The sequence below is a fragment of the Sphingobacterium sp. 40-24 genome (assembly GCF_001899705.1).
Classification (GTDB): Bacteria; Bacteroidota; Bacteroidia; order Sphingobacteriales; family Sphingobacteriaceae; genus Sphingobacterium; species Sphingobacterium multivorum.
The window spans coordinates 230,686-288,356 of the sequence record NZ_MKWH01000009.1 but is presented as its reverse complement, the minus strand read 5'-3'; the positions used below and the strand labels follow the sequence as shown (position 1 = coordinate 288,356).

The following is a 57,671-nucleotide window of genomic DNA, read 5'->3' as shown; positions in this document are numbered from 1 at the left end:
GCTTGCCCTTATCGACATCATTTTTCTTTTTATCCTTAGCGCCAGCTTCCTTCTTAGCTGTACCAGTTTTATTTACTGTTGTATCTTTCTTTTCGGGTGTTACAAATAATTCATCAAACTTTGCACTACGGTAAGGTTGGTCAAAGTTGGTCAATGCCATTCGGAAAATGCTGGAGTTTTGCATACCGGTAGGATAAGAAGGCTTAGTCCTATTACTCGCAAAATAAATATATTTACCATCAGGAGACCAATATGGTGCTGCTTCTGTAACTCCTGTATTTGTCAAATTAGTCGTTTGCTCATTTTTCAGGTTATACACAAAGATATCCTGTTCAAAATTGCGCATAGCTGTGAATAAAAGATAGTTTCCATCAGGGGAGAATGAGGGCGAAGAATTTTGAAATGCCCAGATTTCATCTTTAACCACTGTTTGGCTCTTCAAACTTGTCAAATCCAATATACGTACTTCATCACGACCACTGAGGTACACAGCTTTTGTCCTATCTGCATTGCATGTAATATCACGGTTGTTACGCAGATCTTGTGTCAATTGCTTTACCTCACCTTTACCGTCTGCTGTGCGTGAAAACCAGTTCTGGTAGCCTTGATACGTTTGGCTATAGAGTAATGTTTTACTGTCTTTAAGCCATTTAACCTCCATGACACGTTCTCCCTGACCGGGCATCTGACGAACAAACTTTCCTTCAATATCCGAAACGAACAATTCGCCACGTGATACAAATGCCATTTTCTTTCCGTCCGGAGAAACGTCGAAATTACTGATGTTACCTGAAATGTTAAACTCTTTCAGCTTTCCTAGCACCTGATTGCGGTTAAGTGCGATGTTGGGCTGTACGGTTTTCTTTCCATTGACATCATAAATATAAAGCTGATAGCCCTTTTCAAATGCCACTTTAGTACCGTCTGCCGCGACAAACGGACGTTTGATTGATTCTTGGAAAGAAGTCAATTGAGTTTTCGACTTTCCCGTTAGTTGATAAAGGTTGTACTCACCATTGCTTTCATCGGACACATAGAATATGTTTCCTTTTTGGTCCACAGTGGGCCAAAAATCCTTACCGATATAATCTGTATACTGTTGAAATGCCTTTGTTTTGGGATTATAAGACTTGATATCTGGATTGAAAGCACCTTTATATCGCTTGCGGTTCGCCGAGCTATAGCCTTCCCAGCTGTCATTGAATAACAATTCTCCCGAAGGAGTTGGCACCACGTTACTGATATAATTAAAGACATGTGGAAATAACCTTGTCGCCGTACCTCCATCCAAAGCAACTTGATAAGCGCTCATTCTATTGTAACGCGATGATGTGAAATAAAGCGATTTGCTATCCCAGCTCCAGCTGTCCACTTCGTCCGAAGCATCATGCGATGTCAGCTGCCTTATATCTCCACCCGCCAAGGGCATTACATAGACATCCATATTACCGTTTTGATTGGCGGAAAAAGCCAACCATTTTCCATCTGGGGAAATTCTTGGATTGATCTCATTTCCTTCCATTCCTGTTAACCGTACCGCAACACCACCTTGACTTCCAACTTTCCAAAGGTCACCTTCGTAGCTGAAAACCATTTCCTTTCCATCGGGACTTAAAGTCGGATGGGATAAAAACGTGGGTTGTTGGGCAATAACACAGGTTGTTCCAGCATAGGCTAGAACTGTACTTAAAATTAGTTTCTTTATCATGTTATCTAGGAGGCTAATAATTGTTTGCCAATACAAAGGTAGAATAGGTATTGAACAAACCACCATGAAATAGCGAAGAATTTTATATTTTTATTCCTTCACTACATCAGCATTTAATTGTTGACTTTCTCCCGTTATTTCACTGCTATTATTTTCTAATGATATGGAAGCCCAAACCTCTTCTATTTTGACTACCACATCGAATATCTTCTTAAATTAAAGTATGCATACAAATTAACTGAAACAAATGTGTCTATTTTCGGTTCCTATACAAGGAATGATTACGTATAATATATGATATTGAATAAATAGGTTTAACCGAATTCAAAAAGCACATCGTATTATTTTCTTACCGGAAGATTGAGGCAGAAGATAATTGTCAAAACTAGCGCATATAATTATCGTCGCGTCGATATGCTATTTAAATATAGGCATATTTCGTATCCTTATTGCAACCTAAACATTCAAATATTTTTTGAATCATTATATTTTTTAATGGGATACTTATCCTTAACTTTGCACCCTCAAATCAGAAACTATGGACGCAACGTTAACTCACTCAGAAGAAGATCTTTATAAGAACCGAAATCGCATAAGAATTGCGGTATCGCTTTTCTTTTTTTGCCAAGGTATCGCGTTTGCATCTTGGGCAAGCCGCATCCCCGTTATCAAAGCTCATCTCAACTTAAGTGAGGGTCAATTGGGGACAATTTTATTAATGCTTCCAGTCGGACAACTTGCAACGATGGCTCTTTCAGGAAAATTGGTTACAAAATATGGAAGTGCTAGCGTTTTGCGTATCGTACCCATCGCTTACACCTTGGTCTTGTGCTCCATCCCCTTTGCGCAGAATGCCTGGCAGTTAGGAGGCATACTATTTCTATTTGGTGTAACCGGTAATATGTGTAATATATCTGTTAATACACAGGGTGTCGCAACGGAGCAGGTTTTCAAAAAATCAATAATGACTTCCTTTCATGGAGCCTGGAGTATCGCTGGTTTCACAGGAGCACTAGTAGGCTTGTTAACGATGAATTTTGGACTGAACACCTTTTACCATTTTTTAATCATATTAGTCATTGTCACAGCGAATACACTAATCAACCAAAAGTATTTGGTTCCTGGCAAATCTCCTCAAAAGGAAAAGCGCAGTTTTTTCTCTAAACCAGAAGGTGGCTTACTTCAGCTCGGCATCATCGGCTTTTTCAGCATGGCAACTGAGGGGGCAATGTTCGACTGGAGTGGGGTGTATTTCAAGGAGATCGTTCAGGCGCCAGAGAAATTTGTTGTCGTTGGCTACGCTTCATTTATGATCATGATGGCTACTGGGCGCTTTGTTGGTGATGCTGTCATTCGGAAATTGGGCCGAAAAAGGACCCTGCAGTACAGTGGCCTACTGATGTTCATCGGGATGATGACATCGGTTATTTTTCCCGAATTTATCATCTGTACCCTAGCTTTTATGTTGGTCGGTATCGGTGTAGCTTGCAATGTCCCCTCCATCTACAGTATTGCCGGACAGAACAAAAATGTGCCCTCTGGAGTGGCTTTGGCCATGGTTTCAAGCATTAGTTACTTGGGCTTTTTAATGGGACCACCTTTAATTGGGTATATTGCTGAAGCCTTTAGCCTACGCTATTCCTATGGTGTTTTTGCCTGTTTCGGACTGTTGATGTTTATAATGGTTGGACGATTATCTTTATTCAAAGACACAAGCCAAACCTAATCGAACGATGGAAGTATCTTCTTACTGAATTTAAAGTTTGACCTGAAGAAATCTCGTGCTAAATGACATGCGTTTATTTTTCAAGACATAAGACATGGCAAGTAAATAAAAACAAGCCGTACCGCTTCCTAAAATTGATCCAAACCAAACATCTTCTACGAAATGCTGCCCCAAATACACCCGAGAGTAAGCTGTTAATGCAGCGAGAATAAATACAGTTATACCAAAAGCTTTATTTTTTGAGAGAATAGCTAACGTAGCCGCCAGCGCAAAGGCCGAAGTTGTATGTCCGGAAGGAAAGGAGTTAAAGTGCGCTACACTCAACCAAGAAACAACATGGAATGTAGGATCTCCATGAAATACGGTTGCCGGTCTATCGGCATCGAAAAGGTTTTTCAGTATACAGCAGATCAGCCCCGAGAAAATATATGTCCCCAGGATAGCTCGGGCAAAATTCCATTGCTGCGTACAGCAATAGGCAATAAAAACACCTATAACAAAAAGACCGTCTCCAAAATAAGTCTGTATTGTAAAAAGAATATCAGCCCAAAATGAATGTCGAGTATTCACAAAATGGAATGCATCTTCCTTCGGAATAAATATAACAACAGCTGTCATTAAGACTATCCAAATGCTAAAGCAAGCAAAAAAAGCAGGGTTAGCTGCATATACCTTTCTAAATTGGTATAATAAAAATTTTCCCATTCAATTTATATTATCGGATTACAGGCCAAAAGTAAAATTGCTGTAAATAATTATCCGAAAATAATCATTCCATTAAAAATTTACAATTCTATTACCTATTTATTTTGATAAGAAAAAGAAAAGTTTTATTGAATAAACAAAAAAAGCGATGGAAATCCATCGCCTTTCTCAGTAGCCCCGAGCAGAATCGAACTGCTATCAAATGTTTAGGAAACATCTATTCTATCCGTTGAACTACGGGGCCCTTTCAGAAGCCAAACTTAGGCTTATTTTATATATAAGTCAATAGCTAGTCTAAAATCCTGTTATATTTTTTTAAAAAAGAGAGGTAGCAACTATATAGACTCATTATACCAAAGCGATTAACATTGACCATAGCCAAAATATATATCAAAATCGTTTCACGTACGATGGAATAGTCACGATCAACCGCAAATTTAGAACCTGTAAAATAGACTGGATTTAGAAAAGAAAAAATGGTGGAGGGAGAAGGATTCGAACCTTCGAAGCCGAAGCAACGGATTTACAGTCCGTCCCATTTGACCGCTCTGGAACCCCTCCAGCATTGTGCTGTTCTAGAATTGAACGTCGCAAAAGTAGCTTTTGATTTGCAAAACTGCAATAATTTTTGGGTATAAATCTGTAACTAGCGCAGTATGAATTCATTTATTTTCAAGCAACATATAAATGGTCTGTTAATCATCAGATCAACCTATCATTATTATAATAAAAACTTATTGTTATAATCTAGTCATAATAGATTTTGACGATAGTGTATTGGTAAAATCAATTCGCTTTTTGGATCGAGTTGCTGTATCTTTGTGTCAACAAAAAAAGAAAGATATATTATGAGTTTCACAGGTAAAAGTTTTCCAAGCATTACAGTAGATGCAATTGATTATTTAGGCGACAATTTACAGATCAACATTTTTGAAAAAGCAGTTAAAGAAGGTAAAAAAGTGCTTTTATTTTGGTATCCAAAAGATTTCACTTTCGTATGTCCTACTGAATTACACGCTTTTCAAGAAGCAGCTGCTGACTTTGAAAAACGCAATACAGTCTTAATCGGCGCTTCTTGCGATACAAATGAAGTACACTTTGCTTGGTTAAACACAGCAAAAGATAACGGTGGAATTGAAGGTGTTGAATATCCTCTATTGGCAGACACCAACCGCAACTTATCAAGTATATTGGGAATCTTAGATGTTCAAGAAGTTGAACACCCTGAATACGGAACATTAGCACAAGGTTCTGCAGTTACTTATAGAGCAACATATTTGATCGACGAAACTGGCCGTGTATTCCATGAATCAGTAAACGACATGCCTTTGGGCCGTAACGTTAAAGAATACTTACGTTTGATCGATGCTTACGCTCACGTACAGAAATTTGGCGAAGTGTGTCCTGCAAACTGGGAAGAAGGTAAAGATGCAATGAACGCAGATAGAAAAGGTGTAGCTGATTATTTAGCTAAACACTAACAATACAAGACCACAGTGTCTTTTCGACAGGAGCTTTTCCCGGCTCCTGTTGATTTCTCCAACAATCACCTTAAAAATAAAATCATGTTACAAGAATTAGAAAACGATAATTTACAAGAAATTGTAAACAATAACGATATTGTAATGGTTCAGTACTCCGCAACTTGGTGTGGTAACTGTAAAATCATGAAACCGAAATTCAAAAAATTGGCTGGCGAAAATGATAGCGTACCTTTTGTTATTGCTGATGCAGAAAAATTTCCTGAATCCCGCAAACTAGCAAATGTCAATAATCTACCCACTTTCGCTGCTTTTAAAAACGGTAAATTAGTCAATCAGGTACAAACAAATAAGTTAGACGCATTAGTAGAATTATTCAATGAAACTACCAGTAATTAAGCATTTGACAGAGTTCATCGAGCAGAATGATGTAGATTATGTCTTGGAAACAATCGAGACACTGGAAGCTTTAACCGAAGCTCCTTTGAAAGATGAAGAACTTGACGTTCTTGGTGAATTGATTTCAAACCTATACGGAGCTGTAGAGGTAGATAAATTAATTAAAGAAGGTAACTCCAAAAAAGACGCGTTAAATATGTTTATGAAGCGTGTTTTAGGCGCCATTGATAAATAGTGTTTGGTCCCAAAAACATTCGTGTGAAACTTTCTTTAAAGGTCGCTCCTGTCGTTTTTGAGCATTTGAAACATAGAAACTAAAATCGATTGAAATTTGTCAAACAAATATACAATTGGCTTTAGACCAATACAGATTTTTTTGAAGGTAGCGGAAAACCTATCTTACCTTAAATATCGCTGTATTGCAGCATCTTAAACGCATGACGCCGCTATATTATATGTTTTCCAAAAGCTAAAATGTTGACAAAATTTAGCAATGTGGAAAACTAATTAAGGTAATCTGACAGAACTAAATATTTTCTACATATATTTACTTATGTTAAAGGTTGCCACTTGGAGCGAAGCGACAAAATAACTATTCTCTAAAAATTCGTTTCAGGAAAAAATATTTTAATTGTTAAACGGAAATTCCAGCTTGATTGGGATTTCCGTTTTTTATTTATGCCTATATTTTACCATTTAGTGATCTATCCCTCTACCTCGTCACTCAAACTAGCTTCCTTTTATGGCCCTAAGTTTAATTCACCTAATATCCATAAGTCAAAGCAATATACCAACGTCACAAGTGGGCTAATTAAAGACTGTCAATTAAAAAGACACGCAATAAAATTACAATCTCCAACAATCCGTTGTTCATCAAAATTTTTATCTTTAAACATGCGAAGACCTTTTCTCTCTGTTATCATTATTTTGGCTGGCATCTTGTCAACTTTAATCGTTAAAGCACAGAATCCACAGTGGAACGCTGCTGAAATTAAACTTCATCTAGAAAAACTGAACGTGCTGGGGTCGGTACTCTATTTTGCAGCACATCCCGATGATGAAAATACCCGGCTAATAGCTTGGCTAGCGCAGGAAAAAAAATATAAAACAGGCTATTTATCCCTAACTCGAGGTGATGGGGGACAAAACCTTATCGGAACAGAACAAGGTATTGAACTTGGATTGATTCGAACGCAGGAATTACTGGCTGCTCGAAAAATCGATAAGGGTGAGCAATTCTTTTCCTCAGCATATGATTTTGGATTCTCAAAGACTCCAGAAGAAACTTTCGAATTCTGGGATAAACAGCGTGTTCTCCGCGAAGCCGTATGGATTATCCGCAAATTTAGGCCCGATGTCATCATCACGCGTTTTCCTCCCGATTCAAGGGGTGGCCATGGTCATCATCAAGCCTCGGCCATTCTAGCACATGAAGCCTTTAAAGCTGCTGCTGATCCGAATATATTCCCAGAGCAACTTCAATTTGTACGCCCCTGGAAAGCTAAACGCTTGCTTTGGAATACAGCTAACTTCGGAGGTCAAAACAATACACGTGAAGATCAGTTAAAAATAGATATCGGGGATTACAATTCTCTTCTAGGAGCCTCTTATGGAGAAATTGCCGCACACAGCCGTTCATCACACAAAAGCCAAGGCTTTGGTTCGGCAAGCCAACGTGGCTCATCAATCGAATACTTTGAGTATGTAGACGGTGCACCTGCAAAAAATACACTCTTGGATGGAGTTGACACCTCATGGAAAAGAATTCAAAACGGCAGTAAAGTTGAGTCCTTAATTGACCACATCAATCAAACATATCAAATTGATAAACCCGAATTGATCATTGCTGAATTGATCCAACTGTACAAAGCACTGGATCAAATTGATGATGAATACTGGAAAACTGAAAAGAAAAAAGAGGTTGAAAAACTAATTCTTGCCTGTGGTGGAATTTGGTTCGAAAGTATCGCTAAAAATCCATCCTATGCCTTGGAAGATCAGATCAAAGTAGAACATTCCATTATTGTTCGGCGTCCAAATGTAACCGTTGAGCTGACCCAAATAAATGGAAATAGCATTCATGAAACACTAAAAATAAACAAGCTACAAAGAGACTCGGTTCTTATACATGCCGACAGGACGACACAACCATACTGGTTGATTGATCCACATGGAAAAGGCAAATTTAATGTCAGTGATTTTAACCTGACCGGCTATCCAGAAAACCCCTATGCTCCAGAGGTATCATTTCAACTCCGGATCAATGGTGAAAATATCACACTCAGTCAGCCCATAAAATATAAATATACCGATCCTGTTAGTGGCGAAATCTACGACCCCATTGTGATCGTCCCACAGTTGACGGCAAAAAGTTCCAGCCCTTTGGCACTTACACAAAATGCCCACACTGTCAAAGTGAATCTGACTTTTCAGAAAAACGGACAAGCAAACACAACCACGTTTAACGTCAGACCGAATGTACCTAAAGGCTGGGAAATTTCACCGGCATCTTTTGACCTATCTTTTGACAAAGGCGAACGTACAATTTCCAAAGAGATCAGCATAAAACCATCAGATGCTTCTAAATCTTCCATTGATACCCTAGGGTTCCTCTTAGCAAACAAAGAACGTTTGAAAGAGATAAAATCCATTGATTACAATCATGTACCTAATATTGTTTATTTCCCAGATGTCGCTATAAAAATAAGCAATGTCAACCTGATCAACGATGTAAAGAAAGTGGCATACATCCATGGGGCAGGGGATCTAATTCCGGAGTCGCTGGCGGCCATTGGTATTAAAGTCGATGTTTTAAGTAACGAACAGGCATTAAAAGCAGATCTCTCTAGCTACGATGCTGTAATCTTGGGTGTACGAATATTCAACGTCAACAAGCAAATTGCACAGCTCCAAAACAGACTACTTGCGTATGTGAAAATGGGTGGAACGGTCCTGGAACAGTACAATGTAAACAATGGACTGTTCTCAAAAAACTTTGGTCCTTTTCCTTTTAGCGTCGGCAGAAGCCGTGTAACAGACGAACTTGCAACGGTACATTTCGATAAAAATGACCCGATTTTCAATTACCCGAACAAGATCAGCGAAGCTGACTTCGAACACTGGGTGCAGGAGCGGGGACTCTACTTTGCGGAAGATATCGATAAAAAGTACCGCACCCCGATCACCATGCAAGATCCCGGCGAACCGTTACATAATGGCTCATTACTCATTGCTCAATATGGAAAAGGTAAATTTGTTTATACATCTTTGTCTTTTTTCAGACAATTGCCTGCCGGGATTCCCGGAGCTTACAGATTATTCGTAAATTTGCTATCAAAATCAAAATAATATAATAATGGAAAATCAGATTGACAACAGCTGCACGACAATTGATGCTGGCAAAGCAAAAGGAATCATTCTTTTAGTTGCTGTAGTATTTGGTGCATTAATTGGATTCACTGCAAACGAGACATTTTTAAGCATCTTTGGAGGTGCTATTGTCGGATTGATTATCGCTGCTATTTTTAATAGCGTTATTTATCCTCAAAAGCCTTCAGATAGATAAGAAAGATGAATAGCTGGAAGCGTTTCTACTGGTTGGTCGTTATCTGGCTATTCGTATTCATCCTTTTTCTGTACATTTTCACGAACCACTATTCATGAGTACAGCAGATTGGATCGTTTTATTTCTGACACTCTTATTTATTGTCGTATATGGCGTTTATAAGAGTAGGGGTATAAAAAATATTGACGGATATCTTCTAGGTAATCGTTCTTTACCCTGGTATCACGTCGGATTATCGGTAATGGCGACACAAGCGAGCGCCATTACTTTCTTATCTGCCCCTGGGCTGGCCTATTCTTCTGGAATGAGTTTTGTCCAATTCTACTTTGGTCTTCCGTTGGCCATGATTGTGCTCTGCATTACATTTGTCCCTATTTTTCATAAGCTAAAAGTATTTACAGCCTACGAATTTTTAGAAAAACGTTTTGACGTCAAAACCAGAGGGCTCACTGCCATTCTTTTTTTGATACAGCGAGGGATATCAACGGGTATAACCATCTTTGCACCGGCTTTAATTATATCGACCATCCTTCATATTGATCTTACATGGACCACATTGGCCATAGGAAGTTTTGTTGTTATCTATACGACCTATGGAGGAACCAAAGCCGTATCTCATACACAGTTGCTTCAAATGAGCATTATCTTTGGATCATTACTCGTAGCAGGGATATTAGTTATCCATCTGTTGCCAGAGTCTATTGGATTATCAAAAGCACTTCATATTGCAGGAAAATCAGGAAAAACCAATGCATTGGATTTTACTTTTGATCTCAATAATAACTATACGCTTTGGACAGGACTAATCGGTGGTTTTTTCCTACAGCTTTCCTACTTCGGGACCGACCAAAGTCAAGTAGGTCGTTATTTGACAGGGGCTTCGATCAAAGAAAGTCGCATGGGATTAATTATGAATGGTCTATTGAAAATCCCTATGCAATTTGCTATCCTGTTGATTGGAGTTCTGGTATTTGCCTATTATCAATTCCATCAGCCGCCCATTTTTTTTAATCAAGTCGAGATCAAGAAGCTCAAAGAAAGCAAATATGCTCCTGACTACCAGCTTCTCGAACAAAAGCATAGCGAGCTATTTAAAACACGTGAATCTGTTGTTCAGCAGCTTAATACAGCATTGGATCACGACGATGAAAAAAGAATTGCTAATTATCGATCCTCACTGGGTCAACTTAATGGAAAAATGCAAGCGGTAAAAGAAGAGACCTTGGACTTAATCAAAAAGAACAACCCCACAGCAGAAACGAACGACAATAATTATGTCTTTCTTTCTTTTGTGACAAGCGTCTTCCCAAAGGGTCTAATTGGGCTACTCATAGCGGTCATTTTCCTCGCATCGATGGGGTCTACGGCAAGTGCTATAAACTCATTGGCCTCAACAACGACCATTGATATCTACAAAAGATTTATTAACCGCAATTCATCTGAAAAACAAGACCTTTTATGGTCGCGTTTATTTACATTAATCTGGGGTATATTTACTGTTATTGTTGCTTTGTATGCTAACCGATTGGGCAACCTCCTCGAAGCGGTCAATATCTTGGGCTCACTATTCTATGGTACTATCCTAGGGATTTTTATCGTCGCCTTCTACATGAAGAAAATTCAAGGCAAAGCTGTTTTTCTTGCAGCCATTCTTTCCGAAATTATCGTGATAGCAGTATGGACGATGAATAAGATTCCTTTTCTTTGGCTAAATCTTATTGGCTGCCTAGCTGTCATGTTAATCGCCTATATCGTACAACTGGGGGTGAAAGCACCTCGTCCTATAGAGGACAAAAGGGATCTTGAATAAAAAAAAGCCTGATTGCTCAGGCTCAGTATTTTTTATAGATATTGTACAATACACTCTTATCATATATGGTCAATTCGGGGGTTGTATCCCGAACGACAAATTTTCGTTTAAAGGCAACGATAGCGGCTTTTAGATTGGACGTATCATAACCAATAATTTTAAGCGCGTCTATCGCATTAAAGCTATCAGGAGGGGCCACAAGCTGTCCTTCATCATACCATATTCCAAAACCCCGTTCTGCAAGCTTTTTCCACGGGAAAAAAACGCTTGGATCATTCTTGCGTGATGGAGCGATATCAGCATGGCCAATAAAATTATTTGCTGGAATTAAATAACGCGATTTCAAGGTATCAAGCACAGTCATCAATGAATTAATTTGTGCCTCAGGAAAAGGCTCCCTACCATTATTATCCAATTCTATACCAATAGAACAGGAGTTCATGTCGACAATAGAACCCCATTTTGCCACCCCTGCATGCCAAGACCGAACATAATCGTTCAACATTTGTATAATCTCCCCATTCCGGCCAATGACATAATGTGAACTCACTTTAGTTCTTGGAATCTGAAAGGTTTTGATTGTCTGCCCAATACTATCTTGTGCTGTATGATGAATAATGACATAGTTAGGTTTACGAACATCATAATGTATGGCCTCCTCTTGGCGCCAATAAGGATGGTTTCCAGACTTCTGTAAAAACACAACCTTTCTTTCCTCTGGTGTCAATAAATTGGTATCTGGCTTAGCTTCGACCTTTTCTTCCACAACTAATGCAGAGGCAAAAGACGCCACTAGCGGTTTTGCAACCACCGGCTGTATCTTCGACTTGCAGCTTGCCAAAGACAGCAATGAACAAAGCAATATCCCTATTGACACAGGCCTAAACATTATTTTGGTAAACTATAGACTATACCCATCGCCAAAGACTGGCTTAATTGTACTCTTGAAATTACATCCGGATCATAGATCATAATACCATTTAAGTTCACATTGATAACTCTAGTGACTTTTGCCGTCACAGTTACATCTAAACGGTGCGTAGGATTGGAAAGTTTCTCGTAGTCAGCAAAAAGGTTATAACGAGCCTTGACATTCAGTTTATCTGTAAAGTTTTTGTCTAAGTTACCCGTTAGCTGAAATGCCAGTGCATTGGCAAAAGAACGGTCTTCCTTTACACCAAATCGTTCACCAGTACCCGCACTTGGATTGTTAGGATCTCTATAATATCCATATTTCTCGAAAAAACCTTCTCCAGAACGAGGCTTAACACGTTCATCCAAGATAAAAGTTTGACGGGCGGTACCCGTACCAAAACGCAAGGAAAATTCGTTACTAGGCTTATACTCAAGACCGAAAGATTCTGTCAGATAAGCTGGTGCCATAAAAGCATTCTCAATATAATCAATTGTATCTCTGCCGTTAACCGTTTTATACTTATAACCCGCATCAAATTGCGACTCAAATGTAACAGACGTAAACAATGCCCAATTGGCAGACAATTTGTAAGAAAGCTTATTATCCCAAAATATACGATCATTATTCTTCTTCGCAATATTATTGGTATTCTTTATCTTTCCATAACGCAAATCAACTTCCGTCACAAAATTGAAATTATCCTTCGTATAATCCGATTTATGATTCGCATTCAATCCTACAGCAATAGAACCAACACCACCACCTTTCCAATTATCATTAAATGACGCCTGGTTTAAATTGATCCCGAATTTTGTCCAATGTTTCCAATAGTCTACTTCTAAGTTTAGTTTTGGAACTATAGGACGAATCGTTTTAATATTTAATGGTTGCTCTTTCTGTACAGAAATTACGGTATCTGGTTTCGCTCGAAGATCTTTCAGATCCTGTGCCTTTAAGCTGGTAATAGAAAGGCAAAGCATAGCGATGCCGACAAAATTGAATAACTTCATTCTGAAAACGTCTATTTTTTGTTTACGGTACTAATTTATAATTAATTGTTGGAAAAGGCTCAATAAAATATTGCGAAGGGTTCAATTGATACCGTGAATAGCAATCCTTGATATAATTCGTCAGTTCATAATCACTCGCTGAGAGAATAAAGAAATAGGAGGGTCTAAATATCCTTCGAAATCGTTCAGCTTCTTCGCTATTTAAGCCTGTAATCTTGCTAATAAGCTCTTTGGTGAATTTATAATCGATCACATTTTCCTTGTAATCATTCTCAATGGTTTTCGTTAGTCGACGTGCTCTTTTAGCCTCCTTGCTAAATAAACTATAAATTGAATTGATGCTTAATCCAGCCCCATTTGGGCCAACAGAAAATACGTCTCCATAACCCGCAAGACGATACGCTTTCTCATAATCCTCTTTTGCTTTTTTCAGAATTTCCTCTGGTGTCTTGCGTGCAAAAACCTGAACTTCATCAATATAAAACGATTCACGTACCAAATGAAACAGTAACAATCCGCGGTTATCCACCTGAAGAGTATCTGAAAAATAGCCTTTACATAGCGCAACAATATGATCTCCTAGTTGTGCATTAAAGGCAAATTCTCCTTTAATAGTATTATAATTGACCTCGCCAGTACGTAAGTTGGCCAGCCTTACATTTCCAATACGTTGTTTGGTATTTTTATCAAAAACGATACCCTCGACTTTTTTATCTTGGCAAAAAAGTGGAGAGGTAAAGCCCACAAGGGCAATAAGTAGAAAAATATATCGCAATAGTATCACTTTCGTAAAACTACTATATCGCTGTACAAAAGCGAAATATTTAACATCTTTTAAAACGTAACTATTTAGATATAACCAATAGTTGGCCTAAAGACAGTGCATCATCGGCAAGACCGTTTAGGGATTTGATCTGATCAACGGATACATTGTACAGCTTACTAAGCGAATATAACGTATCTTGCGCTTTAACCTCATGAATACGCATCGCCACAGGGCTCTTGATTTCTTCTGTTTTTACAACGGCAGGAGGTGTTTCTTTTACATTCTGTACGATCTCGACCTGTACAGTCTCTTCTCGTACAACTTTTTCACGCGGCGATTCACCACGGTCATATTGATCAAGATGGTATCTTTCGATCATTTCGATCAACAATTCCGGATAACGCGGATTGGTGGCGTATCCAGCCGCTTTCAAGCCTTTGGCCCAGCCTTTATAGTCGTTCTTATCCAACTTAAAGAGTGCCGCATATCGCGGTCGTAATAGAAACTCTGAGTGATCCCGAAAAGATTGTTCGGGATTTTCATAAACACGAAAGCAGTCATTTATATTATCATCGGGACGAGTCACGGATTTTCCTTTCCAAACGCCACCGCATTTAATACCGAAATGATTATTGGCCTCACGCGCTAAATAGCTATTTCCATTACCTGATTCCAGTAAAGCCTGAGCAAGTTTAATGCTCGCAGGAATACCATATTTATTCATTTCTGCAACGGCCACGTCTTTGTAATGAGCAATATAGTCGTTACCTGCCATGGTCGGCCTTCCCACAGAAGAAGATGAAGAAGTTTTTGAATTGGAGCCAGGTTTAGAGGAGGATATTGTACCTCTTCGGCTCGAACATGATGTAATCAACATCATGAATACAAACATGCCATAAAAAAACTTCTTCATGCAATACTATCGCGCTTATTTTTTTGTTGACGAGAATCTATTTTGCTTAGCATCATTATCAAACATATCCAAGTGATATTGTCTAATAGTAGCGAGTACTTTTGCCGTCCAACCTTTACTCGTGGAGTAACCTGAACGTGCGATCGCTTTTACCCAAGCCTCGTATTTTTCACCAGGATGTTTTTCAAAAAGACTCTGAGTAGTCTTTTTTCTTTTTACTATTCCTACAAAATCATCGTACGAGTCCATTACAGACCGATAACCTTTGTAAGCTGACCGAATAACGGTACTGTTGTTTTTTCCTTTGACACCAAAATGGTTATTCAAATTTTTTGCTACCCTGCTACCACCATTTCCGCTTTCATGCATAGCGATGGCTAAGATAACCGATGCTGGAACACCGTGTTCCTCCATCATTTCTTTTGCTATTGGACTGTACTTATCGACATATGCCGCATTACTTTGAGCTGAAACTTTTGTCAATCCAAAAGTTCCCAAAGCTAGTAACAGTACAAAGCTTTTTAATTGTTTTAAATTCATGAAGAATGTTTTAGTTCACAAATTACTTCTTGCGTAAGGCAAAAAGTCCGTCTCGAATCGGTAATATTACCTTTTCTACGCGCTTGTCCTGAGCTAAACGTGCATTCAAATCAATGATCTGCTTTGTTTGGTTGTCTGGTTTTGAATCTAACACCTTACCTTTCCATAAGACATTGTCAATCAAAATAAGTCCCCCAGACGGAACTTGATTTATTATCGTTTCGAAATAATATAAATTTCTCTTTTTGTCCGCGTCGATAAATACCAAATCAAATGTTTCATTTAATGTAGGTAATATTACCGCTGCATCTCCAATATGATAGCTGATTTTATCTGCAAATGCCGATTCATCAAAATACCCTTGTACACGTTCTTGTTGTTCTGCATTGATATCAATGGTGTATAATATCCCATCTTCTTGCAGCCCTTCTGCGAGACATAATGTAGCATATCCCGTAAACGTTCCTATCTCCAAGATACGTTTCGGAGCAACCAATTTACTCAATAAAGAAAGAACTCTTCCCTGGTAGTGACCAGATAACATATGGGGCATTGTTTCCTTCAAATAAGTCTCCCGATTTACCCTTTTCAGTAACGAATTTTCTTCGTCTGTAGTATGTTCCAAATAGGACTCTAAATCGTCGGCAACAATTTCCATAACCACAAAGGTACCAAAAAACTTTTTTATGATAAAAACTTTTTTTTACAAAAAACTGATTATCAGTCAAATACAATTACAACTTTGTAAAGAACATTTTTCGCTAATCGCGTCAGATGCGTAAAAAAGCGCTATTGCCATTTTTTGATTTTCCATTTTGCTTCCAAATTTTATCAAAAAAATAACCCACTAAAAGGTGATATTTTAGCGGGCTATTTTTTATTATTAAACAACAAATATATTAAGCAAGATCAGCAGTGATCAAGCGTAAAAATTCGGATCTTGTCACATCATTTTGGAATGCTCCAGTAAATGCAGAGGTAGTGGTTACGGAATTCTGTTTCTGAACTCCACGCATCGCCATACACATGTGCTTGCATTCCATAACCACAGCTACTCCACGAGCGCCTAAAGTTTCTTGAATACAATCTCTGATCTCATTGGTGAGACGTTCCTGAACCTGCAGACGACGCGCAAAAATATCAACGACACGTGGTATCTTGCTTAAACCTACAATATGGCCATTTGGAATATATGCAATATGGGCTTTACCAAAGAAAGGCAACATATGGTGCTCACAAAGAGAATATACTTCAATATCCTTAACGACGACCATTTGACTATAGTCTTCCTCAAACATAGCACCACGTAATACCTCCGCAGCATCGATATCATAGCCATGTGTCAGAAATTGCAGTGCCTTTGCAACACGTTCTGGTGTTTTCACTAAACCTTCGCGTTTTGGATCTTCCCCCAGACATTCCAATATATCTGTATAATGAGCAGCGATGCGATCTACCTTTTCAGTATTGTATTTGTCGATCTTAATATATCCATCCAACTCTTCGTTGTCAAATGAGTGTTGACTCATAGTTTCTACTATTTAAATGTATTAAAGATTAATCGCCAAAATATTCGACGTAATTATTTTCTGTTTCATGCAAACGGACACTATGCAAGATCACACCCTGTTCATCAAATAACGGTTTTAAGATCTTAAATATTTCGATTGCGATATTTTCCGTAGAAGCCATGACTCCTTTCATAAAATCAACATCTAAATTGAAATTACGGTGATCGACTTTGTCTATGATACTACGATTGATTATTTCTTTCATGATCTTTAAATCGATCAAAAAACCAGTCTCCGGGTTGACTTTTCCTTTAACTGTTACATAAAGATCATAATTATGTCCATGCCAATTTGGATTGGAGCAAAGACCAAATACCTGTTCATTCTGCTCCTTACTCCAGTCTTCACGATAGAGCTTGTGCGCAGCACAGAAACGTTCACGACGAGTTATAAATACCATAATGATACAAAGATAAGGCTTTAAGTGCAATTAAAACATCTCAATTTAAGGAATGCCGTCAGAATATAGTAATATAATGAAGTGCTTTCTCTTTTGTTGAACAAACAGGCAAAAATCTAAGCACTTTATCCTTACCCATAACCCGCTTTCAAGAATAATCTGATATCAAATTTTGTAGCGGAGTGTAAATACTCCCAGCTTAAAAAGAACAACAATGAATGCTAATTTTTAAGGCCATTTTCTTTTACCTTTAGTTAGGGTTTACTTAGGGTTTAGTTAGGGTTAGTTTAGGTTTTATATAGCTTTTACCTAAAGTAACCCTAACTAAAATCTAAACTAAGGCTATATAAAATCTAAACTAATTCAAGCGATTATATCCATCGATTAGCATTGTTTCCAATAGCATCGGGACAAAAACTAAACAGTTCGTACAGCATTATAAAAGAGGAGATCATAGCAAAAAGCAGTTAGCCCTATTAACATCAAGCTCGGGTTTCTAAGCAGGACGCATTGCAAGCATGATATTTTTATGCTAAAAAGAGATGCGCTTGCAAGATAATTTGTAATTTTCAATCCAAAACGAGCTCGTCATGCAAATATTAATTATTGCGGCTACTTCATTTGAATTGCAGCCTTTTCTGGAAGTGGTATCAAATTACGATCAATGCGATACCCTAGTAACTGGTGTAGGCATGGTCGCCACAGGCTTTGAGCTGGGAAGAATGCTACACGAAAAAAAATATGATCTCCTTATTAATGTCGGGATAGGAGGATGTTTGGATCGTACTATTGAAATAGGCTCGGTTATTCAGGTCGTTTCAGAGTCATTTGTTGAACTAGGTGCGGAAGACGGTCATAATTTTATTCCAATAGATCAATTGGGCTATGGAAGGTCTACATTTACCTCGTCTTTACTGAATGACAAGGAGCTTAGGCTTCCTTTTCTAAAACATGGGGAAGGAATTACCGTAAACAAAGTCCATGGTAGCACAGAAAGTATCGAAAAAATTAAAAAACTGCATCCTAATAGCCTTGTTGAAAGTATGGAAGGAGCTGCGGTTTTCTATGCAGCCGATAAAATGACAATTCCCGTGATTGAGATTCGCGGTATTTCAAATTACGTGGAAAGAAGGAACCGTGCCACGTGGAACATTCCGTTAGCGATAATGAATAGTAATAAGGCACTTATAAAAACATTAGAATATCTGAACAACTTATATTCAAAAATTTAATACAAAAGTCATTTACTTATTAAAAAATGACATAAAACTATAGAATTAGCGGGTTCAAATCTTCAAAATATCAATTTTAAATAGTAGATTTGTAATCTAAAAATTGACACTATTTTACAACTGATGAGAGAAATACAATTCAGAGAAGCACTTCGTGAAGCAATGAACGAAGAAATGCGTAAAGACGACAAAATATTTTTATTAGGAGAAGAAGTTGCTGAGTATAACGGAGCTTACAAAGTAAGTCAGGGTATGCTTGATGAATTCGGTGCAAAGCGTATCATTGATACACCTATTGCGGAACTTGGTTTTGCTGGTATTGCTGTTGGTGCTGCAATGAATGGTTTGAAGCCAATTGTTGAATTCATGACATTCAACTTCTCACTTGTTGCAATTGACCAAGTAATCAATGCGGCAGCTAAAATTCACTCGATGAGTGGTGGACAGTTCTCTATTCCGATGGTCTTCCGTGGTCCTACAGGAAATGCGGGTCAGCTTGCAGCACAACACTCTCAAAACTTTGAGAACTGGTTTGCAAATACACCAGGTTTAAAAGTTGTGGTTCCTTCGAACCCATATGAAGCTAAAGGTTTATTGAAATCAGCTATTATCGATCCAGATCCTGTTATCTTCATGGAATCTGAGGTAATGTATGGTGATAAAGGACAAGTTCCTGAAGAAGAATATTACTTAGAAATCGGAAAAGCTAATATTATCCAAGAAGGTACAGATGTAACTGTTGTGTCTTTTGGTAAAATGCTTCCTCGCGTTGTCATTCCTGCAGTTGAAGAATTGAAAAAAGAAGGTATCAGCGTTGAATTGATTGACTTGCGTTCGGTACGTCCTATCGATTACCCTACAATCATCGCGTCTGTTAAGAAAACAAACCGTTTGGTAATCGTGGAAGAAGCATGGCCACTAGCGTCTATTTCTACCGACTTAGCATTCAATGTACAACGTAATGCATTTGATTACTTAGATGCCCCAGTTATCCGCGTAAATTGTGCAGATGTACCTCTTCCTTATGCTCCAACATTGATCGAAGCTGCTTTACCTAGCGTTGAGAAAGTTGTTAAAGCTGTGAAAGAAGTATCTTATATCAAGAAGTAATACGAATTACATCCTTAAAAAAATTAAAATCCCTTTTACTGTGTGAAAGGGATTTTTTTTATATTTAAACTGGCCAATTGTTGCTTACTAAAAAAATTAAAATTCCATATATGAAAAAATTAAGAATTGCCTCTTTAATGGCTGTATTTGCATTTCTCGTGATATCTGCTTCCGCACAAAAGAAATACACATTACGCGTAAATCCCGATTCAGGGAAAAAAATATCACAAAATCTTGTGATGACCATGGATATTGACGCTGCTGGCCAAAAAATGGTGACAGACCTTAATATGGGCTTTGATATCACCAATACGACGAAAAAAGACAACATATTTGCGTTCGATCTTAAATATACCGGAATCAACATGAAAATGAATATGGCAGGAATGGATATGACTTACGACTCTAAAAACCCCGAGGCCAATGAATTTTCTAAACAGATGCATGCGACCTTAGGCAAGTTGCTCGAAAATAGCATTAGCTTTAATGTTGATCAACTTGGCAAATCTTCCGATATCAAGTTGCCTGAGGGCATTAACATGCCGTTTGATAAAAGTATGTTCGAAAATATAACTACAGTATTGCCTGAGCAGCCGATTAAAATAGGTGATTCTTGGACATCCAAAACTGAATCAGATGATTCAGGCATTTCAGTAGAAAACAAAATGACTTTAATAGAAGCAAATGAGCTAGGCTATAAAGTAAATGTTGAAGGAAAAATGTTCGGTCCGGATGCAAATCAGGTAGGCAACGTGCAGGGCTTCTATGTCTTGGATAAAAAGACCTGTCTTACCACGAGTACAGAAATGACAAGTGCCGTGGATATGCCTGAAGCAAAAATAAAGACCACCTTAAAAACCCAATAAACGACGAAAAATAAAATAGGGGCCAAAAGGCCCCTATTTTATTTTTTTATATATCAAATTTATGCGTTGATCTCTTCTTTGTACTGATCAGCAGATAACAAAGCGTCAACATCAGCAGCGTTGTTCAACTTAATACGAACAATCCAGCCTTCACCATAAGGATCAGAATTGACCAATTCAGGAGATGCATCAATAGCTTCATTCACCGATAAAATCGTAGCTGCTACAGGTAAAAACAAATCAGAAACTGTTTTTACGGCTTCAATTGTACCGAAAACTTCATTAGCGGCTACTTCTTCACCTACAGTGTTTATGTCAACAAAAACGATGTCACCCAATTCACGTTGAGCGAAATCGGTAATCCCTACAACTGCTTCATCACCTTCAACACGAATCCATTCGTGATCTTTGGTGTATTTCAATTCTGCTGGAAAATTCATTGTATTTAATTTTTTGATTTTTAATGCCGTGAAGTTACAAAATATCTTTAATTGTCAAAAATGATATTCATCATAACATTTTTGTGTTTATTTTTAAGCTATGAATCCTCAAATCGAAAGACTTTACCAAATTTCACAAAAGAAAGAACGTCGTATTATTGGCCTGATGTCCGGAACATCCCTGGATGGTCTTGATATCGCCGTGTGCCGCATAGAAAATGCAGGTAAAACAACGAAAATACAGCTCGAGAATTTTACTACAATGGATTATGAGGATGATTTTAGAGAGCGGGTGCGTGAAGTTTTTGCAAAACGAAATATCGACCAGCAATTATTTTCGGGACTCCATGCTTATATTGGAGTCACGCATGCCAAATTAATCAACACAGCATTGCAACAATGGAATCTATCAAGCAGTGAGATTGATTGTATAGCCAGCCATGGGCAAACCGTATACCATGCTCCTCAATCGTTGACCAAAGACCGCAACTGGCCCAACAGCACTTTACAGATTGGAGATGGAGATCATATCGCGGTAGATACAGGTATCATAACCCTATCTGACTTTAGGCAAAAACATATTGCTGCAGGAGGAGAAGGGGCACCTTTGGCAGCCTATGGCGACTACCTTCTTTTCTCGCATGCAACAGAAAATCGATTCTTATTGAATATTGGCGGTATTTCTAATTTCACATTTATCCCAAGCCATCAAACAAAGTCGAAAGCTTATGCGACAGATCTCGGTCCAGGCAATACAATGATGAACCAATACATGAAGGTAAATTTTGATCAGGAAATGGATAAAGATGCCTATATGGCTAAAAAGGGCGAAGTAAATGATGCGCTATTGAATCAATTATTAACGGAGGAGTTTCTAACGCTGCCCTTTCCAAAAACCACTGGGCCGGAACTATTTAATCTCGCTTATCTCGCAAGGGCACAGGATTGTTCGAAAACAAGCCATATTCCACATGTGGATGTTATGGCGACCCTCAATCGCTTTGCTGCTCATGCGATGGTCAATGGCATTCGCAAGCAGTCAGAAGAGCTATCCGATGTAGCGGTGTACATTAGTGGTGGTGGACTACACAATCCATTGCTGTTCGATTACATCAAAAGGAGCCTACCTACTTGTAACGTTGAAAGTTTTGCAACATTGGGTATCAACCCAGATGCAAAAGAGGCCGTTCTCTTTGCGCTATTAGCAAATGAGACTTTGGTAGGCAACAAATCCAATGTAGCGCAAATTAAAGACTCTCCCGCTGTCTGTATGGGCAAAATCAGCTTGCCTGAATAATTATTCTGTATCGATGGCTTCTTGTAAAAACTCTTTAAAAGGAAGCATACTTTTATAGGAAGCCACGATATTATCCAGTGCATTTTTTGCAGATAACTCCTTTGTAGTTAAAGATCTATCCAACACAAAACTCTTCAATTTGATAAAGTCAATAAACGGATTATCTTCACTATAGCCGGCCGGCGCACGTTTCAGTAAATCTTCTTTGAAAAGCGCAATATTACTGCCAGTCAATGCTGTTTTTAAAATTTCATCCAATTTATCACCACTGTAATCAATTTCTTGTCTTATTGCCTCTAAATGTTGCTTTTCAGGACGCCAATACCCACAGGCGATAAATGAATTTTCCGCTCCAATATGAATATAGTACTCTGGTCCCTGCAACTTTCTTCCATCAACAGAAATTCCTGCCCCAAACCAACTTTTATAAGGAGTTTTATCATTTGAAAAGCGTGTATCCCGGTAAATGCGAAACAAACATTTACTTGCTTGAATGGAAGTATTAATTTTAGGGTCAAACTCGCTCAATGCAGCAATTAAATCTGTCAAAAAATTTCTCACATCAGCCAATGCAGCTTCATATTTAGCTCTGTTATCGGCAAACCACTCCCGAGAATTATTGGCTTTCAATTCCGTTAAAAAATCAAATGTAGATTTTTGAATGTGACTCATAATACAATCAATTGATTAAAATTAAGAAAACATAGACCATAGGTGCCGCTAATAACAACCCATCAAATCTATCTAAAAAACCACCATGTCCAGGCAATATATTTCCGGAATCTTTTACGTGCAAACTACGCTTTAACATAGACTCTACTAAATCCCCCAATGTTCCAACAATACTGATAATTGCCGCAATACTTACCCATTGCCAAAGTGGAAGATAACCAAAATATTTTTCCAGATTTACAGCAGCAACAATAGCCAAAATCAAGCCCCCAAAGAAACCTTCCCATGTTTTCTTTGGTGAGATCCGTTCGAATAATTTACGTTTTCCAAAGCTTCGTCCAGCGAGATATGCCCCGGTATCGTTTGTCCACAATAAGATCAAAAAACCTAAGGGCAGTACATAGTTAAAAGTACCTTGCAGAAACCCTAATTTGGAAAATAGGAAGAAAGGCAATGTAACATAAGCTATACCCAAAAAAGTATAGGCAATATCATTGAAAGGAAAAGTTCTCTTCTGAAAAAGTGAAATAATATAAGTCGCACTTACAAATGGGATAATCAGTGCTAAAAATTTTACCGCAAGCAGGTCCATCGAAACTAATGAGCCCAAAACAAATAAGAGTAAGGCCAGTGTTATGCCTATCCACTTATTTGGGGCGCGTTCTTCGGATGAAACTATTCCATAGAATTCATAAAGACACCATGTACTGAGCAGTGTAAAAAAAATGGAATAGACATAAGCGCCCAAAAGAGTGGCAGCTATCATGACAGCCACAAAGATTACTCCCGTTATTGTTCTTGTTTTCATCTCTTAAAGCCCTCTTTCTGCTTCCTCAATTAATGTTTCGGCCAGATCAATAGATCCTTCACTGACATAGAGTTCAATTTTCCCAAATAAATAAGAAGAATCTTGTTTATTCATTGCGACAGTAGGAATACCATTTTCTTCCAGCATTTGCTTGACTATCTCGGCTTGAATCGCATTTGTATATGTTTTAATTTTTTTCCAATCGTTCTCCATTATTTTCTTTTTGCGTTGATCTATAAAATAAGAATACAAAAATAAGAGTAAAAATGAAGCCTACAAGATATATCCACCAAGATTGCAATTCAAATGCATTGAATTCATCATAACTCTTACCCTCTCTTACGTAATAAAATGCCCCGATTGTGGCTCCGGCATTGTTGACAAAGTGTCCAAAAATGGGCAGTACGATGTTCTTGCTCCATACATAAAGATAGCCAAAAAAAGCGCCCAATAACATGCGGGGAACAAAACCAAAAAATTGCAGATGTATCGCACTGAAAATAATGGCAACAAGCCATATAACCACATGCTGATTGCTCAACCATCTTCCCATTATTTTTTGCAAAACACCACGGAACAACAATTCTTCACCTATGGCCGGAATCAAAGCCAGTATAACAATATTATACAAAAAGCCGGATACACTCGACTCCATAATAATAACCTTGATTAATTCGGCCGATTCCTTTTCACTATGCTCCATCCAACGCTGCAAAGATTGCATATTATCGGGCAATTGTAAGGATTCATTCCAATGACCGATCAGACTCATCAAAGGCATAAAAGAAAGCATTGCTAAAAATATATAGCCAAATTGCATTCCGCTAGGCCAATTTTTCAATTTAAAATAGGCTTTACCATATCCTTCGCGTGTATTCATCAGATAAGCTGGCACAACAAAAGATCCCAAGCTACTCATTAACAACATAAATCGCATATCATTGGCAGATCCATTCAATATAGACTCCAAGGAGAAGACCTGCCCTGTAAATGAATAATAACTTGCAATAATCAGAATGGCAATAATCTGCGAAAGAATGGAAAAACCAATAACCATTAAGATCAAACGTAATAAAGATTGAAACGGATGGGGTGTTTTTTCAGGAAACATATCTAGTAAATATCAGTTAAAGATAACAATAAAAGCAAGATTTATTAAAATTGTCATGTCCAATCAAATTTTAGCATCTGATTTGTATTGGCCTAATGAAAACGAATGATATAATCTAATTACGATAAAAACTACACGAGATATATTCAATCATCTCGGATATGGATGCAGTTACATACAAACTATATGATCAAAAAAGGGCTTTGAATCTCTTCAAAGCCCTTAGATTTATACTCTTTTAATTCACCCGAATAGGATCGGCTGGTTTTTGTAAATTTTTGTAAGGATATGTTTTCATTTCTTCCAACAATATCTTCACCGTTCTTTCAAGTTGAGGATCACGACCCTCCAAAAGATCTTTAGGCAATTGTTCGATAAATACATCAGGAGCCACACCTTCATTTTCAATAATCCAATTTCCTTTGAGGTCATATACACCGAAGTTTGGCGAAGTAATACGGCCGCCATCCAATAAAGGAGGATAGCCACTTATGCCAACCAAAATCCCCATTGTCGTACGACCAACCAATTTACCCAGCCCTTTAAAACGGAACATATAAGGCATCATATCGCCACCTGAACCTGCATTTTCATTAATGATCATGGCTTTAGGTCCATAAATACCATTTCCTGGTGTAGTAAATCCTTTTCCATCACGAATTCCCCAACCAGCAATCAGTTCACGGGACAAAAGATCAATGACATAATCGGCCACCCAGCCACCACCATTGTTTCTTTCATCCATCAGAAGAGCCTTTTTATCCATCTGAGCGAAATAATAACGATTGAAATAGGTATAACCTTCAGCACCGGTATTTGGCATGTAAACATAAGCTATTTGCCCATTACTCAATTCATTTACTTTCTTACGGTTCCTTTCAACCCATTCCATGCTCCGCAAATTCATCTCGTCGCTAAACGAGATCGGTTTAACGATTACTTCACGAGCGCCGACCAATGAAGGTTTTGAATTGACCTTCAACGTAACTTGTTTACCAACAGTATTGTCAAATAAACTATAGATATCCTTATCTTCAGTCAATTCAGCACCATTAACAGCAACAATATAGTCTCCTTCTTTGATGTTTAATCCCGGTTCAGCCAATGGGGCTTTGAACGATGGATTCCATTCAAGACGCGTAAACAATTTAGCAATCTGATAGTAACCATTCTTTAACGTATAATCTGCTCCCAACACACCAACTGAAACCGACGGCGTGGAAGGTTGATCTCCAGGATAGATATAATTGTGTCCCACGACCATTTCTCCCATCATTTCATTCAATAAATAACCAAGATCAGAACGATGGTTTACAAAAGGCAGGAATTTTTCATATTTGGTTTTCATCGCTTTCCAGTCAGCACCATGCATGTTTTCAACATAAAAATAGTCTTTTTGCATTGACCAAACTTCATTGAATACCTGTTTCCATTCGGCAGCGGGATCCACCAATTGCTGAATTCCGCCTAGCTTAACTTCGCCAGCAGTAGGAGAGGCTACTTTTTGTCCAGCTGTTACAATATTGAATCCATTTCCCGTTTGATATAACATCTTCTTACCATCGGCGCTAATAACAAAACTACGGGCATTTTCCACTAAGGTTTTGTTTTCGAGATCCTTAAAATCATATGCTCCGATTGTTCCCCCACGTTGGTAAGTCAATTGATTTGGCACTAAACCATTCAAATTCCAATAAGGTCCAGCAGGTAAAGGGAGGGCAACTATTCTGTTTTCTATACGATCGAAGTCAACTTGAATAGATTTATCAATGGGCTTACTTGCCACTGCCTCTTCCTTTTTATCCTTTTTAGGTGATTTTTTATCGTTTTCTTTTACACGATCTTTTTTATCACCATCTCCTTCTTCCTTTTTATCCACCTTATCCTCACGGATTTGTTCCTCATCACTATCATTCTTAAAGAATGATGGTGTTTTACTGGATAAAATAAAGCCATATACGGCATAATCAACATTACGCTGCACCGCGGACATATGTAAGCCAGAATTTGTCAACCCTGTATTTGTACTCGCTGTAAAAAATAGATATTTACCATCCTGGGAAAAAGCTGTACTACGCGCAGAGCTCATACCATCCGTAATTTGCTGAGTTTTCTTTGTATCCAAGTTATACATAAACACAGCGGGTACCCCATTTTCCAATGTACGTATAAAAGATATCCATTTTGAATCAGGAGACCAGCTTGGTTGGAAATGATTGGATACACGGCCAGTTTGACCGCTCAATTTATCGTCTGCAACTTTAACAATGGCCTTTGAAGCGATATCAATATAAAACAGATTAAGATGTGAATCATTGTAAAACAACTTCTTGGAATCCGGTGACCATGTTGGTTCAAAATAGAAGTTCGTTTCTCCTAAGTTAAAGTACAGGGGTTTATCTTTTCCAAATTGATCCATCAGCACCAACTGATAAGATCCATTTTTGTCTGAAATATAAGAAATCCATTTTCCATTTGGAGACCAATCCGGAAAACGCTCATGAGAACCCGGAGAATTAGATAAATTTCGGGCTTCACCTTTCTCCTTAGGTACCGTAAATATCTCTCCCCGCGCCTCTAATAATGCCCGTTGACCTGTTGGCGATAGGGTAGCATAACGTATATCGTCCTTAATGTCTTTATAATACGGTCTTTTATACATTACATCTGTATTCACCGTAATATGCAAAGGAGTGACTTTATTATCGCCCAGATTTAGTGTATTTAATACGCCAGCATATTCAAAGATCAACTCAGTCCCATTTCCATTCAGCGAACGCACATCGTAATCTTTAAAATCCGTTAGCTTTTCTACCTTTTTGGATTTGGTATCATAACTATAGATGTTAACAATTTTATCACGATCGGAAAGGAAGTAGATCTTATTTCCCAACCATAATGGTTTAACATCATTACTTTTAACCTGCGGAATAGCTTCTATTTCTTTGGTTTTCGTATCGAAGATCCAAATTGTCGGCATACCACCACCCCGGTAGCGTTTAAAGGCAACTCGATCTCTTTCAGTAGGGTCAGTGTTTTTGATATAAGCCCAGTAACGACCATCAGCAGAAGGGCTTCCCTGAGTCGCTTCAGGCATAATAAGCGCCTTGTCCATTCCTGACATTTGAATATTGGAACTGTATAATCGTGGACTTAAAGCATAGGTGAAATCACGAGATGTCGTATAATATACTTCATCATTATTGAGCCATCCCCGCAATACATCCGAAGAAGGGTGATAAGTGATCCGTTTGGGCTCACCACCCGTTACAGGGATTACATATACGTCTGTATTTCCGTCATAATTTCCTGTGAATGCAACTTTCTTGCCATCTGGAGAAAACATTGGATTCTGTTCCACTCCAGGATTTGTTGTAAGGCGTCTCGGATTAGCTCCGTTTTTTTCGGCAATCCAAATATCTCCACCATAGACAAAAGCAATATTGTTGGCGCTAATACTTGGATTTCGAAGCAATAGGGTTTCTTGCGCTTTTGTTTGCAGAAAGGATGTACCGAGCAAAAAGGCAGCAAATAACTTGAAATGAGTTTTATTCATAAACGTTTAAAGGTTAAATTTACCACACACAAAACTACACTTTTGTAAGCGGACCTAGTTAGTATATCAACAAAGTTGCATAAAAAATATGACAAAAAAAAAGTCCTGCTTTCCAGCAGGACCTTCCTTTATCTATTGAGGATTAGAAACCGTACTCTTGTTCGATTTCTAACACAATTCCTTCATCAACCAAAACGCGACCACAGTGTTCACAAATGATGATTTTCTTACGTTGACGTATTTCTGATTGCATTTGAGCAGGAATCTTATTATGACATCCTGAACAGCTATCACGATCGATCGAAACAACAGCAAGTCCGTTTTTAAACGAGTTACGCAAACGGTAGTATACCTTTACCAAACGTTCTTCGATATTCGCTTCAGCCTCAGCAGCTTTTGCTAACAATGCATCTTCTTCTTTTTGAGTTTCAGAAGTAATTGTTTCCAATTCTTTCTTTTTTCCCTCAAGTTCGCTTTTGCTATACTCAAGATTTCCTACAGTAGTATCGTAGTTTTCTGTTTTGTTACGAATCTCAAATTCTGCTTCTTTGATTCGTTTCTCGCAAACCTGAATCTCAAGACCTTGGATTTCTATTTCTTTCGAAATAGCGTCGTACTCACGATTATTCTTTACCTCATTCAGCTGCGACTCATATTTTTTGATAGCAGCTTGGGCATCCTTAATCATGTTTTTACGCTTAACGATCGAATCTTCTAAATCGTCTAAGTCTATTCTGATCTTCTCAATACGAGTCTCTAAGCCCGCAATCTCATCTTCAAGATCTGCAACTTCCATAGGCAATTCACCACGAACTTGGCGAATTTTGTCTATTTTAGTATGTACGGCTTGTAACAGCCATAATGCTTTCAATTTTTGTTCTACGGTTTGTTCCATCAACTGTAGTATTTTATAGGATTTGTATCTATTTCTGTTGTTAAGGTTGCAAAGTTAGGAAATTTTTTCGTAATAATGTCGTACAATAATTCTTGCGTAAATTGTTCGCTCTCAAAATGTCCCGTATCTGCAATCACGATTTCACCTTCAGCATCAAAAAATTCATGATATTTATAGTCTGCTGTAACAAAAAAATCAGCACCAGAACGTTTGGCTGCATCGAGTAAAAATCCCCCCGAGCCACCACAGACCGCTACACGACTAACTTTTTTATCTAATAAGGCTGTATGACGAATGACATTCAACCTCAGTTTGTCCTTAAGATAAGCTAAAAATTCCAATTCAGCCATTGGTTCAGCCAAATTTCCAATCATTCCTGCACCGATTTCAGCAGCCGTATTTTGAATATCAAACAAATCATAAGCTACTTCCTCATAAGGATGAGCTTCATAGAGTGCCAAAAGTAACTTTCTTTCAATAGATTTCAGGTAGATAACCTCAATTCGTGTTTCCTCAACACGCTCTTGAACACCAATCTCCCCAAGGGTAGGATCGGCCCCTTCTAAAGGTCTAAAACTACCATAACCCGCCGCATTAAAACTACATTGATCATAGTGTTTTCCGATTTTACCTGCGCCCGCATCAAACAATGCCTGTCGGACATCTTCAACATGACTCCTAGGTACAAAAACGACCATTTTTCGCAATACATTTGTTTTAGATTCCAGTATAGCCTGATTTTCTAATCCCAATTTATCGGCAATTTTCGTATTCACTCCACCGGTAACATTATCTAGATTCGTATGAATGGCATATAATGCAACTTTATGTTCAATTGCTTTAATAACCGTACGCTCCACATAATTTTTCCCATTAAATTTTTTTAGCCCCCTAAATACAATGGGATGATGCGAAATAATTAAATTACACCCTTTATCAATGGCTTCTTTTACAACATCTTCTGTGCAGTCCAACGAAATGAGCACCTTTGTAATCTCTCTATTGGCGTCGCCCACAATAAGGCCAGCATTATCATAAGACTCTTGCAAATCTAAAGGAGCCAATTGCTCCAAATAGTCAATGACTTCTTTAATTTTCATGGTCTACAATTACCTCCTTTTCTCTAAATTTATTATGTTCCTCTAAAATTCTTCTATTCGCGTTAATTTCAAACCAGTAATTAGCCAATGTCACAAAATGCATAATGATCAGTACGCCGGAAATAGAAAGTGGGAGCGGAATATTTGTCGCCAGGTAAATCCATGCATATAGCGATCCTTTCCTAAACGTAGGGTTTTCCTCCACAGCTATTTTTCGATCATAAAATTCATTGATCAAAGAATCCCTTAGACGCGAAGCAACCTGAAAATTCCAATAAATATTAACCAGCGGAATTGCAGCTAACCACGATTGGTTGGGCGTCATTAATCTATTTTCTTTGGCGACCAATTTTAATGTCTTTCGAATTGTATTTGCAAATAGAAGCCATACGATAATACGTATGGCAACAATACCCATAGCGGTATAAATTACTTCAGGCTTACTTAACTCTCTTATTAATTCCTCTTGCGTCATTGAACTATTTATTGCTTATTTATTATTCCTGTTCCAACAAATCTACTAATTCTTTCAACTTTTTTATTTGTGGATTATGATCTCCAACAAATTCGACTGTTTTAAAACCTATATTTTTTGCCTTCCTATAAAACGGGTAAAAATCATCATCCTCAATTGTTTTGCCATCCTCATAAGTCAAAATGTAAGTACTTGGAATTTTAAGTCGTTTCGGATTTTTTAAACTGATCTTGTCTGTCATTGTTCTTAACGGGTGGGGGACATCCCTAGGAAGCTTCTTAATGTCCTTCACCCAGAAAGGAAAAATATAACCATCCTTTTCTAATTTTAACAGTCCATTTGCTGCACTGGATTTACCCATTAAGTTCATTACAGATTGTTGATCCTCCGGTAGTATAGCATCCAAGTAAACCAATTTACGGATTCTATCCGGAAGACTATCTGCCACAGCCGTGATAATCATCCCACCATAACTATGTCCGACCAATATAATATCATGGAGATCCTCAAACAGGATCGTATTCACAACATCATCGACATGCGTTTGTAATCGGATAGAAGTATCTGCTAAATGATAACGCTCACCCAGGCCTGTTAGTGTGGGGCGGTACACCTCATTTCCCTTTTTAGCTAACTCAACCGCCGTATTTTTAAACTGCCAAGCACCACCCCAAGCTCCATGGACAATAACATATGTAGAAGACTGTGCAGCAAGATCTTTACTGAATCCAACTAATGAAAACAAAAACATAATAGACAATAATCTACAGTAATTCATCGTGTTATATATTAAATCATTCTAGACGGTTAACAAAATCTATTCAGCATTTATTCTGATACCCTGGTTTACATATTTAAAAAAAAAAAACAAAATGTAAGCACTCACTTACTTTATTAAAACATACTTCACTCATGCAAAAACAGCTTTTAATTTCATCATTAAACTTCATCAATGAAAATAGGGTAGGGGAGACCTCTAAAAACATCATGCGTAAAGTAAAAATATAGTCGGCTTTTTATGATAATCATACGATCGTTTTCGCCACTCACCAACTGTCAAACTTTGTATATTTTCGTCGGCAGCTGTTACATTTGACGCAACACAGAGTAAGGTGGAAGGTTTACATATTTTTAGTAGATCGGCTAAAAGCTGATTATTTCTAAATGGAGTTTCAATAAAAATTTGCGTCTGCTTTTCACGTGCTGATTGCTGTTCGAGATTTTTAATCTCCTTAGCTCGATCAATTTTATCGATAGGCAAATAACCATGAAAGGCAAATTTCTGACCGCTAAATCCGGAAGCCATAAGTGCCAGTAGAATAGAGCTTGGTCCAACAAGAGGAACTACCTTAATACCCAATTGATGTGCCCGCGCTACAATAGAAGCTCCAGGATCAGCAACACCAGGACATCCCGCCTCAGACATTAATCCAACACTTTTGCCTTGTTTCAAGCCTTCGAAAAAATCATTTATATTTCCCTTGTCCCGCACATGTTTTCCATAATCATGGATCGTTAATTCGCTCTGCGGAATCTTTAAACCTGCAAGTTTTAGAAACTTGCGCGCCGTTTTTTCGTTCTCTACAATATACTCGTCCAATGAATTGATTGTTTCCACTAAATACGGAGTAAATGACTGGAAAGCTGCGTCATCACTCAATGGAACAGGAATTAAATATAAGATACCATTTGCCATAATACAAACCTACTAATTAAGGTCCATTTGGCTATACTAATTTTAAACTTAGCATTATTTAACCTTTTAAAATGATTATAATTTAGATTTTTAAACTCATTATTAGTATTTTAGCGTAAATATTCATTGCAACAATAAACATCATTCAAATGATCACACAAATTACAGAAGGCGTAAAAATCTCGGTTGAAACCATCTATCAATCGGAGTATTCGAATCCGGACCGTGAACATTTCATGTTTGCTTATCATATCAGCATAGAAAATCTCAGCGATTACACGGTTCAATTGATAAGTCGCTATTGGAAAATTTTTGATGCAAAAGGAGACTATAGGGAGGTATCTGGAGAAGGAGTAGTAGGCGAACAACCTATTATAGAACCTGGTCAGACTCATCAATACACCTCAGGTTGCAATCTCAATAGCGAATTCGGATTCATGGAAGGATATTATAATATGATCCGAACACTGGACAACGGCAGCTTTCAAGTTGAAATACCACGTTTCAATCTGATAGCGGATTACGCATTGAATTAATTTTATCAGGGCAGTATCATTATTGCCAATTAATCAAATAACGAAGCTTTTTTCGCATCGAATAAGAAACTATTTCTTTATTTTTGCGAGCATTCCAAATGAACAAGCGAACCTTTGGGACTTCGAATTATCATTTTACCCAATGGCAAAGGCTAACATTTGATCATATGCCACCCAATAGATTACATTAGTCAGCAATCAAAACGATTATTGATTCAATATATAAATAACTGACAATCAATAGAAATATAACTAAAATATTGATTATCAACACGATATAAACTACCAAGAGAAGAAACCTACTGGTAGTGTTTTGGCGTGTAAATTGACTGAATATAATTTAGGGTGATATAACGTGAGTATTTTAGCTACAGAACAAGTAAGCCATTCCTTCCATGATAGATGGCTTTTCAAAGATTTACATTTCGGTCTCCAAAAGGGAGAACGTGTGGCCTTGGTCGGAATCAATGGCACAGGTAAATCAACCTTACTCGCCATTTTAGCAGAGCGAATCTTACCAACCTCAGGAAAAGTTGTAAAAGAAAAAGGTATAAAAATTGGTTTCTTAGAACAGGATCCTGATTTCACAGGATTAAAATCAATCAACGATTTTATTTATAGTACAGACAACGATCAACAACGTCTTATCCGTGAGTACGAGGAGCTGTTATTGGAAACCGATATCGATCAGAAAAAATTAGAAGATCTTACAGAAAAAATAAGTTCATTGAATGCCTGGGAGTATGAGCATAATATTAAGACGATTCTTAATCGTTTAAACATTATGGATTTCCATCAAGATATCAAAAGTTTATCAGGGGGCCAACGAAAACGCCTTGCGCTAGCCAAGCTTTTGATAGACGAGCCGGATATTTATATATTAGATGAACCCACCAACCATTTGGATATAGAGACTATTGAATGGCTTGAAAAACTACTAACAACAGGTAGCAAAACCGTTCTTTTAGTAACGCACGATCGCTACTTCTTGGATAATATCTGTACGGAAATTCGAGAGCTGGATAGGGGCAATCTCTTTACCTATAAAGGTAACTATTCTTATTTTCTAGAAAAGAAGGCCGAACGTGAAACTATTGATGCGGTTATGATTGAGAAAAGCAGAAACCTACTTCGCCGTGAATTGGAGTGGATGCGTCGTCAACCACAGGCACGTGGTACCAAATCCAAATCACGTATTGAAGCATACTATGACTTGGAAGAAAAATCTAAAGCAATTAAAGGAAACGACTCGGTACAACTCAGTGTGAAAGTAAGCAGGCAGGGCTCAAAAATACTCGAACTAGAACATGTTGCCAAACGTTATGGAGCAAAAGAAATCATACATGATTTTTCATACACCTTTAAAAAAGGTGATCGTATTGGTCTAGCTGGAAAAAATGGTACTGGAAAATCAACCTTTCTTAATTTAATCACGGGAGAAGAAAAACCTGATAAAGGGTCTATAGCGGTAGGGGAAACCACAGTATATGGCTACTATAAACAGGGCGGATTGGAAGTAAATGAAAACGATCGAGTATTAGATGTTGTAAAAAATATAGCAGACTATATTGAAATGGCAAATGGCGAAGTAATCACGGCTTCACAGCTGCTAACCCACTTTTTATTTCCTCCTGAAAAACAATTTGGTTTCGTTAACAAATTAAGTGGGGGGGAGAAAAAAAGACTTCAATTAATGCGTGTTTTAATGAAGAATCCAAATTTCTTAATTCTGGATGAACCATCCAATGATTTGGACATTGATACATTAAACGTGCTGGAAGATTTTCTTGACAACTACAAAGGAGTACTCATATTAGTATCACACGACAGGTATCTATTAGATAAATTGACGGATCAACTTTTCATTTTTGAAGGAAAGGGGATCGTGCAGATATACAACGGAAATTATGCCGACTTTAAACTTGAACAGGAAGAAATCCAAAAATTAGAAAAGGAAAAACAAAAAAGGATAACCCAGGAACAGGTAAAGCCAATTGTAAAAGAGGAAAAGAAAAAACTCTCGTACAAGGAACAATTGGAATATAACAAACTAGAAGAAGAAATCGAAAAACTGGAAACACAAGTAGCGTTAAAAACGGAGGAACTAAACCAGGTAACAGATCATCTAAAACTTTCTTCCTTAGCGGAAGAAATTCAATCTATCCAAAAACAGATAGACGATAAATCCGAACGATGGTTATATCTTGCTGATTTTATGTAAAATTTCATCAGAGGTTTCACGTGGAACACAAAGAAAACGTAAATTTACAAAGAAATAAAAACACCACGTTTCACGTGGAACAAGAATAGAAAAATGTTTAAAAAATATAATGTAATTGTCGTTGGTGCGGGGCATGCCGGATGTGAGGCAGCGGCGGCAGCAGCTAACTTAGGTTCGTCCACTTTACTCATCACAATGAATATGGGAGTAATAGCGCAAATGAGTTGTAACCCCGCTATCGGTGGAGTAGCCAAAGGACAGATAGTAAGAGAAATTGATGCTATGGGCGGATATACTGGTATCATAGCAGATAAATCAACCATTCAATTCCGAATGTTAAATCTTTCGAAAGGTCCTGCCATGTGGAGTCCGCGGACCCAAAATGACCGAATGCGGTTTGCAGAAGAATGGAGATTACAACTCGAGTCTCTTCCTAATTTAGATATGTGGCAAGATACCGTAAAAGAAGTTATCGTAAAAAACGGAAAAGCTTGCGGTGTCATCACTTCGATGGGAATCGAAATAGAATCGGACGCCGTGGTACTGACCAATGGAACTTTTCTAAATGGTGTAATTCACATTGGGGACAAGAAATTTGGAGGCGGTAGAACAGGAGAGAAGGCTGCCACAGGTTTAACCGAGCAACTTGTTTCCCTTGGTTTCGAATCAGGAAGAATGAAGACAGGAACGCCACCACGTATTGATGGAAGAAGCCTCAACTATGCATTAATGGAAGAACAGTGGGGCGATGAAAAAAGAGGGCGGTTCTCCTATACAGATGTAGAAATACCAACTGAACAACGCTGTTGTTGGATTACCTATACAAACGATAAGGTCCACGAAATGCTACGCACTGGGTTTGAAAAATCACCCATGTTTACGGGACGTATCAAAGGATTGGGACCACGCTATTGCCCTTCAATAGAAGATAAAATAAATCGTTTTGCCGAGCGTGAAAGACATCAGATATTCGTAGAGCCCGAAGGCTTCAAAACAGTAGAAATTTATGTCAACGGATTCTCCACCTCATTGCCAGAAGACGTACAATTGAAAGCTTTGCAATTGATCCCAGGTTTTGAAAATGCGAAAATGTACCGCCCAGGTTATGCCATAGAATACGACTACTTTCCACCAATGCAATTGGATCTAACCTTAGAAACCCAATTGGTGAAACATCTATTTTTCGCAGGACAGATCAATGGGACAACTGGCTATGAAGAAGCCGCTGCTCAAGGTTTCCTAGCCGGGATAAATGCGCATCAACGCATCAATGATGATAAGGAACTTATTCTAAAACGATCCGAATCTTATATAGGTGTATTGGTCGACGACCTCGTAACAAAAGGAACTGAAGAGCCGTACCGCATGTTTACATCAAGAGCAGAACACCGTCTACTTTTACGCCAAGATAATGCTGATATTCGCCTAACCCCCTTAGCTTACAAATTGGGATTGGTAGGAGAAGAAAGACTCAAAAAAGTGCAAGACAAAATTGATAACTCCAATAAAATAATTGAGTATCTCAAACAAAATTCGACCAATGTCGAAAAGATGAATACCGTATTAGCCGAAGTTGGCTCAAGCGCACTTTCACAAAAAACAAGGTTGAGTAATGTTCTTGCAAGACCACAAGTTGGTATCCAAGATATTCTGAAAGGAGACGAAGGCTTTGCACACTATGTCTCCCAATTCGATAATGATACCATCGAACAAGCAGAGATCAATCTCAAATATGAAAGCTATTTCGATAAAGAGATGGAAATTGTCAATCGCATGAAGAAGATGGAAGATAGAGAAATTAATCCTGATTTTGACTACAGCCTATTAACATCGCTATCAATTGAGGCAAGACAAAAGTTATCTAAAGTTAAACCACGTACACTGGGGCAAGCTTCAAGAATCTCAGGCGTTTCGCCCTCTGATATTACGGTATTGATGGTCTATATGAGTTAAACAACTGAAAGTCAAATACTTATACACTAAACATCACAAAGCTTAAAATAAGCGATTTAAGACAATATTCTATTTTTTATGACAACTTCTTTAAGAGAAAATAAAAGTGGTTCAGAAAGGCTAAAAAGTAGCTTAAAAACAAGATTACTTATTTTAAGCATGTTTATTATGCTTATTGGCTTGTCCATACAATGTGCGAGCATACAACAGCCCACGGGGGGGCCAAAAGATTCTATTCCTCCGAAGATACTATTGGAAAGCCCTACGAATTTTTCGAAGAATTTTACAGCTAAAAAAATAGTGATCACGTTTGACGAGTATATCAAGCTGGCAAATCAACAAAAGGAATTCAGTATTACGCCAGACATGGGGAGCAATCCAGAATTCAAGGTGAAGAAAAAAAATCTAGAAATTACCTTACCTGATTCCCTAGAAAAGAATACAACCTACAGCATATACTTCGGTAAAGGACTAGTTGATTATAACGCTGGAAATGCATTGGTCAATTATGCTTACGTATTCGCGACAGGAGATAAAATAGATTCACTCAGTATATCCGGTAATGTAAAAAGTGCTATAACGAAAGAGGTCCAAAAGGATGTTAAAGTCTTGTTGATCCCCATTAGCCAAGACTCGATTTTTGGTAAAAAGAAGGCGAATATATTCACGACAACGGATACTGCAGGTAACTATAAACTAAACAATCTAAGAGAGGGAACTTATCGCATTTACGCACTTCAAGAAAAAAATAACGATAGAATCTATAATGGTGCTGATGAAGAAATAGGTTTCCTAAAAGACTCTATCGTGCTAGAGCGAGACCTAAGCAATATCAACTTGGAGATCTTCAAAGGAATCCCAAAAAAGTTTAGAACCCAAGAGAAGAAATTTGAAAAAAATGGAAGTATACTTCTTGTTTTTAATAGAAGAGTCGACAAGCCCAAACTTGATATCCTAAATGACGAAGTAAACAACAAGGATAAAAAAGTACGTTTTTCAAAGACATCAGACTCGGCTACTTTGTTTATTCCAAATTTAAAAATAGACTCCCTAAAGCTTGTTCTGACAGAAAATGAAAGACCATTGGATACCATTCTCATTAGAAAAGGGAATGTAAAAATAGAGCACACAATCGAGCCTATTTTTACGCCAAATAATGGACGGGTCGATCGAATTACACACCTTCAGGTATCTGCTTTCACACCGATCAAAAATATCGATAAAACCAAGTTAAAATTCAAAGAAGACTCATTGGTCCGGACCAATTACCAACTAGCCGTAGATACAGCAAATACCAATATCTACCATATTCGCTATAATTGGAGAAAAGAGAAAAAGTACCAAATCGAGTTTACAGAAGGCGCTATAACAGGCTATTTTGGCGAACAAAACAAAGAGAAAAAGCTCGATTTGACCTATGACGATAGTGAAAACTATGGGGATCTGACATTTGATTTTACAGATCTAGATAGCAATACAACCTATTTGGTTGAGTTAATCAATGAGAAAAAAGATAAGGTCTATCGCGTCGACAAAATAAACATGAACAACCCGGCTGTTGTATACAAACAGTATCCTGGAGGAAAGTATAGTATACGTGTGATACGCGACGACAATAATAATGGAATCTGGGACACTGGAGATGTCGAAAAGAAAACTTTTCCTGAACCTGTTGTATATCTAAATAAAGTATTTACGATACGTGCTAATTGGGAACAGAAAGATAGTTTTTCATTGAGTGGCCTCAAAAAAAATTAATTGAGGCCATTCTAAAATAACTTATTTAATATTGCTAATTCGATTAAGCTAAAACCAGGAACTGTACAGAACATAATTATGTGGTAGTTTCTGCAATAGATCTTTCTGCTCTTCAGTAAGTGCTTTTATCTTTTTGGCAGGTACTCCAGCATATAGAAATCCCGATTCACAACGAGTATTTTCCAAAACTACTGCACCAGCTGCTACAATAACATTCGATTCAACAATCGCATTATCCATAACGATAGCTCCCATACCAATGAGTACATGATCTTCCAAAATACATCCATGTACCATAGCCTGATGCCCTATACTTACATAATTTCCGATCGTAGTACCGCATTTCTTATAGGTACAATGTATAACCGCTCCATCTTGAATATTAGTATAATTACCGATACGAATATAATTGACATCTCCGCGTATGACAGCATTAAACCATACCGAACAGTTATGTCCAATCTCCACATCGCCTACAATCGTTGAATTGGGTGCTAAGAAGCATTCTTCGGCTATCACCGGAGATTTATCCAAAACAGATAAAATAAGTGCCATATTCCTTAAAAAATTGTATCCTGTAATACTTCCGAATGTTTCGGATAGTCCGTTGTATAATGCAATCCCCTACTTTCTTTCCGTAACATAGCTGATTTTGTCACGATATAAGCTACTTGAATAACATTACGTAATTCACACAGTTTAACAGAAAGCCTTGTATTTCGATAAAATTCTTCGGTCTCCTCATACAAGAGATGTAGCCGTTTAAGAGCTCTTTCAAGCCTAAAATCGGAACGGACAATGCCAACATAGTCACTCATAATCTTTTGGCACTCGCGTAAATTATGACTTACCAAAATATCCTCATTTGAAAGAGAGGTTTTAGAGTCATCCCATTCGGGGACATCAACAATATGGTTAATCAATCCTATCGACTTTGTGGCATCCAGGAAAATACGATGTGCATAAACAAGCGCTTCAAGAAGTGAATTAGAAGCTAATCGGTTTGCCCCATGTAGGCCAGTAGAAGAACACTCTCCGCAAGCATATAAGTTAACGAGGCTACTGCGTCCAAAATCATCTACATAAATGCCTCCACAGAGGTAATGCGCAGCCGGTGTAACTGGTATAAAATCCTTCGCCATATCCAGTCCGATCGAAAGACACTTTTCATAAATATTTGGAAAATGCTTGATAATATCTTCCTTATTCCGATGCGTGATATCAAGGTACACATAATCTATACCAGATTTCTTCATCTCGGCATCAATAGCTCTAGCAACGATGTCTCTTGGTGCCAAAGAAGCACGTTCATCGTACTCCTCCATGAAAGATTCACCATTGATCCTTCTTAAAATACCCCCAAATCCACGTACGGCTTCAGATACCAAAAATGCAGGAGAGTCCTTTGGATTGTATAAAGAAGTAGGGTGAAATTGCATAAACTCCATATTACGTACCTTACCTTTTGCCCGATACACCATAGCAATACCATCTCCAGTCGCAATAGTTGGATTTGTTGTACTTGAATAAACATGCCCTGCTCCTCCAGAAGCCATCACAGTAACCTTACTCAAAATCTTATCTACTAAATGTGATGAGGTATTAAAAGCATAAATTCCATAACAGGTAATGTCTTCCCTGTTCTTATCCACGTATTCCCCCAAATGATGCTGTGTAATCAAATCAATGGCAAAGTAATGCGTTACGATTTCAATGTTGGGATCACTATGTGCTTGCGCCAATAATGCACGCTCAATTTCATAGCCAGTTATATCTTTATAATGTAAAATACGATGAGCGGAATGTCCCCCCTCTTTTGCCAGATCATATAACCCCGATTCCTCCTTGTCAAATGATGTGCCGTATGAAATAAGTTCTGCAATCCGTTCCGGTGCTTCTCTTACTACGTTTTCCACAATTTCAACATCGCATAAACCATCCCCAGCAATCTGAGTATCAATGATATGCTTCTCAAAGCTATCTGACTTATCCACAACGGCAGCCACTCCCCCTTGCGCATATTTTGTATTAGACTCATCCTCATTGGACTTAGTGACTATCAATACTTTACCGAATTTCGATGCTTTTAAAGCAAAGCTTAATCCAGCAATACCTGATCCAATGACCAAAAAATCTACCTTTCTATCTGCCATATAAATTAAAATTCACAAACTATCCCCAAAAGTGACGATTCAAATTAACGAAAAATGTGGAAAACGTGTAAATAAAAGGTTAAATAAAAATGAAAAGTATTTAACAATTCACAAATCCCCTATTTGCAAGCCTTATTTCTAAAATTTTTCCGCACAAAAATCTAGAGATTTCCACATTTTCTAAACAAAAACTATTCAACAAAAATATATGGAAAATAAAAAATAAGATAATTTAGAATTTTAAAAATCAGGTCTTTAATGAATAAATTCTGTTGAAAAATTGTTGAAAACTCTATAAAAACCTAAAATCAAAATCGAAATAACCTAATTTATACCACTTTTCCACACCATAATAAACAATAAGAGATTTTCTATCTTAAATAATTAGTATTTATTGAAAAAAAAGATTGTGGAATACGTTCGAAAATCTTTGTTTAGTTTTGTCAAGTTCGATTAGAAGCGGTTAGATTTCGATATTCGGGAATTATAAAGTCCCCTATTGAAATATTTAATTCTAATTGAGTTTATTTTATTTTTTAAATTTCCTATTGACTTTTAAAGCGCTTTAGGATTGACTATTTATTTTATTTTTTTTTGTATATGGATTTAATCTAGTTTCAGCGCGTTATTTATAATTTTTTTAAAAAAAATATAGGTTTAAGTCGTTTTATACTTGGATATTTTCCCGTTTGGGATCTTATTTCAATTTTATCGCTTTGTAACCGATAGAAATCGGATCAGAAAAGTTTTAATTCTAATTTGGATGCTATGAGATTTTAATATTTCTGTCTTTAGAGCAGATAAATTCTTTTATTGAATTCTAATAGTTGCTAATCTTTGCTTTTAAAATTGATATGAAAAAGGCAATTTAATTGATTTTGATATTTGGATTTTAAACTATTTGAGGTTTGCTTATTTGCGTATTTTTTTCAAAAATATGTGAATTTTGCTTTCTCAACGAGGTAAAATTGGCGTCAAAAATTTCTGTACTTTATCAGCAAAGTTTTCAAAAATGGAAATTGAGAGGTATTTGGTTATTGGAATTTTTTATTCCTGGATCTGCGTGTTTATATTCAGATTTGGCTACGATATTTGTTTGGTTTTCGCGGGATTGAATTTTAAACAGAATCTCAAGGCGATTGTTTAAAAATATACCTGTTTAGAATTGGATATTTTTTAAAAATTTGTTTTCAGGGCTTTTTAATACATTCTATGGCCTTAAATAGTAAATTTTTTAAGATCTAAGTGAAATTCGAAGATTGACTTGTTAATAATTTTGGAATGCAGATAATTTCTTCAAATAATTTATTGCAGAACAAACAATCTTACTATATTTGCAGCCCAACATTGGCTAAATGGAGGAAATATCCAAATTTAGATCAGTGACATTAGAATATTTTGGATTATTGCTATCTGGCAATTTTTTAGATCATTCTCAGGGTTTATTTTTCTAAAATAAAGCTCTTATAGATTGAATATATTTTGTTGATTCGTTATTTGTATGGGATATTTAATTCTAAGCGAGTTTGTCGTTTTTAAAGCGCTTTATCAGTTGCATATTTAGTATTTTTTTTTAATATTATCTATGTATTTGAATGTCAAGTACTATAATCCGCAAATTTTATAATTGCCTAAATTTTGAATAATTTATTTTTATTTTATATGAATTAATATCTTTTAAGTTATATATTTTTAGTTTATTGTATTTTATGCGATAGTTATTGCCAGATGATTATTCTAGCGGGATATACGCTCCGATTGTGTTATATTGAGTTTAGAATAGAGCTATTTACAGGATTTTTATCCAGATACAAGGTATTAATAACTTTATTTTGTGTTATTTCGACTGAATTTGTGATTGCTGTAAAATTTCCTATAATTAGATAGCAAAAAAAGTTTTATTAAGCTTCTTAGAATTAAATAAAAGCACTACTCTAGATCACAGCGGTCAATTTTTAATTCTCATCCAGTTTATTTTGGATACTATACACATTATTTTAGTCGGATTTCAATTTGCGGGAATTAGTGCCTTTTAAAGTCGCTTCTACTCGACTCATTTGATCTTTTTATAAATATCTAATTCTTATCGTGTTTATTCTGAATTATTTTATTCAACCCTATTAGGCCTGATCCGATAAATTTATCCCTGTTATATTCCTATATTCATTTTTACAGGCTAATAATACTTATATATGCTATTCTCGACGGGTTTATTTTGGAAATAATGCCTTCTATTGGTTATTTGAGGCGTATTATGATTTAGGAAAATTGATTTTGGCCCTACGCTGGTCATCGTTGCTGTATGAGTTGGCAAATGAGAATATATAAACTTCAGCTACTCGCGATTAGAATGCCATATATTGGTTAGGCAGTGATAAAATATGCTATAGACGATTCTAAGAGCCTTTATTTCATTTTCGGTGCTATTTTTATGCTTTCAGTGCTGCACGTATACACAATTCTCTCAAAATTTGCCAAAATAAACCCGCTGAGAATTTGATATAAAATTATACATCAATCCAAGATTTATTAATCTATCCTATACGGCCTCAAAAACGTTTTCTTATCTGAAATGTTAATAAATAAAGCTTCCTTTTGTGCCATATTTTTCATTGTTTTGTAATATGCCTAAAAACGTTTCTTAGGCTACGAAAGTAAGTTATGGATGAAACTGATTTTCGAAGATCGAAATAATGTGAAATAAACCCTTTCAGTTTTTGGTATAAACGAAGAGCTTGAATAGTTTTCCAAATATCCAAGTCTAAAAGAGTTTATATGGGCATAATACTGTGTAATTAAACTTTATGTAAATTAATTTAACTATTAATGCTTGTAAATGTTTATTTTGCATGATCAATACATATTTTGCTGTCAGTTCTACAAAATCATGGAATTGGACAAAAGTTACCATTGTTCGATCAAATTTACAAACTGACATTATCCAATGAGCTCGACTTAGCAAACACGTTGTAATCTGTTACTAATTAATAATAGGTTTTATATCAGTGTTTTATTCACTATAATCTACTAATGGATCAAATGGAAGCGAGAGGTATATTACCACGACTTGATTAATTTGCTTTTAATTGACTTTTATATATATAACAATGCTTATTTTTGTTGTTCATAAAAGTTGAAACTACTCGCATGGAAATTGTAAATTATGAGCTTCAAGCAAAAGGTTATATCGATGCTCCGATTGATCCCTCACTGGATTTGATTAAAGAGATCCAACGCTTAAAGAAAGAAAAGAAGGCTGTCATCTTGGCTCACTATTATCAAGAGTCTGAAATACAAGATATAGCAGATTATATAGGAGATAGTCTTGGCTTATCGCAGGAAGCTGCGAAAACCGATGCAGATGTAATTGTTTTTGCTGGAGTACATTTCATGGCTGAGACGGCTAAAATACTTTCACCGACTAAGAAGGTTCTTTTGCCAGATGCTAAAGCCGGTTGTTCATTGTCAGATTCATGCCCACCACATCTTTTTGCTAAATTTAAAGAGCAATATCCTGATCATTTGGTGATTACCTATGTAAATTGTACGGCTGAATTGAAAGCTCTTTCAGATATTGTATGCACATCAAGCAACGCTGTTCAGATTGTTGAAAGTCTTCCTGAGGATCAGAAAATCATTTTCGGTCCAGATCGCAACCTAGGTGCATATGTTAAGAAGAAAACAGGACGTGACCTGGTACTTTGGAATGGAGCTTGTATGGTGCATGAAATTTTTTCTCAAGATAAAATTGACCGTTTGAAAAGCGAGCACCCCGAGGCTAAGTTTATTGCCCATCCAGAGTGTGAAGATCATATACTCGCGATAGCTGATTATGTGGGATCGACTGCTGGAATGCTTAAATTTACCCAAACAGATAAAGCCCAGGCTTATATTGTTGCTACAGAATCAGGCATTCTTTACCAAATGCAAAAAGCGAGTCCACATAAGACTTTTATTCCTGCTCCTCCTAATAATGCCTGTGCATGTAATGATTGTCCGCATATGAAGCTTAATACGCTTGAAAAGCTATACAACTGTCTAAAGTATGATTCCCCTGAAATTCTTCTTCCTGAGGATGTGATTCTTCGTGCACAACGTCCTATTGAACGTATGTTGGAAATATCAGCGCGCTTAGGACTATAGATTTGTTGTATTTTTGCTACGATTAGCTATCGTAGATTATTGATTTTTAACGTAATACAAACAATTTTTATGAATGTTTGTCCTAGCTTGTAATTAAGACGCTTAGCTGGATAAGCATATAAATTCATTGGACTTATAGCTATACTTGTTTTGTAATGCCATCTTAATGCATCAGTCAAAGATGATTATCCGGCATTACCTATATTAAACTTTTAAACTTTTTAGCATGTTTGATTTTGATAATACCGAGCGGACCAATCTAGAGGAAATGGGCGAGTTTGGACTGATTGATTATATAAGTAAGGCTGTTGAATTGACAGAGAAATCCACTGTGAAGGGGATTGGGGATGATGCGGCTGTTTTAGATTTCGAAGGTAAGAAGACTTTGGTATCGACTGATCTATTGTTGGAAGGGATTCATTTTGATCTTAGGTATGTACCATTAAAACATTTAGGTTATAAAGCTGTTCAAGTCAATTTGAGCGATATTTATGCGATGAATGGAATAGCTTCTCAAATTACCTTTTCAATCGGTATGTCCTCTAAATTTCCATTAGAAGCCGTAGAGGAAATTTATCAAGGAGCTTTGATTGCCTGTAAGAAGTATAATGTCGATTTAATCGGGGGTGACACTTCGGCTTCAGCACAGGGGCTGGTTATTTCTGTGACAAGTATAGGCTATGCTGATGCAGATCAGATCGTTTATCGTAGTGGAGCACAGGAAGGAGATCTATTGTGTGTGTCCGGTGACCTCGGTGCAGCTTATATGGGCTTACAACTCTTGGAACGTGAGAAAGAGATTTATTTAGAAAATCCGAATGTACAACCTGATTTGGAAGGAAAGGATTATATCGTTGAACGCCAATTGAAACCTGAAGCCCGGAAAGACATTGTTGAATTATTTGCCAAGCTAGGGATCAAGCCCACAGCGATGATGGATATTTCGGACGGGCTTGCATCTGAAATTCTTCATATTTGCCGACAATCAGATAAAGGATGCCGATTATATGAGGAAAAAATTCCATTGGATCAGATGACTTATGATACGGGGCGGGAATTTGGCATTGATCCAACCGTAGCTGCACTTAATGGTGGTGAGGACTATGAGTTATTGTTTACAATAGCGCAATCGGATCACGATAAAATTAAGAATTTACCTGATATTAGTATTATTGGTTATATGACGCCAAGATCGGAAGGTTGTGAGATGATTTCCAAATCTGGGAATCTTTATCCGATAACGGCACAAGGCTGGAATGCATTTAAGAAAAAAGATTAATACGAAAAAGACCTGTTCAAAACAGGTCTTTTTTTATGCTTCTTCCTCCTCAAACAGGAGTTCCTCCGTCTCATTTGGATCTCTTTCACCTACATTGAAATTGTTATAGCCTAAGCCCACTTCGATCTGTAATAATCGCTGCTGGAGCATTTCGAGAATCGCTAAAAAGTTATAGACGAACTGTATTTTATTTTCTGAGTTTTTAAGAATTTCTTGAAAATCTAATTTTTTATTGATTTCAATCAGTTCGGCAATTGCTTTCTTCTGTTGTTCAATGGTGTATGGATATTTGACAACTGTATGGGTTACTTCAGGGGGACGATTACGGAATTGATACATCATTTGCTCGTAAATCATCATTAGACCATAGAGGTCGAAGCTATCCAAATTTTCTCCGGTAGAATCTAATTTTAGTCTTTGTTGGATATCATAGCGTATGTTGCCTCGGCTGTATAGTTTGAGACGATTTTCTTCCAAGACTCTCAATTCTTCACAGGTCTCTTTAAATTGCTTATAGAGAATAAGTTTTTGAACAAGATCTTCTCTAAGATCGATTTCATTTTCATTGTCGTCCAGATCCAGACGAGGTAATAGCATTTTAGCTTTGATACGCATCAGTGTAGAAGCAACAAAGATAAACTCGCTTGCCATTTCCATATTGAGCGCTTGCATTTGGCTCACATACGATAAAAAATCATCTGTAATCTTTGAAATCGGTATATCGTGGATATTTAGTTCATCCCGTTCGATAAAAAATAATAATAAATCAAAAGGTCCCTCAAATTGAGGAAGCTTGATTTCGTAGCCTTCTTCTACTTGCATATCTTATACAAATTTACATATAAAATCTTTTGGAATAACTTCGATACAAACTATTCATTATTTTATTTGTTGTTCATCAATATGTAAATGCGATTTATTTTAAAGATTAAATAAAATTGTCGTTACTTTGTACGAACATATCATGTAAATAGCAGTACTATGCAGTTTGAGGCTGGAGAACTATTAAGTAAAATAAACGATCCCTCTGATCTTAAAAAGCTAAAGGAAGACCAATTAGAACAGTTAAGTCAGGAATTACGTCAATTTATTATTGATCAGGTTTCGGTTAATGGTGGTCACTTTGCAGCAAGTTTGGGAGTCGTCGAGTTAACGGTGGCGTTACATTACGTAATGAATACCCCATACGATCAATTGATTTGGGATGTAGGTCATCAGGCTTATGGGCATAAAATCCTAACGGGGCGTCGCGATATATTTCATACAAATCGAATTGAGAACGGAATTTCGGGTTTTCCTAACCGTTTTGAATCTCAATACGATGCATTTGGTGTTGGACACTCGTCAACATCTATTTCTGCAGCATTAGGCATGGCGGTCGCTTCCCAAATAAAGGGTGAAAAGGATCGTCAGCATATCGCGGTTATCGGTGATGGTGCCTTGACTGGTGGAATGGCATTTGAAGCACTGAATCATGCCGGTATTTCGAAATCAAACCTTTTGGTTATTCTGAATGACAACTGCATGTCCATTGACCCTAATGTAGGCGCATTGAAGGAGTATTTGACAAGTATAACAACCTCCAAGCGCTATAATCGTTTTAGAGACGATATCGCAGCTGTATTGACCAAGATTTCGGAAGTTGGTCCAAATGCACTTGGTATTGCCAAAAAATTGGAAAAAAGCATAAAGGGAACTTTATTAAAAAATGCCAATCTCTTTGAATCTTTAAATTTTAGATATTTTGGACCGGTTGATGGGCATGATGTCAAGAAATTGGCTAAGACCCTTGAAGACCTTAAGCATATACCGGGGCCTAAATTATTGCATGCCGTCACCATCAAAGGAAAAGGTTTTGCGCTAGCTGAAAAAGATCAGACGAAATGGCATGCTCCAGGTCTATTCGATAAAATTACGGGTGAGATCAAGAAGTCTTTGAATGATAAACCGGTAGCACCTAAATTTCAAGATGTTTTTGGACATACTTTAGTTGAGCTTGCGGAAGAAAATGATAAGATTGTGGGGATCACGCCTGCAATGCCTTCTGGTTCTTCCATGAACATTATGATGAAAGCTATGCCTGACCGTGCATTTGACGTTGGTATTGCTGAGCAGCATGCAGTTACATTCAGTGCGGGACTCGCAACACAGGGATTATTACCATTCTGTAATATCTATTCGTCGTTTATGCAACGCGCTTATGATCAAGTCATCCATGATGTTGCATTACAAAATCTGAATGTTGTTTTCTGTTTGGATCGTGCGGGAGTGGTCGGTGCGGATGGTGCGACACATCATGGCGCTTATGATATCGCTTTTATGCGCTGTGTTCCAAATATGACGGTTTCTGCGCCGATGAATGAGGAAGAGTTACGAAATTTAATGTATACAGCGCAGTTACCCAATAAAGGTCCGTTTGTTATTAGATATCCTAGAGGAAATGGTGTTATGCCAGACTGGCGTCGCCCATTTACAGAAATAGAAATAGGAAAGGGGCGTCTTATATCAGCAGGTGAGGAGCTTGCTATCTTAAGTTTTGGAGCGATAGGAAATGAAGCTGTTAAAGCGGTACAGCAGTTAAATGAACTGGGAATACATCCAGCGCATTATGATCTTCGATTTGCTAAACCATTGGATGAAGCTTTGCTTCATCAGGTCTTTCAGAAATTTGATAAAATTATCACGGTTGAAGATGGAAGTTTACAGGGGGGCATAGGTTCGGCTGTATTGGAGTTTATGGCCGATCACGGATATCATAGCCAGGTTGTTCGTTTGGGTATTCCGGATAAGATCATTGAGCATGCTGAACAAAATGCACAGTGGAAGCATGCTCACTACGATGCTGATGCTATCGTATCAGAAGCCAAAAAACTTTGCAATGGAAAATTGACCAGCTCAATGGTCGGATAAGAGCTATACATTTGAAAAATGAAAAAGGAGATCAATTTTGATCTCCTTTTTCATTTTTCAAGGGTAGGGATGTTTGAATTTAGAACTCATCTCATCTGTTACAATTTGTTTTTTTCTGTCCTATAATCCGCATTGATTTTTGTTTTAAGGTTGTGCGTAAATAACTTTAATAGTCCTCTGACAATGATGTTAAGTTGGCTTTAAATTCTTATAAATTTAATATTAAAAATATATGAACTAAAGATTGTAATTAGCTATTATTTTGGTTAATTTAGATTTAGACCTTAAGGACTGATAGGTAGTAAGTTTGCTACTTTTTTTGTTCTTTTTTTTGAAATAAATTTGGAATGTTAATAATTATTTTTAGAGATCAATTTTAGCGCTAGTTTTCCACAATTTTACACGGTAAAATACTGATATATAATGTATTATCAATTATTTTATATTTTAGTTTTTTAGCTGATTTTTTTTTGTCATCTTCGTTCTCAGAGAAAGTTATCAACATATTTTTTGTCGCGTATTGTAAATCAACTTATTAACAATTTTAGAATGGAAAAAACGTATTCAAGTGTCTGGAATAATTGTCTTTCGATTATCAAAGATAATATACCAGCACAAAGTTTCAAGACCTGGTTTGAACCTGTGAAAGCAGTCCGTTTGGAGGGTGACGTTTTGACTATTCAAGTGCCTAGCTTATTTTTTTATGAGTGGTTGGAAGAACACTATGTAGGAATTCTTCGCAAGACCGTAAAGAAATTCCTAGGAGAACAAGGTAGATTGGAATACAATATTGTAGTGGAGAAGTCTTCAGCTTCTCATCCTTATACGACTAATCTTCCATCGAATGGCAATGGAGCAGAAGGGAAAAGGCAATCTATCCCTGTGCCGGTATCTTTAAATAGGGATATCAAAAATCCGTTTGTTATTCCTGGATTGAAAAAATTGCAGGTTGATCCGCAATTGAATCAAAACTATACATTCGAAAATTTTATCGAAGGGGAGTGTAACCGTCTTGCTCGTTCTGCAGGATATGCTGTGGCGAATAAACCGGGCGGTACTTCATTCAACCCTTTGATGATTTATGGTGATGTTGGTTTAGGAAAGACACACCTTGCCCAAGCAATCGGAAATGAAATCAAAAGAAATCTTCCCGATAAACTGGTCATTTATGTGTCTTGTGAAAAATTCTGTCAACAGTTTGTGGATTCATTGAAAAATAACACAATCAATGACTTCGTTAACTTTTATCAAGCAATGGATGTCATCATTATGGATGATGTGCATAATTTTGCTGGTAAAGAAAAAACACAGGATATTTTCTTCCATATTTTTAATCATTTGCATCAATCTGGAAAGCAGATTATTTTAACTTCAGACAAGGCACCTAAGGATTTAGCTGGTTTGGAGGAACGTTTGCTTAGTCGTTTTAAATGGGGATTATCTGCAGATATTCAGATTCCTGATCTTGAGACGAGAATGGCAATTTTGAAGAAGAAGATGTATTCTGACGGTATTGATTTACCTGAAAATGTAGTGGAATATGTCGCAACACAAATCGATAACAGTGTTCGTGAATTGGAAGGAGCTATGGTTTCATTATTGGCTCAATCTACATTGAACAAGAAGGAGATCGATTTGGGTTTAGCAAAATCGATGTTGAAGAACTTTGTGAAGAATACCCATAAGGAAATTTCAATGGACTTTATTCAGAAATTAGTTTGTGAATATTTTGAAGTTCCTGTAGATATGGTAAAGTCGAAAGTTAGGAAGCGTGAAATCGTGCAGGCCAGGCAAATTTCGATGTATTTAGCAAAAGCTCATACCAAATCTTCACTAAAATCGATCGGAGCTTTCTTCGGAGGAAGAGACCACTCGACAGTCATTTATGCATGTCAAACCGTAGAGGATTTAATTGAAACTGACAAGAAATTTAAGACTTATGTAAGTGACATTATGAAAAAATTGAAATCTTAATGTCAATTACCGTAAGTAGTAAACAAAAGGGGCTGTCCAAGATGATTGGATAGCCCTTTTTTAATGCATTTAAGCTCTTGTAAGGTATTAAAAAACCTCTGGACATAATCTATGTCCAGAGGTTTTTCATTCTTAATAGAACGATTGTTGTTATTGATTGCTCTGTCCGTTGCCGGATTCGTTTTGCTCAGTTTTTTCTTGAGTCGCAGGAATACTTACTGGGGGTCTCTCTGTGACATATTTCTGATAAGCTGTCTTTTGTTCATCGGTGAGCAGTTGTGCTATCTTAGTATCGGATTCACCTTGAATTTTGGTTATGCTTTCCTTTTTGGCATCAGCTGTAGCTGTCGCGTCCTGGATAACGGCTGCAATAGCCTTTTCTTGGTTTAATACGATGGTTGACACGGCTGTTTTTTGCTCTTCGTTTAATGTTAGCTTTGTCACTAATTCGGTCACCACTTTGGTTGCATTCTCTTCTGGTGTTGTTTGTTGTGCAAATGTTAGGCTCATTGCTAGAAAGAAACCTATACCTGTTAAAAATAGCTTTTTCATGATGTTTAATTTTAGATGAAATTATTCAATGTTTATTCTCTATTTTTTTCACTATTAACGCGTGGGGTCAGTTGTTACTGGTTGTTTTGTCCCAGGGGCTGATTTCGCCGGTCTCTCAGCAATTATTTTTTGGTAAAGTGCTTTTTGATCCTCGGTTAGCAGCTGGCTGACTTTGGTGTCTACCTCGCTTTGAAGCTTATTTAGTGCTTCATTTTTTACTTCAGCAGAGGAGCTACTGTCTTTTGTTATCGTTTGCTCGGTTTTTGCCTGATCCAATAATATAGTTGATACTGCAGTCTTTTGCTCATCATTCAGATTCAGTTTCTGAACAAGTTCAGTTGTTGCTTTTGTCGCAGTTTCCTCCGGAGTACCCTGTTGCGCAAATGTTAGGCTGAGGGCCAAAAAGAATCCGATTCCTGTTAAAATTAGCTTTTTCATATCTATTGTATTTAAAAAGTTACAATTAAACTGTTTTACTATAAAACTTGGAATTGGTATTTATATTGTATTAAAGTTGTTACTTTAACAAATTTTTAACATAGGATAATGTGTTAATAGATTGTAAAACAATACGTTGGTTTTGTTTTAGGATAAACAAAACAAGGTAACGATGATTTATCCGATGCCGGATATCTTGTTCGGCGCGATCACCTCGTGATGATTAAAATATACTGCATTGACTAAGACTTGTATGCGTAAATAATGGTATAAACAAAATAGATACAAGCAATAAAAAAGGCCCCTGTACATAAAACAAGAGCCTTTCTTTAAAAGTATTTTAATCATTAATTATCGGAACGTCTGGACATTCTTTCCTTCATTTTTTCTTGTTGTTCGTCAAATAACTTACCTTGTTCTGGACTAAGCCAAGATTTGATCTTAGCTGTTTGTATTTCCTGAAGCTGTTTATATTTTTCCATGTTGGCCTTACGATCTCCCCCATCGTTTCGAAGTGCAGCCCGTTGTTGCGCTTGAGTCAATGTAAGGTTATAAATCGAATCTTTTTGTGTTTGATTGAGGCTAAGTAATTTGTCAAGATGCTCTACACGCATTTTAGCTTGTTCCTCAGGACTGCGTTGTTGACGTTGTTGCGCAAAAACTCCTGTAGCGCTTAATAATAAACAGGCTACTGCCATTAAAATTTTCTTTTTCATCTTTGTATAGTTTATATCATGAATGCCAATCATTGTAATTGTGCACTCTATTTGTTTATTGTCCATCCCTATGGACCGAAAAGACTTTTAAGTAGTTTCGTTTACCTATTGAATATAAATTTGAGGAAAAAGTTTAGTATAGCAATTTATCTTAACAAAATTTAAGGTTGATTAACACTTTGAGCTACTGCATTATGGATTGTTTTAAGGAATAGTTCTTTATGGATAGGATCATGAAATTGTAGGCCTATTGGAAGATAGGCCAAATCAATAGCTGCCAATTGTTGTTGAAATGGTTTTAACCGCTGAAAGTCTTTTTCGGTAGTCAACAGCATTTTGTTACTACTAGCTAGGCTTCGGTAGGATTTTGTAATTTGTTCAATATCTGATTCACTAAAAGTATGATGATCCCCAAAAGATAGGTGTTTGACCAAATTTGCCTTCTTTTTGATATAATCCACGAGCGGTTGCGGTTTGGCAATGCCTGTAACCAAAATAACATCGCTGTCGTAGAAATCGATCGTATTTCCGACGCTGTCAATGGCTTGAAAGTAATTTATATGGCTAAAAGTAATTAATGCGTTCTTATTATAGCGTCTGATTTTACGTTCTATACGCTTTTTATCAAGGTTCGAGAGATCTATTGGACATTTGGTAATTGTTATAATCTGCGCCCGTTTGGCTTCAATCAGTAAGTCCCTAAAGTTTCCTGTAGGAAAAACAAACATGGGACTACCAAATGATAAAAAATCAAACAATAGAATATTAAAAAGCGGCGATAATTTTCGATGCTGATAGGCATCATCCAGAATAATCAGTTGATGATCTGATTGAAGTTTTTCTATTCCCGTACAGCGGTCTTCACAAACCGCAACGGTAACCGATGGAAATTTATTTTTGAATTGTAAGGGTTCATCGCCAACATTGTTTGCTAGCGAATCGGTCTTTACCAAATGAAATCCGCTAGTCACCCGCCCATAGCCTCGACTAAGTATTGCTGTTTTATACTGATCTTTGAGGCTTGAAACAACAAATTCAGTCATTGGGCTTTTTCCTGTACCTCCGACAGAAAGGTTACCGATTACAATCGTGGGAATTTCAAATGACTTTGAGCTGAGCAGCTTGAAATCGTATAGTCTATTTCTTAGCCATACGATTAAGCCGTATAGGATCGAAAAGGGGAATAATAGATAACGTAAAAAAGCAATCATTTTGGAATAACCGTTAGTCCGACGTCGGTGATTTCTTTCAACGGATTTTCTTTCATATTCTGCATGATGGAAATAGTATACATACCTGTATCCGGAAATAGGTAATCTTTATGGATTATGGATTGGTTATTATATAAGCTCCCTGAGGATTTTCCGAGCCATTTTCCATCGGATCGAGCCATTTTTATTTCTTTGCGGAAAATAGATTGCTTCTTATCTGGACCACGTTGGTAGATCAGGATAAAAAGGTTCGAAAAGGCATATTCCGGTGTATGACGGACATCCATTAATACATCATATCGTTTGGCTTTATCGCTAATATGAAATTGAAAGCTAGACGGTGATGTATTCAACCAAGCTTTATTATCAATGGGTTTGTTATCATTTATAATGGAAGTCTGTTCACAAGAACCCCCTATGCAAATACATAATATACCAATAAGAAATGGTGTGCGTTTGAGTCTCATGTTTATTTATAAAAAGAATATGCCTAATGGGTTAAAATTAGGCATATTTTTTTTTATTCTGCTTTTGGAGCAGCATTGTTGTTATTACCTTTGTTTTTATTCCGATGGCGGTTAAAACGTTTCTTTGGTCTATTCCCACCTTCTTTATTGTCTTTATTCACCGTAGGTGCTGTAGAATCGTTCGCTACCTGAGGTTTTCCCCCTTGTTTGGGTGGATTTGGGTCCGACTTTTCAGTCTTTTGTCCAGCCTTATTTTCCGGTTTGACTGTGTTGCTTTTTGATTTTCTTTTTTTCTTTCTTTTATTCCGATCATCAAGTCGCGTTAAGCTATCTTGGCCGACCACATTTTCATAATCGTAGTTGATATTTTTCTCTTCTCTGACTTCATCGTTATCTACTGCACTCGAAATAGCTTCCGGTTTGATTCCCTGCTTATTCATTTCGACAAGCTCTTTGACTTGTTGAACGGGGATGGCAATCCAATTTTCAGCTCCAGGAAAAGAGAACCACATCATTTTCTTGAAGATATCGGTCTTTTGAAGATAAGCAACTCCTTTTTGTGTTTCGATGCGGTCGATATTATTTGGGATGTCTTTTAAAGCATCCATGTAGCTATCCAATTCATAATTGAGACAGCATTTTAATTTTCCGCATTGGCCCGCTAATTTTAACGTATTCAACGAAAGATTTTGATAACGTGCTGCCGATGTAGAAACCGTTTTGAAATCCGTTAACCAGGTTGAACAGCAAAGTTCGCGACCACAGGAGCCGATGCCACCGAGGCGGCTAGCTTCTTGTCGCATACCTATCTGGCGCATTTCTATGCGTATCCTGAAAGATTCGGCCATTTTTTTGATAAGCTCACGGAAATCCACGCGGCCCTCAGCTGTGTAGTAGAAGGTAGCCTTGGTTTTATCACCCTGGTAGTCAACATCAGAAATCTTCATGGACAAACCCAGGTCCAAAGCCAGTTTACGGGCTTTGTGCATCGTTTCCCATTCGAGATCTTTTGCTGCGTTATACTTTTCTACATCCATTTCATTGGGCTTCCGATAGATTTTTTTTGTTACCATTTCTGGGGTAACATTGTTCTTTTTTAATTGTAGTCTGACCAATTCACCTGTTAAGGAGACATGTCCGACATCATAGCCACCGGTAGAAGGTTCTACGACCACCATTTCCCCCATTTCTAGGTAGGTATTGTCTACATTAATAAAGAAATCTTTTCGTGATCCCTTGAATCGTACTTCGACGATATTAAATGGTTTATAGTTTGAAGGCATATCCATATCGGAAAGCCAGTCATATACATCTAATTTATTACATCCGCTAGTCATGCAAGAGCCATTGTTCTGACATCCTGCTGGTGTACCATTTGTCGTGGTAGTACCGCAACCTCCGCCGGATGAGCAACTGCCACATCCCATAGTTTTCTATTTATATATATTGAGTTCCTTTCGGAAACGTTTTGTACTTGTATATTAATGTTAACTGCAAAGATAAATCTAAAAATAATATTTTGGGATTTGCATTTCTTTCTACAAAATAATGTGTTTCCTCAAATAGATTTATTGTTGCTTCAATTTGTTCAACGGTATAGTGTACTGCAAATTTCTGAACAAAATCCAATTCTTTGGCCGGTAAGAACACTAAACTGGAAAGCCCTTCTTTGATTAATATAATTTGACGCATCATATTAATTGCATAAAAAAGAAAGCTTTTTTGGTTTTCTCGCCCCATTTTTGAGAGTTCTTCTTCCACTAACGAGATCATATTGGTTCCAGCATCTGAAACAATGAAACGCAACCAATTGACTAAAATGCCAAAATGATTATTTGTTTGCGATTGAATTTGATTCATGGCTTCTTGCAGGTTTCCATCCGCTATAAACGCAATTTCAGCTGATTCCTGATCCGAAAGATGATATACGCTCTTGAGATGTTGTGCGACCTCCATGTGATCCAACTTCTTTATTTTGACCAATTGCGTACGTGATATGATCGTATTTAATATTTTGTCCTGATTTTCTGCAACTAGAATAAAGAGCGTTTTTTCGGGTGGTTCTTCGATTAACTTTAACAGCGCATTGCCTTGTGTGTCCAAGTATTCGGGCAACCACATAATTAAAACTTTATATTCCGCTTCAAAGGACTTTAGGCTTAATTTTTTGATGATACCATGCGCCTCTGCAATATTGATATTCACCTGTTTATTGTCCGCATCCAACTGATTGCGCCAATATTCCAGTCCCATGTAGGGATTGGATAGAAAAGATTTTCGCCAGCTGTCCGCATAATCTGTTGCTGTATCTTCCTTATGCTTGGCTATAAAAGGATACGACATGTGAAGATCAGGGTGGATCAGTTTGCTATATTTTCGACACGATGGACATTCGCCACAACTGTCTGTCAATTGCCGGTTTTCGCAATTCAAAAACTGCGCATAAGCATAAGCAAGAGCAAGGCTGCCTGAACCCTCAGGACCAAGAAATAATTGCGCGTGACTCACACGGTTTTCTTGAACTGTGCGAACTAAATGTTCCTTGATGTCTTTGTGCCCAATGATCTCTTTAAACTGCATACAATACTGCTA

The 57,671-nt window shown here is 37.2% G+C and carries 50 protein-coding genes and 2 tRNA genes (1 of these 52 running past the window's edge); 19 read left to right on the top strand and 33 right to left on the bottom strand.

The genetic code is table 11. The features are described from left to right. Positions 1-1,708, bottom strand: the 5' portion of a protein-coding gene (locus BGP15_RS04525; RefSeq protein ID WP_286754228.1) for a S41 family peptidase. The gene continues 1,496 nt to the left of window position 1, outside the view; only the first 1,708 of its 3,204 coding nucleotides appear in the window; it begins with the start codon at positions 1,706-1,708; its stop codon lies off the left edge, out of view. A gap of 538 nt (positions 1,709-2,246) precedes the next feature. Here BGP15_RS04525 and BGP15_RS04520 point away from each other — a divergent pair. After that, positions 2,247-3,434: an MFS transporter gene (locus tag BGP15_RS04520; protein ID WP_286768820.1), complete on the top strand. Its 1,188-nt coding sequence runs from the start codon at positions 2,247-2,249 to the stop codon at positions 3,432-3,434. Between the two features lie 30 nt (positions 3,435-3,464). Here BGP15_RS04520 and BGP15_RS04515 read toward each other — a convergent pair whose 3' ends face one another. The 3 genes from BGP15_RS04515 to BGP15_RS04505 form a co-directional block, all read right to left on the bottom strand. Then, entirely contained in the window at positions 3,465-4,139 is a 675-nt protein-coding gene (locus BGP15_RS04515) for a phosphatase PAP2 family protein (RefSeq protein ID WP_286768819.1), read from the bottom strand. Positions 4,140-4,311: 172 nt separating this feature from the next. Continuing rightward, positions 4,312-4,383: transfer RNA gene (locus BGP15_RS04510), tRNA-Arg, on the bottom strand. A gap of 233 nt (positions 4,384-4,616) precedes the next feature. Continuing rightward, positions 4,617-4,700 (bottom strand) — tRNA-Tyr (locus BGP15_RS04505). A gap of 287 nt (positions 4,701-4,987) precedes the next feature. Between BGP15_RS04505 and BGP15_RS04500 the strand changes: the two genes are divergently transcribed. The 6 genes from BGP15_RS04500 (at position 4,988) to BGP15_RS04475 (ending at position 11,394) form a co-directional block, all read left to right on the top strand. Further along, complete coding sequence (locus BGP15_RS04500) at positions 4,988-5,620, top strand: peroxiredoxin (RefSeq protein ID WP_286768818.1); 633 nt, start codon at positions 4,988-4,990, stop codon at positions 5,618-5,620. Between the two features lie 84 nt (positions 5,621-5,704). Further along, a complete protein-coding gene (locus BGP15_RS04495; RefSeq protein WP_046673204.1) occupies positions 5,705-6,019 on the top strand; it encodes a thioredoxin family protein in 315 nt (104 codons plus the stop codon). Then, positions 6,000-6,254, top strand: coding sequence for a DUF6952 family protein (locus BGP15_RS04490; RefSeq protein WP_046673203.1), 255 nt, complete (start codon positions 6,000-6,002; stop codon positions 6,252-6,254). Before BGP15_RS04495 ends, BGP15_RS04490 begins: the two co-directional genes overlap by 20 nt. Before the next feature lie 659 nt (positions 6,255-6,913). Next, on the top strand, positions 6,914-9,367 hold the full coding sequence (locus BGP15_RS04485) for a PIG-L family deacetylase (protein ID WP_286768817.1): 2,454 nt from the start codon (positions 6,914-6,916) through the stop codon (positions 9,365-9,367). Between the two features lie 7 nt (positions 9,368-9,374). Further along, positions 9,375-9,584 carry a hypothetical protein gene (locus tag BGP15_RS04480; protein ID WP_070562731.1) on the top strand — a complete coding sequence of 70 codons (210 nt, stop codon included), beginning with the start codon at positions 9,375-9,377 and terminating at the stop codon, positions 9,582-9,584. A gap of 94 nt (positions 9,585-9,678) precedes the next feature. Then, a complete protein-coding gene (locus tag BGP15_RS04475) occupies positions 9,679-11,394 on the top strand; it encodes a sodium:solute symporter family protein (RefSeq protein ID WP_286768816.1) in 1,716 nt (571 codons plus the stop codon). A 22-nt stretch (positions 11,395-11,416) separates the two neighbouring features. Here the strand turns inward: BGP15_RS04475 and BGP15_RS04470 are convergent, their stop codons facing one another. The 8 genes from BGP15_RS04470 to BGP15_RS04435 all read right to left on the bottom strand — a co-directional run bounded on the left by BGP15_RS04470 (position 11,417) and on the right by BGP15_RS04435 (position 17,510). Beyond that, the gene (locus tag BGP15_RS04470; RefSeq protein WP_232475646.1) at positions 11,417-12,271 is read right to left on the bottom strand and encodes an N-acetylmuramoyl-L-alanine amidase; all 855 of its coding nucleotides are present in this window, start codon (positions 12,269-12,271) and stop codon (positions 11,417-11,419) included. 11 nt (positions 12,272-12,282) lie between these two features. Next, positions 12,283-13,320 carry a DUF3078 domain-containing protein gene (locus tag BGP15_RS04465; RefSeq protein WP_286768815.1) on the bottom strand — a complete coding sequence of 346 codons (1,038 nt, stop codon included), beginning with the start codon at positions 13,318-13,320 and terminating at the stop codon, positions 12,283-12,285. A 22-nt stretch (positions 13,321-13,342) separates the two neighbouring features. Further along, positions 13,343-14,095, bottom strand: a complete 753-nt coding sequence (locus BGP15_RS04460) for a hypothetical protein (protein ID WP_286768814.1) — start codon at positions 14,093-14,095, stop codon at positions 13,343-13,345. A gap of 70 nt (positions 14,096-14,165) precedes the next feature. Continuing rightward, positions 14,166-14,999, bottom strand: coding sequence for a glucosaminidase domain-containing protein (locus BGP15_RS04455; RefSeq protein ID WP_286768813.1), 834 nt, complete (start codon positions 14,997-14,999; stop codon positions 14,166-14,168). Between the two features lie 15 nt (positions 15,000-15,014). After that, positions 15,015-15,539 (bottom strand): glucosaminidase domain-containing protein, encoded by a 525-nt coding sequence (locus BGP15_RS04450; protein ID WP_046673195.1) that lies wholly within the window; start codon positions 15,537-15,539, stop codon positions 15,015-15,017. A 22-nt stretch (positions 15,540-15,561) separates the two neighbouring features. After that, complete coding sequence (locus tag BGP15_RS04445) at positions 15,562-16,197, bottom strand: O-methyltransferase (protein WP_046673194.1); 636 nt, start codon at positions 16,195-16,197, stop codon at positions 15,562-15,564. A gap of 241 nt (positions 16,198-16,438) precedes the next feature. After that, positions 16,439-17,068, bottom strand: coding sequence for a GTP cyclohydrolase I FolE (folE, locus tag BGP15_RS04440; RefSeq protein ID WP_046673193.1), 630 nt, complete (start codon positions 17,066-17,068; stop codon positions 16,439-16,441). Between the two features lie 28 nt (positions 17,069-17,096). After that, complete coding sequence (locus BGP15_RS04435; protein ID WP_070562714.1) at positions 17,097-17,510, bottom strand: 6-pyruvoyl trahydropterin synthase family protein; 414 nt, start codon at positions 17,508-17,510, stop codon at positions 17,097-17,099. A 590-nt stretch (positions 17,511-18,100) separates the two neighbouring features. Here BGP15_RS04435 and mqnB point away from each other — a divergent pair. The 3 genes from mqnB (at position 18,101) to BGP15_RS04420 (ending at position 20,718) form a co-directional block, all read left to right on the top strand. After that, positions 18,101-18,742: a futalosine hydrolase gene (gene mqnB, locus BGP15_RS04430; RefSeq protein ID WP_286768812.1), complete on the top strand. Its 642-nt coding sequence runs from the start codon at positions 18,101-18,103 to the stop codon at positions 18,740-18,742. 123 nt (positions 18,743-18,865) lie between these two features. Continuing rightward, positions 18,866-19,852 (top strand): pyruvate dehydrogenase complex E1 component subunit beta, encoded by a 987-nt coding sequence (locus BGP15_RS04425; protein WP_046673190.1) that lies wholly within the window; start codon positions 18,866-18,868, stop codon positions 19,850-19,852. A gap of 110 nt (positions 19,853-19,962) precedes the next feature. Further along, a complete protein-coding gene (locus tag BGP15_RS04420) occupies positions 19,963-20,718 on the top strand; it encodes a DUF6263 family protein (protein ID WP_070562709.1) in 756 nt (251 codons plus the stop codon). A gap of 59 nt (positions 20,719-20,777) precedes the next feature. Here BGP15_RS04420 and gcvH read toward each other — a convergent pair whose 3' ends face one another. Beyond that, on the bottom strand, positions 20,778-21,158 hold the full coding sequence (gene gcvH, locus BGP15_RS04415) for a glycine cleavage system protein GcvH (RefSeq protein ID WP_286754217.1): 381 nt from the start codon (positions 21,156-21,158) through the stop codon (positions 20,778-20,780). Positions 21,159-21,258: 100 nt separating this feature from the next. Between gcvH and BGP15_RS04410 the strand changes: the two genes are divergently transcribed. Then, positions 21,259-22,455 carry an anhydro-N-acetylmuramic acid kinase gene (locus BGP15_RS04410; protein WP_286768811.1) on the top strand — a complete coding sequence of 399 codons (1,197 nt, stop codon included), beginning with the start codon at positions 21,259-21,261 and terminating at the stop codon, positions 22,453-22,455. Here BGP15_RS04410 and BGP15_RS04405 read toward each other — a convergent pair whose 3' ends face one another. From BGP15_RS04405 to BGP15_RS04360, 10 genes are all read right to left on the bottom strand, one after another. Continuing rightward, positions 22,456-23,127, bottom strand: a complete 672-nt coding sequence (locus tag BGP15_RS04405; RefSeq protein WP_286768810.1) for a DUF2461 domain-containing protein — start codon at positions 23,125-23,127, stop codon at positions 22,456-22,458. A 7-nt stretch (positions 23,128-23,134) separates the two neighbouring features. Next, the gene (locus BGP15_RS04400) at positions 23,135-23,935 is read right to left on the bottom strand and encodes a phosphatidate cytidylyltransferase (RefSeq protein WP_286768809.1); all 801 of its coding nucleotides are present in this window, start codon (positions 23,933-23,935) and stop codon (positions 23,135-23,137) included. 3 nt (positions 23,936-23,938) lie between these two features. Then, entirely contained in the window at positions 23,939-24,148 is a 210-nt protein-coding gene (locus BGP15_RS04395; RefSeq protein WP_070562697.1) for a putative signal transducing protein, read from the bottom strand. Beyond that, complete coding sequence (locus BGP15_RS04390; protein ID WP_286768808.1) at positions 24,123-25,046, bottom strand: CPBP family intramembrane glutamic endopeptidase; 924 nt, start codon at positions 25,044-25,046, stop codon at positions 24,123-24,125. Before BGP15_RS04390 ends, BGP15_RS04395 begins: the two co-directional genes overlap by 26 nt. A 238-nt stretch (positions 25,047-25,284) precedes the next feature. Then, positions 25,285-28,602, bottom strand: coding sequence for a S41 family peptidase (locus tag BGP15_RS04385; protein WP_286768807.1), 3,318 nt, complete (start codon positions 28,600-28,602; stop codon positions 25,285-25,287). Between the two features lie 142 nt (positions 28,603-28,744). Then, positions 28,745-29,497, bottom strand: coding sequence for a zinc ribbon domain-containing protein (locus BGP15_RS04380; RefSeq protein WP_070562689.1), 753 nt, complete (start codon positions 29,495-29,497; stop codon positions 28,745-28,747). Further along, positions 29,497-30,597 carry a Nif3-like dinuclear metal center hexameric protein gene (locus BGP15_RS04375; RefSeq protein ID WP_286768806.1) on the bottom strand — a complete coding sequence of 367 codons (1,101 nt, stop codon included), beginning with the start codon at positions 30,595-30,597 and terminating at the stop codon, positions 29,497-29,499. Before BGP15_RS04375 ends, BGP15_RS04380 begins: the two co-directional genes overlap by 1 nt. Further along, positions 30,587-31,072 carry a hypothetical protein gene (locus tag BGP15_RS04370; RefSeq protein WP_201639951.1) on the bottom strand — a complete coding sequence of 162 codons (486 nt, stop codon included), beginning with the start codon at positions 31,070-31,072 and terminating at the stop codon, positions 30,587-30,589. The genes BGP15_RS04375 and BGP15_RS04370 overlap by 11 nt, the downstream gene beginning before the upstream one ends. 22 nt (positions 31,073-31,094) lie before the next feature. Beyond that, a complete protein-coding gene (locus BGP15_RS04365; RefSeq protein ID WP_112375164.1) occupies positions 31,095-31,850 on the bottom strand; it encodes an alpha/beta hydrolase in 756 nt (251 codons plus the stop codon). A 207-nt stretch (positions 31,851-32,057) separates the two neighbouring features. Then, entirely contained in the window at positions 32,058-32,768 is a 711-nt protein-coding gene (locus BGP15_RS04360) for an SAM-dependent methyltransferase (protein WP_070562678.1), read from the bottom strand. A 149-nt stretch (positions 32,769-32,917) separates the two neighbouring features. On the opposite strand from BGP15_RS04360, the gene apaG reads away from it, so the two are divergent. The 4 genes from apaG to BGP15_RS04340 all read left to right on the top strand — a co-directional run bounded on the left by apaG (position 32,918) and on the right by BGP15_RS04340 (position 39,236). Beyond that, positions 32,918-33,304: a Co2+/Mg2+ efflux facilitator ApaG/CorD gene (apaG, locus tag BGP15_RS04355; protein ID WP_046673176.1), complete on the top strand. Its 387-nt coding sequence runs from the start codon at positions 32,918-32,920 to the stop codon at positions 33,302-33,304. Positions 33,305-33,659: 355 nt separating this feature from the next. Beyond that, a complete protein-coding gene (locus tag BGP15_RS04350) occupies positions 33,660-35,525 on the top strand; it encodes an ABC-F family ATP-binding cassette domain-containing protein (RefSeq protein ID WP_286768805.1) in 1,866 nt (621 codons plus the stop codon). A 93-nt stretch (positions 35,526-35,618) separates the two neighbouring features. Further along, a complete protein-coding gene (gene mnmG, locus BGP15_RS04345) occupies positions 35,619-37,478 on the top strand; it encodes a tRNA uridine-5-carboxymethylaminomethyl(34) synthesis enzyme MnmG (protein ID WP_286768804.1) in 1,860 nt (619 codons plus the stop codon). Positions 37,479-37,556: 78 nt separating this feature from the next. Then, complete coding sequence (locus BGP15_RS04340) at positions 37,557-39,236, top strand: Ig-like domain-containing protein (protein ID WP_286768803.1); 1,680 nt, start codon at positions 37,557-37,559, stop codon at positions 39,234-39,236. Between the two features lie 48 nt (positions 39,237-39,284). Here the strand turns inward: BGP15_RS04340 and BGP15_RS04335 are convergent, their stop codons facing one another. Both BGP15_RS04335 and nadB read right to left on the bottom strand, forming a co-directional pair. Beyond that, positions 39,285-39,791, bottom strand: coding sequence for a gamma carbonic anhydrase family protein (locus tag BGP15_RS04335; protein ID WP_286768802.1), 507 nt, complete (start codon positions 39,789-39,791; stop codon positions 39,285-39,287). Positions 39,792-39,796: 5 nt separating this feature from the next. Then, a complete protein-coding gene (gene nadB / locus BGP15_RS04330; protein ID WP_046673171.1) occupies positions 39,797-41,389 on the bottom strand; it encodes an L-aspartate oxidase in 1,593 nt (530 codons plus the stop codon). 3,147 nt (positions 41,390-44,536) lie between these two features. Between nadB and nadA the strand changes: the two genes are divergently transcribed. After that, positions 44,537-45,532 (top strand): quinolinate synthase NadA, encoded by a 996-nt coding sequence (gene nadA, locus BGP15_RS04325; RefSeq protein WP_286768801.1) that lies wholly within the window; start codon positions 44,537-44,539, stop codon positions 45,530-45,532. Between the two features lie 226 nt (positions 45,533-45,758). Continuing rightward, the gene (thiL, locus tag BGP15_RS04320; RefSeq protein WP_070562660.1) at positions 45,759-46,811 is read left to right on the top strand and encodes a thiamine-phosphate kinase; all 1,053 of its coding nucleotides are present in this window, start codon (positions 45,759-45,761) and stop codon (positions 46,809-46,811) included. 33 nt (positions 46,812-46,844) lie between these two features. On the opposite strand, the gene BGP15_RS04315 is transcribed toward thiL, so the two are convergent. Beyond that, a complete protein-coding gene (locus BGP15_RS04315) occupies positions 46,845-47,633 on the bottom strand; it encodes a segregation and condensation protein A (RefSeq protein WP_286754207.1) in 789 nt (262 codons plus the stop codon). 159 nt (positions 47,634-47,792) lie between these two features. Here BGP15_RS04315 and dxs point away from each other — a divergent pair, with 159 nt between their 5' ends. Both dxs and dnaA read left to right on the top strand, forming a co-directional pair. Next, the gene (gene dxs / locus BGP15_RS04310) at positions 47,793-49,721 is read left to right on the top strand and encodes a 1-deoxy-D-xylulose-5-phosphate synthase (RefSeq protein ID WP_286709791.1); all 1,929 of its coding nucleotides are present in this window, start codon (positions 47,793-47,795) and stop codon (positions 49,719-49,721) included. A 549-nt stretch (positions 49,722-50,270) separates the two neighbouring features. After that, the gene (dnaA, locus tag BGP15_RS04305; RefSeq protein WP_046672557.1) at positions 50,271-51,695 is read left to right on the top strand and encodes a chromosomal replication initiator protein DnaA; all 1,425 of its coding nucleotides are present in this window, start codon (positions 50,271-50,273) and stop codon (positions 51,693-51,695) included. A gap of 150 nt (positions 51,696-51,845) precedes the next feature. On the opposite strand, the gene BGP15_RS04300 is transcribed toward dnaA, so the two are convergent. From BGP15_RS04300 to BGP15_RS04270, 7 genes are all read right to left on the bottom strand, one after another. Continuing rightward, positions 51,846-52,247, bottom strand: a complete 402-nt coding sequence (locus BGP15_RS04300; RefSeq protein WP_070562646.1) for a hypothetical protein — start codon at positions 52,245-52,247, stop codon at positions 51,846-51,848. A gap of 54 nt (positions 52,248-52,301) precedes the next feature. Beyond that, positions 52,302-52,685, bottom strand: coding sequence for a DUF4890 domain-containing protein (locus tag BGP15_RS04295; RefSeq protein ID WP_286768800.1), 384 nt, complete (start codon positions 52,683-52,685; stop codon positions 52,302-52,304). 347 nt (positions 52,686-53,032) lie between these two features. After that, on the bottom strand, positions 53,033-53,401 hold the full coding sequence (locus BGP15_RS04290) for a hypothetical protein (RefSeq protein WP_286768799.1): 369 nt from the start codon (positions 53,399-53,401) through the stop codon (positions 53,033-53,035). A gap of 161 nt (positions 53,402-53,562) precedes the next feature. After that, a complete protein-coding gene (lpxK, locus tag BGP15_RS04285) occupies positions 53,563-54,612 on the bottom strand; it encodes a tetraacyldisaccharide 4'-kinase (RefSeq protein ID WP_286768798.1) in 1,050 nt (349 codons plus the stop codon). Then, positions 54,609-55,079, bottom strand: a complete 471-nt coding sequence (locus BGP15_RS04280) for a gliding motility lipoprotein GldH (protein ID WP_070562634.1) — start codon at positions 55,077-55,079, stop codon at positions 54,609-54,611. The genes lpxK and BGP15_RS04280 overlap by 4 nt, the downstream gene beginning before the upstream one ends. A 53-nt stretch (positions 55,080-55,132) precedes the next feature. Beyond that, a complete protein-coding gene (locus BGP15_RS04275; protein WP_172462425.1) occupies positions 55,133-56,506 on the bottom strand; it encodes a PSP1 domain-containing protein in 1,374 nt (457 codons plus the stop codon). 10 nt (positions 56,507-56,516) lie between these two features. Beyond that, entirely contained in the window at positions 56,517-57,659 is a 1,143-nt protein-coding gene (locus tag BGP15_RS04270; RefSeq protein ID WP_070562628.1) for a DNA polymerase III subunit, read from the bottom strand. Between the last annotated feature and the right edge of the window lie 12 nt (positions 57,660-57,671).

What these genes read in the sequence shown, in the direction of transcription:
- BGP15_RS04520 (WP_286768820.1), top strand. Translation starts at nt 2,247, where the DNA reads ATGGACGCAACGTTAACTCACTCAGAAGAAGATCTTTATAAGAACCGA.
- BGP15_RS04515 (WP_286768819.1), bottom strand. Translation starts at nt 4,139, where the DNA reads ATGGGAAAATTTTTATTATACCAATTTAGAAAGGTATATGCAGCTAAC.
- BGP15_RS04500 (WP_286768818.1), top strand. Translation starts at nt 4,988, where the DNA reads ATGAGTTTCACAGGTAAAAGTTTTCCAAGCATTACAGTAGATGCAATT.
- BGP15_RS04495 (WP_046673204.1), top strand. Translation starts at nt 5,705, where the DNA reads ATGTTACAAGAATTAGAAAACGATAATTTACAAGAAATTGTAAACAAT.
- BGP15_RS04490 (WP_046673203.1), top strand. Translation starts at nt 6,000, where the DNA reads ATGAAACTACCAGTAATTAAGCATTTGACAGAGTTCATCGAGCAGAAT.
- BGP15_RS04485 (WP_286768817.1), top strand. Translation starts at nt 6,914, where the DNA reads ATGCGAAGACCTTTTCTCTCTGTTATCATTATTTTGGCTGGCATCTTG.
- BGP15_RS04480 (WP_070562731.1), top strand. Translation starts at nt 9,375, where the DNA reads ATGGAAAATCAGATTGACAACAGCTGCACGACAATTGATGCTGGCAAA.
- BGP15_RS04475 (WP_286768816.1), top strand. Translation starts at nt 9,679, where the DNA reads ATGAGTACAGCAGATTGGATCGTTTTATTTCTGACACTCTTATTTATT.
- BGP15_RS04465 (WP_286768815.1), bottom strand. Translation starts at nt 13,320, where the DNA reads ATGAAGTTATTCAATTTTGTCGGCATCGCTATGCTTTGCCTTTCTATT.
- BGP15_RS04455 (WP_286768813.1), bottom strand. Translation starts at nt 14,999, where the DNA reads ATGAAGAAGTTTTTTTATGGCATGTTTGTATTCATGATGTTGATTACA.
- BGP15_RS04450 (WP_046673195.1), bottom strand. Translation starts at nt 15,539, where the DNA reads ATGAATTTAAAACAATTAAAAAGCTTTGTACTGTTACTAGCTTTGGGA.
- BGP15_RS04445 (WP_046673194.1), bottom strand. Translation starts at nt 16,197, where the DNA reads ATGGAAATTGTTGCCGACGATTTAGAGTCCTATTTGGAACATACTACA.
- folE (WP_046673193.1), bottom strand. Translation starts at nt 17,068, where the DNA reads ATGAGTCAACACTCATTTGACAACGAAGAGTTGGATGGATATATTAAG.
- BGP15_RS04435 (WP_070562714.1), bottom strand. Translation starts at nt 17,510, where the DNA reads ATGGTATTTATAACTCGTCGTGAACGTTTCTGTGCTGCGCACAAGCTC.
- mqnB (WP_286768812.1), top strand. Translation starts at nt 18,101, where the DNA reads ATGCAAATATTAATTATTGCGGCTACTTCATTTGAATTGCAGCCTTTT.
- BGP15_RS04425 (WP_046673190.1), top strand. Translation starts at nt 18,866, where the DNA reads ATGAGAGAAATACAATTCAGAGAAGCACTTCGTGAAGCAATGAACGAA.
- BGP15_RS04420 (WP_070562709.1), top strand. Translation starts at nt 19,963, where the DNA reads ATGAAAAAATTAAGAATTGCCTCTTTAATGGCTGTATTTGCATTTCTC.
- gcvH (WP_286754217.1), bottom strand. Translation starts at nt 21,158, where the DNA reads ATGAATTTTCCAGCAGAATTGAAATACACCAAAGATCACGAATGGATT.
- BGP15_RS04410 (WP_286768811.1), top strand. Translation starts at nt 21,259, where the DNA reads ATGAATCCTCAAATCGAAAGACTTTACCAAATTTCACAAAAGAAAGAA.
- BGP15_RS04405 (WP_286768810.1), bottom strand. Translation starts at nt 23,127, where the DNA reads ATGAGTCACATTCAAAAATCTACATTTGATTTTTTAACGGAATTGAAA.
- BGP15_RS04400 (WP_286768809.1), bottom strand. Translation starts at nt 23,935, where the DNA reads ATGAAAACAAGAACAATAACGGGAGTAATCTTTGTGGCTGTCATGATA.
- BGP15_RS04395 (WP_070562697.1), bottom strand. Translation starts at nt 24,148, where the DNA reads ATGGAGAACGATTGGAAAAAAATTAAAACATATACAAATGCGATTCAA.
- BGP15_RS04390 (WP_286768808.1), bottom strand. Translation starts at nt 25,046, where the DNA reads ATGTTTCCTGAAAAAACACCCCATCCGTTTCAATCTTTATTACGTTTG.
- BGP15_RS04385 (WP_286768807.1), bottom strand. Translation starts at nt 28,602, where the DNA reads ATGAATAAAACTCATTTCAAGTTATTTGCTGCCTTTTTGCTCGGTACA.
- BGP15_RS04380 (WP_070562689.1), bottom strand. Translation starts at nt 29,497, where the DNA reads ATGGAACAAACCGTAGAACAAAAATTGAAAGCATTATGGCTGTTACAA.
- BGP15_RS04375 (WP_286768806.1), bottom strand. Translation starts at nt 30,597, where the DNA reads ATGAAAATTAAAGAAGTCATTGACTATTTGGAGCAATTGGCTCCTTTA.
- BGP15_RS04370 (WP_201639951.1), bottom strand. Translation starts at nt 31,072, where the DNA reads ATGACGCAAGAGGAATTAATAAGAGAGTTAAGTAAGCCTGAAGTAATT.
- BGP15_RS04365 (WP_112375164.1), bottom strand. Translation starts at nt 31,850, where the DNA reads ATGAATTACTGTAGATTATTGTCTATTATGTTTTTGTTTTCATTAGTT.
- BGP15_RS04360 (WP_070562678.1), bottom strand. Translation starts at nt 32,768, where the DNA reads ATGGCAAATGGTATCTTATATTTAATTCCTGTTCCATTGAGTGATGAC.
- apaG (WP_046673176.1), top strand. Translation starts at nt 32,918, where the DNA reads ATGATCACACAAATTACAGAAGGCGTAAAAATCTCGGTTGAAACCATC.
- mnmG (WP_286768804.1), top strand. Translation starts at nt 35,619, where the DNA reads ATGTTTAAAAAATATAATGTAATTGTCGTTGGTGCGGGGCATGCCGGA.
- BGP15_RS04340 (WP_286768803.1), top strand. Translation starts at nt 37,557, where the DNA reads ATGACAACTTCTTTAAGAGAAAATAAAAGTGGTTCAGAAAGGCTAAAA.
- BGP15_RS04335 (WP_286768802.1), bottom strand. Translation starts at nt 39,791, where the DNA reads ATGGCACTTATTTTATCTGTTTTGGATAAATCTCCGGTGATAGCCGAA.
- nadB (WP_046673171.1), bottom strand. Translation starts at nt 41,389, where the DNA reads ATGGCAGATAGAAAGGTAGATTTTTTGGTCATTGGATCAGGTATTGCT.
- nadA (WP_286768801.1), top strand. Translation starts at nt 44,537, where the DNA reads ATGGAAATTGTAAATTATGAGCTTCAAGCAAAAGGTTATATCGATGCT.
- thiL (WP_070562660.1), top strand. Translation starts at nt 45,759, where the DNA reads ATGTTTGATTTTGATAATACCGAGCGGACCAATCTAGAGGAAATGGGC.
- BGP15_RS04315 (WP_286754207.1), bottom strand. Translation starts at nt 47,633, where the DNA reads ATGCAAGTAGAAGAAGGCTACGAAATCAAGCTTCCTCAATTTGAGGGA.
- dxs (WP_286709791.1), top strand. Translation starts at nt 47,793, where the DNA reads ATGCAGTTTGAGGCTGGAGAACTATTAAGTAAAATAAACGATCCCTCT.
- dnaA (WP_046672557.1), top strand. Translation starts at nt 50,271, where the DNA reads ATGGAAAAAACGTATTCAAGTGTCTGGAATAATTGTCTTTCGATTATC.
- BGP15_RS04300 (WP_070562646.1), bottom strand. Translation starts at nt 52,247, where the DNA reads ATGAAAAAGCTATTTTTAACAGGTATAGGTTTCTTTCTAGCAATGAGC.
- BGP15_RS04295 (WP_286768800.1), bottom strand. Translation starts at nt 52,685, where the DNA reads ATGAAAAAGCTAATTTTAACAGGAATCGGATTCTTTTTGGCCCTCAGC.
- BGP15_RS04290 (WP_286768799.1), bottom strand. Translation starts at nt 53,401, where the DNA reads ATGAAAAAGAAAATTTTAATGGCAGTAGCCTGTTTATTATTAAGCGCT.
- lpxK (WP_286768798.1), bottom strand. Translation starts at nt 54,612, where the DNA reads ATGATTGCTTTTTTACGTTATCTATTATTCCCCTTTTCGATCCTATAC.
- BGP15_RS04280 (WP_070562634.1), bottom strand. Translation starts at nt 55,079, where the DNA reads ATGAGACTCAAACGCACACCATTTCTTATTGGTATATTATGTATTTGC.
- BGP15_RS04275 (WP_172462425.1), bottom strand. Translation starts at nt 56,506, where the DNA reads ATGGGATGTGGCAGTTGCTCATCCGGCGGAGGTTGCGGTACTACCACG.
- BGP15_RS04270 (WP_070562628.1), bottom strand. Translation starts at nt 57,659, where the DNA reads ATGCAGTTTAAAGAGATCATTGGGCACAAAGACATCAAGGAACATTTA.